Source organism: Arthrobacter sp. 01N442 (assembly GCF_056399345.1).
On sequence record NZ_JBFTRD010000010.1, the window covers coordinates 57,672 to 105,668 of the forward strand.

At 67.9% G+C, this 47,997-nt stretch carries 42 protein-coding genes, 1 tRNA gene, 1 rRNA gene and 1 pseudogene (1 of these 45 cut by a window edge); 12 read left to right on the forward strand and 33 right to left on the reverse strand.

The window, feature by feature from the left end; translation table 11 throughout:
* Window positions 1-452, forward strand: partial view of an alpha/beta hydrolase gene (locus tag AC1DNC_RS16440; RefSeq protein ID WP_476863600.1) — the 3' portion only. Its footprint begins 352 nt before the window's first position; 452 of the gene's 804 nt are visible here — the last part of the coding sequence; its start codon lies beyond the left edge, outside the window; the stop codon is at window positions 450-452.
* Window positions 445-993 carry a hypothetical protein gene (locus AC1DNC_RS16445; protein ID WP_476863601.1) on the forward strand — a complete coding sequence of 183 codons (549 nt, stop codon included), beginning with the start codon at window positions 445-447 and terminating at the stop codon, window positions 991-993. Before AC1DNC_RS16440 ends, AC1DNC_RS16445 begins: the two co-directional genes overlap by 8 nt.
* A gap of 52 nt (window positions 994-1,045) precedes the next feature.
* Here AC1DNC_RS16445 and AC1DNC_RS16450 read toward each other — a convergent pair whose 3' ends face one another.
* A complete protein-coding gene (locus AC1DNC_RS16450) occupies window positions 1,046-2,134 on the reverse strand; it encodes an ROK family glucokinase (RefSeq protein ID WP_476863602.1) in 1,089 nt (362 codons plus the stop codon).
* 188 nt (window positions 2,135-2,322) lie between these two features.
* On the opposite strand from AC1DNC_RS16450, the gene AC1DNC_RS16455 reads away from it, so the two are divergent.
* Entirely contained in the window at window positions 2,323-4,143 is a 1,821-nt protein-coding gene (locus tag AC1DNC_RS16455) for an AMP-dependent synthetase/ligase (RefSeq protein ID WP_476863603.1), read from the forward strand.
* 94 nt (window positions 4,144-4,237) lie between these two features.
* Here the strand turns inward: AC1DNC_RS16455 and AC1DNC_RS16460 are convergent, their stop codons facing one another.
* On the reverse strand, window positions 4,238-7,633 hold the full coding sequence (locus AC1DNC_RS16460; protein WP_476863604.1) for a pyruvate carboxylase: 3,396 nt from the start codon (window positions 7,631-7,633) through the stop codon (window positions 4,238-4,240).
* Between the two features lie 306 nt (window positions 7,634-7,939).
* On the opposite strand from AC1DNC_RS16460, the gene AC1DNC_RS16465 reads away from it, so the two are divergent.
* Window positions 7,940-8,812 carry a ParA family protein gene (locus tag AC1DNC_RS16465; RefSeq protein WP_476863605.1) on the forward strand — a complete coding sequence of 291 codons (873 nt, stop codon included), beginning with the start codon at window positions 7,940-7,942 and terminating at the stop codon, window positions 8,810-8,812.
* 75 nt (window positions 8,813-8,887) lie between these two features.
* Here the strand turns inward: AC1DNC_RS16465 and AC1DNC_RS16470 are convergent.
* The 5 genes and pseudogenes from AC1DNC_RS16470 to gcvH all read right to left on the reverse strand — a co-directional run.
* A pseudogene (locus AC1DNC_RS16470) lies at window positions 8,888-9,439 on the reverse strand (MerR family transcriptional regulator); the annotation flags it as partial.
* A 264-nt stretch (window positions 9,440-9,703) separates the two neighbouring features.
* Window positions 9,704-10,207, reverse strand: coding sequence for a bifunctional nuclease family protein (locus tag AC1DNC_RS16475; RefSeq protein WP_476863606.1), 504 nt, complete (start codon window positions 10,205-10,207; stop codon window positions 9,704-9,706).
* The gene (ftsR, locus tag AC1DNC_RS16480) at window positions 10,207-10,923 is read right to left on the reverse strand and encodes a transcriptional regulator FtsR (protein ID WP_476863607.1); all 717 of its coding nucleotides are present in this window, start codon (window positions 10,921-10,923) and stop codon (window positions 10,207-10,209) included. The genes AC1DNC_RS16475 and ftsR overlap by 1 nt, the downstream gene beginning before the upstream one ends.
* A gap of 23 nt (window positions 10,924-10,946) precedes the next feature.
* Window positions 10,947-11,420: an FHA domain-containing protein gene (locus tag AC1DNC_RS16485; protein WP_476863608.1), complete on the reverse strand. Its 474-nt coding sequence runs from the start codon at window positions 11,418-11,420 to the stop codon at window positions 10,947-10,949.
* Between the two features lie 164 nt (window positions 11,421-11,584).
* Window positions 11,585-11,971, reverse strand: coding sequence for a glycine cleavage system protein GcvH (gcvH, locus tag AC1DNC_RS16490; RefSeq protein WP_138769663.1), 387 nt, complete (start codon window positions 11,969-11,971; stop codon window positions 11,585-11,587).
* A 153-nt stretch (window positions 11,972-12,124) separates the two neighbouring features.
* On the opposite strand from gcvH, the gene AC1DNC_RS16495 reads away from it, so the two are divergent.
* Window positions 12,125-12,994 (forward strand): Fpg/Nei family DNA glycosylase, encoded by an 870-nt coding sequence (locus tag AC1DNC_RS16495; RefSeq protein WP_476863609.1) that lies wholly within the window; start codon window positions 12,125-12,127, stop codon window positions 12,992-12,994.
* A 68-nt stretch (window positions 12,995-13,062) separates the two neighbouring features.
* Here the strand turns inward: AC1DNC_RS16495 and AC1DNC_RS16500 are convergent.
* From AC1DNC_RS16500 to AC1DNC_RS16545, 10 genes are all read right to left on the reverse strand, one after another.
* A tRNA-Pro gene (locus AC1DNC_RS16500) sits at window positions 13,063-13,139 on the reverse strand.
* Between the two features lie 162 nt (window positions 13,140-13,301).
* Window positions 13,302-14,852, reverse strand: a complete 1,551-nt coding sequence (gene der, locus AC1DNC_RS16505) for a ribosome biogenesis GTPase Der (protein ID WP_346959094.1) — start codon at window positions 14,850-14,852, stop codon at window positions 13,302-13,304.
* Window positions 14,849-15,547, reverse strand: a complete 699-nt coding sequence (locus tag AC1DNC_RS16510) for a lysophospholipid acyltransferase family protein (protein ID WP_476863641.1) — start codon at window positions 15,545-15,547, stop codon at window positions 14,849-14,851. The genes der and AC1DNC_RS16510 overlap by 4 nt, the downstream gene beginning before the upstream one ends.
* Before the next feature lie 49 nt (window positions 15,548-15,596).
* Window positions 15,597-16,325, reverse strand: a complete 729-nt coding sequence (cmk, locus tag AC1DNC_RS16515; protein WP_476863610.1) for a (d)CMP kinase — start codon at window positions 16,323-16,325, stop codon at window positions 15,597-15,599.
* Window positions 16,325-17,434, reverse strand: coding sequence for a prephenate dehydrogenase (locus AC1DNC_RS16520; RefSeq protein WP_476863611.1), 1,110 nt, complete (start codon window positions 17,432-17,434; stop codon window positions 16,325-16,327). The genes cmk and AC1DNC_RS16520 overlap by 1 nt, the downstream gene beginning before the upstream one ends.
* Window positions 17,435-17,437: 3 nt before the next feature.
* Window positions 17,438-18,640: a pseudouridine synthase gene (locus tag AC1DNC_RS16525; protein ID WP_476863612.1), complete on the reverse strand. Its 1,203-nt coding sequence runs from the start codon at window positions 18,638-18,640 to the stop codon at window positions 17,438-17,440.
* A gap of 109 nt (window positions 18,641-18,749) precedes the next feature.
* Entirely contained in the window at window positions 18,750-19,388 is a 639-nt protein-coding gene (scpB, locus tag AC1DNC_RS16530; protein ID WP_476863642.1) for an SMC-Scp complex subunit ScpB, read from the reverse strand.
* A gap of 74 nt (window positions 19,389-19,462) precedes the next feature.
* On the reverse strand, window positions 19,463-20,311 hold the full coding sequence (locus tag AC1DNC_RS16535; protein WP_476863613.1) for a segregation and condensation protein A: 849 nt from the start codon (window positions 20,309-20,311) through the stop codon (window positions 19,463-19,465).
* A gap of 8 nt (window positions 20,312-20,319) precedes the next feature.
* On the reverse strand, window positions 20,320-21,219 hold the full coding sequence (locus AC1DNC_RS16540; protein WP_175321568.1) for a ParA family protein: 900 nt from the start codon (window positions 21,217-21,219) through the stop codon (window positions 20,320-20,322).
* Between the two features lie 305 nt (window positions 21,220-21,524).
* Window positions 21,525-22,892: a cation:dicarboxylate symporter family transporter gene (locus tag AC1DNC_RS16545; protein WP_476863614.1), complete on the reverse strand. Its 1,368-nt coding sequence runs from the start codon at window positions 22,890-22,892 to the stop codon at window positions 21,525-21,527.
* Between the two features lie 134 nt (window positions 22,893-23,026).
* Between AC1DNC_RS16545 and AC1DNC_RS16550 the strand changes: the two genes are divergently transcribed.
* Both AC1DNC_RS16550 and AC1DNC_RS16555 read left to right on the forward strand, forming a co-directional pair.
* Complete coding sequence (locus AC1DNC_RS16550; protein ID WP_476863615.1) at window positions 23,027-24,736, forward strand: sensor histidine kinase; 1,710 nt, start codon at window positions 23,027-23,029, stop codon at window positions 24,734-24,736.
* Window positions 24,733-25,458 carry a response regulator gene (locus AC1DNC_RS16555; protein WP_476863616.1) on the forward strand — a complete coding sequence of 242 codons (726 nt, stop codon included), beginning with the start codon at window positions 24,733-24,735 and terminating at the stop codon, window positions 25,456-25,458. The genes AC1DNC_RS16550 and AC1DNC_RS16555 overlap by 4 nt, the downstream gene beginning before the upstream one ends.
* A gap of 12 nt (window positions 25,459-25,470) precedes the next feature.
* Here AC1DNC_RS16555 and AC1DNC_RS16560 read toward each other — a convergent pair whose 3' ends face one another.
* Window positions 25,471-27,375, reverse strand: a complete 1,905-nt coding sequence (locus AC1DNC_RS16560; protein ID WP_476863617.1) for a propionyl-CoA synthetase — start codon at window positions 27,373-27,375, stop codon at window positions 25,471-25,473.
* A 184-nt stretch (window positions 27,376-27,559) separates the two neighbouring features.
* Between AC1DNC_RS16560 and AC1DNC_RS16565 the strand changes: the two genes are divergently transcribed.
* From AC1DNC_RS16565 to AC1DNC_RS16580, 4 genes are all read left to right on the forward strand, one after another.
* Entirely contained in the window at window positions 27,560-28,201 is a 642-nt protein-coding gene (locus AC1DNC_RS16565; RefSeq protein WP_476863618.1) for a GntR family transcriptional regulator, read from the forward strand.
* 10 nt (window positions 28,202-28,211) lie between these two features.
* Complete coding sequence (locus AC1DNC_RS16570) at window positions 28,212-29,732, forward strand: MmgE/PrpD family protein (RefSeq protein ID WP_476863619.1); 1,521 nt, start codon at window positions 28,212-28,214, stop codon at window positions 29,730-29,732.
* Window positions 29,732-30,634 carry a methylisocitrate lyase gene (prpB, locus tag AC1DNC_RS16575; protein ID WP_476863620.1) on the forward strand — a complete coding sequence of 301 codons (903 nt, stop codon included), beginning with the start codon at window positions 29,732-29,734 and terminating at the stop codon, window positions 30,632-30,634. Before AC1DNC_RS16570 ends, prpB begins: the two co-directional genes overlap by 1 nt.
* 62 nt (window positions 30,635-30,696) lie before the next feature.
* The gene (locus tag AC1DNC_RS16580; RefSeq protein ID WP_476863621.1) at window positions 30,697-31,836 is read left to right on the forward strand and encodes a bifunctional 2-methylcitrate synthase/citrate synthase; all 1,140 of its coding nucleotides are present in this window, start codon (window positions 30,697-30,699) and stop codon (window positions 31,834-31,836) included.
* 82 nt (window positions 31,837-31,918) lie between these two features.
* Here AC1DNC_RS16580 and AC1DNC_RS16585 read toward each other — a convergent pair whose 3' ends face one another.
* The 14 genes from AC1DNC_RS16585 to AC1DNC_RS16650 all read right to left on the reverse strand — a co-directional run bounded on the left by AC1DNC_RS16585 (window position 31,919) and on the right by AC1DNC_RS16650 (window position 46,269).
* Window positions 31,919-32,809: a hypothetical protein gene (locus AC1DNC_RS16585; RefSeq protein ID WP_476863622.1), complete on the reverse strand. Its 891-nt coding sequence runs from the start codon at window positions 32,807-32,809 to the stop codon at window positions 31,919-31,921.
* 155 nt (window positions 32,810-32,964) lie between these two features.
* Window positions 32,965-33,465 (reverse strand): 8-oxo-dGTP diphosphatase, encoded by a 501-nt coding sequence (locus tag AC1DNC_RS16590; RefSeq protein WP_476863623.1) that lies wholly within the window; start codon window positions 33,463-33,465, stop codon window positions 32,965-32,967.
* 35 nt (window positions 33,466-33,500) lie between these two features.
* Window positions 33,501-34,274, reverse strand: coding sequence for a hypothetical protein (locus AC1DNC_RS16595; protein WP_476863624.1), 774 nt, complete (start codon window positions 34,272-34,274; stop codon window positions 33,501-33,503).
* Window positions 34,275-34,276: 2 nt separating this feature from the next.
* Window positions 34,277-34,780: an RNA polymerase sigma factor gene (locus AC1DNC_RS16600; protein WP_476863625.1), complete on the reverse strand. Its 504-nt coding sequence runs from the start codon at window positions 34,778-34,780 to the stop codon at window positions 34,277-34,279.
* A gap of 537 nt (window positions 34,781-35,317) precedes the next feature.
* A complete protein-coding gene (locus AC1DNC_RS16605; RefSeq protein ID WP_476863626.1) occupies window positions 35,318-36,958 on the reverse strand; it encodes an HNH endonuclease signature motif containing protein in 1,641 nt (546 codons plus the stop codon).
* Between the two features lie 119 nt (window positions 36,959-37,077).
* On the reverse strand, window positions 37,078-38,133 hold the full coding sequence (gene xerD / locus AC1DNC_RS16610) for a site-specific tyrosine recombinase XerD (RefSeq protein WP_476863627.1): 1,056 nt from the start codon (window positions 38,131-38,133) through the stop codon (window positions 37,078-37,080).
* A complete protein-coding gene (locus tag AC1DNC_RS16615; RefSeq protein ID WP_476863628.1) occupies window positions 38,133-38,795 on the reverse strand; it encodes an NUDIX domain-containing protein in 663 nt (220 codons plus the stop codon). Before AC1DNC_RS16615 ends, xerD begins: the two co-directional genes overlap by 1 nt.
* Before the next feature lie 27 nt (window positions 38,796-38,822).
* Window positions 38,823-40,604 (reverse strand): CTP synthase, encoded by a 1,782-nt coding sequence (locus tag AC1DNC_RS16620; RefSeq protein ID WP_476863629.1) that lies wholly within the window; start codon window positions 40,602-40,604, stop codon window positions 38,823-38,825.
* A gap of 75 nt (window positions 40,605-40,679) precedes the next feature.
* Entirely contained in the window at window positions 40,680-42,419 is a 1,740-nt protein-coding gene (gene recN, locus AC1DNC_RS16625; RefSeq protein WP_476863630.1) for a DNA repair protein RecN, read from the reverse strand.
* A gap of 3 nt (window positions 42,420-42,422) precedes the next feature.
* Window positions 42,423-43,484, reverse strand: coding sequence for an NAD kinase (locus AC1DNC_RS16630; protein ID WP_476863631.1), 1,062 nt, complete (start codon window positions 43,482-43,484; stop codon window positions 42,423-42,425).
* Window positions 43,485-43,530: 46 nt separating this feature from the next.
* Window positions 43,531-44,337, reverse strand: a complete 807-nt coding sequence (locus tag AC1DNC_RS16635) for a TlyA family RNA methyltransferase (RefSeq protein WP_476863632.1) — start codon at window positions 44,335-44,337, stop codon at window positions 43,531-43,533.
* On the reverse strand, window positions 44,334-44,576 hold the full coding sequence (locus AC1DNC_RS16640) for a hypothetical protein (RefSeq protein WP_476863633.1): 243 nt from the start codon (window positions 44,574-44,576) through the stop codon (window positions 44,334-44,336). Before AC1DNC_RS16640 ends, AC1DNC_RS16635 begins: the two co-directional genes overlap by 4 nt.
* Before the next feature lie 10 nt (window positions 44,577-44,586).
* Entirely contained in the window at window positions 44,587-45,579 is a 993-nt protein-coding gene (locus AC1DNC_RS16645) for an HAD-IIA family hydrolase (protein WP_476863634.1), read from the reverse strand.
* A gap of 6 nt (window positions 45,580-45,585) precedes the next feature.
* A complete protein-coding gene (locus AC1DNC_RS16650; RefSeq protein ID WP_476863635.1) occupies window positions 45,586-46,269 on the reverse strand; it encodes a hypothetical protein in 684 nt (227 codons plus the stop codon).
* A 54-nt stretch (window positions 46,270-46,323) separates the two neighbouring features.
* Between AC1DNC_RS16650 and AC1DNC_RS16655 the strand changes: the two genes are divergently transcribed.
* Entirely contained in the window at window positions 46,324-47,412 is a 1,089-nt protein-coding gene (locus tag AC1DNC_RS16655; protein ID WP_476863636.1) for a hypothetical protein, read from the forward strand.
* A gap of 497 nt (window positions 47,413-47,909) precedes the next feature.
* Here the strand turns inward: AC1DNC_RS16655 and rrf are convergent.
* Window positions 47,910-47,997: ribosomal RNA gene (gene rrf, locus AC1DNC_RS16660) — 5S ribosomal RNA — on the reverse strand; the annotation flags it as partial.

Below are 47,997 nucleotides of genomic sequence, written 5' to 3' on the forward strand. Positions count from 1 at the left end.
TGAATCCGGGCCTGGTCATCGACGATCCCCGGGCGCCGCTGGCCGGGATCCTCAAGTTTGTGCTGAAGAGCACCCCGGCGATTGCCAACGACATCCTCAAAGAAGGCGTGGACGAGGGCGCCTATCCGCGCACCCCTGTCGCCGCGGCCCACGAGCTGAACAAGATGTTCAAAGACACCGTGCGGCTGTTGCCCCGGATCACCGCCCCGGTCCGGGTTTACCGGTCCACCGTGGACCACGTCGTCTCCGACGCCAGCCTGGCTGCCCTGCGCCGCGGCCTGACGAACGCCCCGCTGGAGGTCATCGCGCTGGAGAACAGCTACCACGTGGCTACCATGGACAACGACGCGCCCAGGATCTTCCAGGGCACAGCCGAATTCATCCGATCGGTCGTGGACGGTCGGAGCCAGGGCACCCCCAGCGCCAGCCAGAAAGAAACGGCAGATGACTAGATCCGACCCCGGGACGCCGGATCCCGATTCCCCGGACTCCAGCGCGAACGATGACGACGCCGTCTGGCTTGATCTGGTCGCCCGGCTTGAGGGCACCGATTCCGGGCCTGCCGGTGGCGCCGGAGCCGGGAGCCCGGCCCCGCGGACTTTCCGCGACTTCGACCCGCTGGGCCTCGCCTCTCCGGTGCCTGCCCCGGTCGAACCTCCGGCCGGGAGCCGGCCGGAGGCCCCGGACCGGATTGACGGCCACGAGGATAGCGGGCGCGCGAGTGGCCCGCGGGACTACGAGCCTGACGACGACGACGGCGCGTTCGTCCCCGAGGAACCGCCCAGCCTCACCGGATCCGACCCGCTGACGACGCTCGCGTGGCTTGGTGCCGTCGGCGGCCCGATTGCCCTGCTGCTGTCCGCCATTTTCTGGCGGAGCGCACCACTGATGGCAGTCCTTGGCATGGTGGTAGCTTTCGCTGCCTCGGTGGTGTTCCTGATCATGAAGCTGCCGCAGGAAAAGGATGAGAATGACGACGGGGCCCGCGTCTAGCAGCCTGCTCAGCCGTCAGTTGGGGCCCTGGCGCGGCTAACTGCGCGTCCGGCTAGCCGCGCGTCCGGCTGCTGACCCGGGAGAGGTCCGCCGCACCGATCAGCCCGGCGTTGGGCCCCAGCGCCGCGAGTTCAATGGCGGCCGCCGGGCGGAACCCGCGTCCGGTCAGGTTCCGGGCAAAAGCCTTCCGTGCCGGCTCCACGAGCAGTTCGCCTGCGTCGCAGAGGCCGCCGCCGATGACGAAGGTGCCCGGGTCCAGGGCCGCCGCCAGGTTCGCCAGCCCCAGGCCAAGCCATTCCCCCACGTCTTCGAGAAGTTCACGGGCGGTGTGGTTTCCGGCCTTGGCGAGTTCGGTGACGATCACACCGGTGATCCGGTCGGCGTGGCCGTCCACAGCGTCGAGAAGTTCCTGGGCCACCGGTGAGTTGGCTGCGGCTAGTTCCCTGGCTTCACGGCCGAGCGCGTTCCCCGAGGCGTACTGTTCCCAGCAGCCGCGGTTGCCGCACTCGCAGCGGTGGCCGCCGGGCATGATGATCTGGTGGCCGAATTCACCGGCTACGCCGAAGCGGCCGCGTTCGAGCCGGCCGTCCATCACCATGGCGCCGCCGATTCCGGTGCCCAGGGTAATGCAGACCAGCCGGCTCTCGCCCCTCCCGGCGCCAAAGCGCCACTCCGCCCAGCCGGCGGCGTCGGCGTCGTTGGTCAGCAGCACGGGGCGGCGGAGCAGCCGTTGCAGGTTTTCGCGCAGCGGTTCGTTGCGCCAGGCCAGGTGCGGGCTGAACAGCACGGTGGCGCCGTCGAGGTCCATCCAGCCGGCAGCCCCGATGCCGACCGACCCGATCCGGTGGCCCCGGCCCAGTTCCTCCACGAGCTCCACGATCACCTGCTCGACGGCGCGCGGATCGCTGCCGGGCGTGGAGCGTTTGGCCTGGCTCAAAATGCGGCCTTCGGCGTCCACGACACCGGCCGCAACCTTGGTGCCGCCGATGTCGATGCCGATCGCGAGGCCCTTGCGCCCGAGCCGCAGGTGTCCGCGGAAGCTGCCGGCCTCGGTGGCGCCGGGAAGGCCCTGTACCCGGCGCCGCCAGGCGGCCGTCCTGCGCTGCGGTCCGGACTTCTGGCCGGGTTTTGGAGTATGCATCGTTCCCCATTCTAGGGCCCGCCCCAGGCCGCGACAGCGGAGCCGCCGACGCCCTGCCGGGTGGCGAAACGCAAGCCTTGACCGTAAAGTTACTCGCCAGTAGGTGAAGTGGAACACACCCGACTCGGGGCCACATACTACTGTTAGCCGTACCCCCTTGCGGGTCAATGGATATCAAAGGAGCTATCGTGCGAGAAATCAGTGTCCCGCCCCTGGTCAGCGTCCCCCCGGAGACGAACGTCACGGACCTGGTTTTGCGCCAGGCAGCCAAGGCGTCCAACCCGGCCCTGTTCTCACGGCTCGACGCCGCAGGCCAGTGGCAGGACGTCCGGGCCACCGATTTCCTGGCTGATGTCTCCCTGCTCGCCAAGGGCCTGATGGCCAGTGGCGTAGCGGCCGGCGACAGGGTCGGCATCATGTCCCGCACCCGGTACGAATGGGCCCTCATCGACTTCGCGATCTGGTTCGCCGGCGCCGTCTCGGTCCCGATCTACGAAACGTCCTCCCCCTCGCAGGTCGCCTGGAACCTGGGCGACTCCGGTGCCGTCGCGGCCTTCGGCGAATCCGCCCACCACGAGGACATCATCCGGCAGGCCGCGAGCTCCGAGGGCCTGTCCGCGCTGAAGAATGTCTGGCAGCTGGAAGGCGACGCCCTCGACGAGGTCCGCGCCGCCGGCGCCGCGATCACCGACGCCGAACTGGAAGCCCGCCGCAGCCAGGCCTCGCTCACGGACCTCGCCACAATCATCTACACCTCCGGCACCACGGGCCGGCCAAAGGGCTGCGAACTGACGCACGGCAACTTCGTGGAGCTCTCGGACAACGTCCTGGCCACCTCCCTCGGCCAGATCGTGCACGAGCAGGCCAAGACCATCATGTTCCTGCCGCTCGCGCACGTCTTCGCCCGTTTCATTTCGGTACTGGCGGTTGCTGCGGGCGTCACCGTGGCCCACACCCCCGACATCAAGAACCTGCTGCCGGACCTGCAAAGCTACAAGCCGACGTTCATCCTGGCCGTCCCCCGGGTCTTCGAAAAGGTCTACAACTCGGCCCTGACCAAGGCCGAGGACGGCGGCAAGGGAGCGATCTTCCATCGCGCCGCGGAAACCGCCATCGCCTATTCGCGGGCCCGCCAGGCGGGCAAGCTGGGCCTGGGCCTGCGGCTCAAACACACCCTGTTCGACAAGCTCGTCTACGGCAAGCTCCGCGACGCAATGGGCGGCCAGGTCGCGCACGCGGTGTCCGGCGGCGGCCCGCTCGGCGAACGGCTCGGCCACTTCTTCCAGGGCATCGGCCTGCAGATCCTCGAGGGCTACGGCCTGACCGAAACCACCGCCCCGGTCACGGTCAACACGCCCGGCCTGATCAAGATCGGCACGGTCGGCGCCCCGATCCCCGGCAACGCTGTGCGGATCGCGGAGGACGGCGAGATCCTCGCGAAGGGCGTGTGCGTCATGCGCGGCTACTTCAACCGGGAGGATCTCACGGCCGAGGCATTCGTGGACGGCTGGTTCCGCACCGGCGACATCGGCCAGCTCGACGGGCAGGGCTTCCTGACCATCACCGGGCGGAAGAAGGAAATCATTGTCACCGCCGGCGGCAAGAACGTCGTGCCGGCCCTGCTCGAGGACCAGATCCGTGCCGACGCGCTGGTCTCGCAGGTCCTCGTGGTGGGCGATAACCGTCCGTTCATCGGCGCCCTCGTGACGCTGGACGAGGAGGCGCTCCCGGGCTGGCTGCAGCGCCACGGCCTGCCGGCGTCGACGACCGTGGTGGAGGCGGCGGAGAACCCCGCCGTCAAGGCGGCGGTCCAGGAACTGATCAACCACGCGAACCAGTCCGTGTCCCAGGCCGAGGCGATCAAGTCGTTCCGCATTGTGCCCTCCGACTTCACCGAGGCCTCCGGCCACCTGACGCCGTCCATGAAGGTCAAGCGCGCCCAGGTCATGAAGGACTTCGAGAACGTGATCGAGGAGATGTACTCCGCGAAGCGGACCACCCACGCCTGATACCACTCGAACGACGGTACGAACCGAAAAGGGCTCCTCCGGCTGCGGCCGGAGGAGCCCTTTCTGTTGCGCTACTGCTTACTGCACTTCGCCGCTACTCCACGACCAGCAGCAGGTCGCCGCCCTGGACTTGTTCGACGGCGCCGACGGCGAGCCGCGAAACGGTCCCGGCCACCGGTGTCGTGATCGAGGCTTCCATCTTCATCGCCTCGATGGTCGCAACCGTGTCCCCGGCCTTGACCGCATCGCCGGCCTTGACGGTCAGGGTGACGGCGCCGGCGAACGGCGCCGCTACCTGGCCCGGCTGCGAGGAGTCGGCCCGCTCGGCGGCCTTGACGTTGCTGACCACGGAGCGGTCACGGACCACCACGGGCCGGGACTGACCGTTGAGCGTGCACATCACGGTGCGCATGCCCTTCTCATCGGGTTCGGAAACAGCCTCCAGGGACGCGATGAGCCGCACACCCTTTTCCAGCTCGATCTCGTGTTCGGCGCCTCGCTGCAGGCCGAAGAGGTAGTCGCGGGTGTCCAGTACGGACAAGTTGCCGTACGCCTCGACGCTCTTCTGGTAGTCCTTGGTGGGACCGGCGAAAAGCAGGCGGTTCAGGGTCTCCTGCACTGTTTTGGAGTCGCCTTTGAGTGCGGCACTGTCCTCGGCGCTGAGTTCCACGTCGCGGACCTTGACGCTGCGGCCCTGCAGGGCCTTGGTCCGGAACGGCTCCGGCCAGCCGCCGGGAGGGTCGCCCAGTTCGCCGGAGAGGAAACCGATCACGGAGTCGGGAATGTCGTACTTCTGCGGGTTCTCGTTGAAGTCCGCCGGGTCCGCGTTGAGGCCGACGAGGTGCAGGGCCAGGTCACCAACCACCTTGGAGGAGGGTGTGACCTTCACGAGCCGGCCGAGGATACGGTCCGCCGCGGTGTACATGTCCTCGATCGCCTCGAAGCGTTCGCCCAGTCCCAGCGCAATTGCCTGCTGGCGCAGGTTGGAGAGCTGGCCACCCGGGATTTCGTGCTGGTAGACCCGGCCGGTGGGGCCCGGCAGTCCGGATTCGAAGGGTGCGTAGACGCGGCGCACGGCCTCCCAGTAGGGCTCGAGCGAGCAGACGCTGTCCAGGTCCATCCCGGTGTCGCGCGGCGTGTGGGCCAGGGCTGCGACGAGTGCCGAGGCCGCCGGCTGGCTGGTGGTGCCGGCCAACGACGCCGAGGCGACGTCGACGGCGTCAACGCCCGCATCCACGGCGGCCAACAGGGTGGCCAGCTGGCCACCCGCGGTGTCGTGGGTGTGCAGGTGGACCGGAAGATCGAACTTCTCCCGCAGGGCCGTTACGAGCCGTGCGGCAGCAGCCGGACGCAGCAATCCGGCCATGTCCTTGATCGCTAGGATATGCGCGCCGGCGTCGACGATTTTCTGGGCCAGGTCCAGGTAGTAGTCGAGGGTGTACAGCTTCTCATTCGGATCGAGCATGTCGGCCGTGTAGCAGAGAGCCACCTCGGCGACGGCGGTGCCGGTGTCGCGGACGGCGCGGATGGCCGGTGCCATCTGGTTCACATCGTTGAGGGCGTCGAAGATGCGGAAGATGTCGATGCCGGTCTTGGCCGCCTCGTTGACGAACGCGACCGTCACTTCCTCCGGGTACGGGGTGTAGCCGACCGTGTTCCGTCCGCGCAGCAGCATCTGCAGGCAGATGTTCGGCAGCGCCTTACGCAGCGCCGCGAGGCGGTCCCAGGGGTCCTCGCCCAGGAAGCGGAGGGCGACGTCGTAGGTGGCACCGCCCCAGGCCTCAACGGAGAGCAGTTCCGGCAGCAGCTTGGACACGGCCGGGGCGGCGGCGACCAGGTCGCGGGTCCTGACGCGGGTCGCCAGCAGTGACTGGTGGGCGTCACGGAAGGTGGTGTCAGTGACGGCGACGGCGTCCTGGCCGCGGAGGGCCTTCGCGAAGCCCTCCGGGCCGAGCTCCAGCAGCCGTTGCCGCGACCCCGCGGGGGCCTCGGTGTCCGCGAGAGCGGGCAGCTTGTCCGCCGGGTCGGTGTGCACCGTGAGCTCGCCGTTGGGCTTGTTGACGGTGACGTCCGCGAGCCAGGTCAGCAGCTTCGTGCCGCGGTCAGCGGAGACGCGGGCCTTGAGCAGCTCGGGGCGTTCGTCGATGAAGGAGGTGGCGACGTCGCCGGCGACGAAGTCCGGGTCATCCAGCACGGCCTGCAGGAAGGAGATGTTGGTGGACACGCCGCGGATGCGGAACTCCGCGAGGGCGCGGCGGGCGCGCGCCACGGCGGTCTTGTAGTCCCTGCCGCGGCAGGTGAGTTTGACCAGCATCGAGTCGAAGTGCGGGCTGATCTCGGCGCCGGAGTACACGGTGCCGCCGTCGAGCCGGACACCGGCGCCGCCGGCCGAACGGTAGCCGGTGATCTTTCCTACGTCGGGCCGGAAGCCGTTGGCCGGGTCCTCGGTGGTGATGCGGGACTGCAGCGCAGCGCCGTTGAGCTTGACGGTCTCCTGCGAGAGGCCAAGGTCGGCGAGGGTCTCCCCCGAGGCGATCCGCAGCTGGGCCTGGACGAGGTCGACGTCGGTGACTTCCTCGGTGACGGTGTGCTCGACCTGGATGCGGGGGTTCATCTCAATGAAGACGTGCTGGCCGGCCCGCTCGCCTACCGTATCGACCAGGAATTCCACGGTGCCTGCGTTGACGTAGTTCAGGGCCTTGGCGAACTTCACGGCGTCCCGGTAGAGCGCCTGGCGGATGCCGTCGTCGAGGTTGGGCGCCGGGGCAATTTCAATTACCTTCTGGTGGCGGCGCTGAATGGAGCAGTCGCGCTCGAAGAGGTGCATCACGTTGCCCTCGGCGTCGGCGAGGATCTGCACCTCGATGTGCCGCGGGCGCAGCACAGCCTGCTCAAGGAACATGGTGGGGTCGCCGAAGGCGGCGTCGGCCTCGCGCATGGCAGCCTGCAGCGCCTCGGGCAGCGCCTCCCGCGTGTCCACCCGGCGCATGCCTCGGCCGCCGCCGCCGGCGACGGCCTTCGCGAAGATGGGGAAGCCGATTTCGTCCGCTGCGGCGATGAGTTCATCGACGTCCTTGGACGGCTTGCTCGATTTGAGCACCGGGACGCCGGCCTTGCGGGCAGCCTCCAGCGCAGCGACCTTGTTACCGGCCAGCTCCAGCACTTCTGCCGGCGGACCGACGAAGGTGATCCCCGCGGCAGCGGCGGCGCGGGCCAGGTTGGGGTTCTCCGAGAGGAAGCCATAGCCCGGGTAGATGGCGTCCGCGCCGGCTTCTTTCGCCACGCGGACAACCTCATCCACATCGAGGTACGCCCGCACGGGGTGGCCTTCCTCACCGATCAGATACGCCTCATCCGCCTTCTGGCGGTGGATCGAGTTACGGTCCTCCGTTGGGAACACTGCAACAGTCTTGGCACCCAGCTCATAGCTGGCGCGGAAGGCGCGGATGGCGATTTCGCCGCGGTTAGCCACCAGAATCTTGGAAAACATACTTCTCCTGCATCATTGCGGGTGGTTCGGTAAGTCGTCACAGTTTCTAAGACTGGTGTGCGCAAACACAAATCATTGTGGCGCCCATCACAGCATTATGCGTCATTTCGGTGGCATTAGGCAGATCGCTGCCCTTTCATGGGCTTCGCCGCAGTTCGGGCCCCGGCGAGGCCGAATGAGAGAGGTTTCGTCGCCGCATCAACATATGATGAGTTGGTGGGTGGCGCATGCACGCCCCGGTCCGAAGGAACGCACGGGCCGGCATGACCCAGTCTCGGCAACCGGCGTTAGGTATTGGTTTTTCAAGTGCAAGTAGTCAGCATCAGCAGCCTCAAAGGCGGTGTCGGCAAGACATCCGTGACAACCGGACTGGCGTCGGCCGCACTCGCAGCCGGCATTCCCACCCTCGTGGTCGATCTGGACCCGCACGCGGACGCCAGCACCGCCCTCGGGGTTCGGCCGGACGAGCAACTGGATATCGGCCGGATGCTCAAGTCCCCCCGACGGGCCCGTCTCGCCGAAAACGTCGTCCCCAGCGGCTGGCTCGAGCACAAGAGCGCCGGGGCATCCCACGGCACCTCCCCCGACGAGACGGCAGCCTCCTCCGTGCTGGACGTGGCCCTCGGTTCCGCGTACACCGGTATCTACGACCGGCCCGACCTCGGCCGCCGCGACCTGCGCCGGCTCTCCGCCGTGCTGGCAGGCGCCGGACACTACGAGCTCGTTCTGATCGATTGCCCGCCCTCGCTGAACGGCCTTACCCGGATGGCCTGGTCGGCCAGCGACAAGGTCGCCCTGGTGGCCGAGCCGGGCCTGTTCTCCGTCGCGGGCACCGAGCGCACCATGCGCGCCATCCAGCTGTTCCGGCAGGAGTTCGCGCCCGGGCTCTCGCCCGCCGGCATCGTGGCCAACCGGGTGCGCTCCGGATCCGCCGAGCACAGTTTCCGCCTGGCCGAGATGCAGTCCATGTTCGGCGAGCTGTTGCTCACCCCGCACATCCCGGAGCAGGCGAACTGGCAGCAAATCCAGGGCGCTGCCCACTCGGTCCATCACTGGCCCGGGGACTCCGCCAAGAACGCCGCGGCGTTGTTCGACAGCCTGCTGGCCAACCTGATGGGAACCGGCGCCACCGGGGAGCTCGCAGCCGCCGGCATGGTCCGAAACCGCGGCCAGCGGTAGCCCGGCCCGGCCGCCGGCGCCGGCTCCCGGGACCGGACCGGACCCGACCCGCGAACTTGCCAGACAAAGAAGCGCGGGGCCACGATGTGGCCCGGCATGTTCGCTCGGGAGGGCCGCCAGGCTTCCTTCCACTTCGCGCCAGACCCGGCCGACGGCGATGCCGAAGACGCCCTGTCCGCCCTGGACCAGGTCGATGACTTCGTCGGCCGAGGTGCACTCGTAGACGCTGGCGCCGTCGCTCATGAGCGTGATCTGTGCCAGGTCCTCGACCCCTCGTTCGCGAAGGTGTTCAACGGCCGTACGGATCTGCTGCAGCGAGACACCCGTATCGAGGAGCCGCTTGACGACTTTGAGGACAAGGATGTCGCGGAAACCGTAGAGACGCTGCGAACCGGAGCCGGCCGCACCGCGCACGGCGGGTTCGACGAGTCCGGTGCGGGCCCAGTAGTCCAGCTGGCGGTAGGTGATTCCGGCCGCCTTGCACGCCGTGGGGCCGCGGTAGCCCGCGTCTTCGTCCAGGACGGGAAGATCCTCGGTGAACAGCAGGCCCTGGGCACCACTCGCGGGCACAGCTACGCCTGCCGTCGAGGCCTGCTTAAGCTCGCCTGCTTCGCCTTTCGGACTCACGTGGATCCTCCTTGTCATGAGCTCCCGCGGGAACTTGCAGCAACAACGCGGTGTCCGGGAGCGGCGCCGGACCGAAGGGCCACGAAAATCATCCGTGTAGTTTCGGCTCCGGCTGCTTTGTCCAGTGTGACTTGCGCGGCTGTTGTATGCAATGGGAACTTGTACCTCCGACGTTAGGCCCGCCGGGGCCCAAGGTCAAAGACGTTGGGGGTATTGCCGGGGCGTGTCGAAACTTTCGACCTCGACTTTAAGCTTTGACCCGGCTCAGCCGGCGAAATCCTCTGGTTCGACGTCGTCCAGGAACTCGCGGAAGCGGCGCAGCTCCCCCTCTTCGTCGACGGCGGGACCGGGCTGGGCCTCCTCGCCGTCGTCGTGCTCGGTGATGCGCACCCCGGCTTCTTCCATCACGGAGTCCGCGCACCAGATCCGGCACTTGGCCCGCAGGGCCAGGGCCAGGGCGTCCGAGGCCCTCGAGCTCACGGTGGTGCCGTCTTCGAACTGGAGTTGGCCATAGAAGATGTTGTCCTCGACCGCCACGATATTGACGCTGACGATCGTGTGGCCGAGCGCCTCGACGACGTCCACGAGCAGGTCGTGCGTCATTGGCCGCGGCGGGACGACGCCCTGCTGGGCCAGGGCGATGGCGCTGGCCTCCGGGGTGCCGATCCAGATGGGGACGTGGCGCTCCCCGTGCATCTCCTTGAGAAGCACCAGCGGCTGGTTCGACGGAAGTTCAATCCGTACGCCTACGATTTCCACCTCAATCATCAGATGTCCATCCTCGAGATGCGGTCCTGGACCAGGGCCCGGTGCAGCGAGAGGCACAGTTCGCTGATTTCCCGGGCGGCCTCGGCGGCACGGGCGTGCGATGCGGCATCCTTGCGCGAGGTCAGGGTTGCAACCGCGCGTTCCACCAGCCCGAATTCGCGGTCGGCGGCGGCCTGGAACGGGCGCAGGTGGCGGGGTTCGAGGCCATGCCCCTCCAGCTGCACGCATGCGCGGGCAACCTGCAGGGCGTGTTCATCGAACTTGCCGTTGACGTGGCCGATCAGCCCGAAGCTGAGCAGCGACTCCAGCAGCGGCACGCTGGCCCCGGACTCCGTGCGGAGCTGTTCCTCGCTGAGCAGGCGCACCCGGTGGTTCAGTTCCGCGGCGAGTTGCTCGGAGACGATCCGCGGCGAGACCGTGACGCCGGGCGGCAGGTTGTCCGGGCGTTCGCCGCGGTCGATCGCGTCCAGGTAGTCCTTGATCACCTTCAGCGGCAGGTACTGGTCCCGCTGCAGGGCCAGCACGAAGCGCAGGCGTTCGACGTCGCCCTCCGAGTACTGCCGGTAGCCCGCCGGTGTCCGCTGCGGGTTGATGAGCCCCTTTTCCTCAAGGAACCGGATTTTCGACGCGGTCATATTGGGGAAGTCATCGCTCAGTTGAGCCAGGACCTCCCCGATGTTCAGGACCTGGGGTCCGCGCCGTTCGGCTTGTGCCATGGCCACAGGCAACTACCCCGGGATCAGACGTTGCCTGAGGTACGGGCAGGGCTGAGGTAGAAGGTGAGCCGGAACTTGCCGATCTGCACCTCGTTACCGGACTTCAGCTCCACGCTGTCGACACGGTCGTGGTTGACATAGGTGCCGTTCAGGCTGCCGGTGTCCACGACCTCGAAGCTGCGGGCCGTGCGGCGGAACTCGACGTGGCGGCGCGAGACCGTGACGTCGTCGAGGAAGATGTCGGCGTCCGGGTGCCGTCCCGCCGTCGTGACGTCCGAGTCGAGCAGGAAACGGGCGCCGGCGTTCGGACCGCTGTGCGCCACCAGCAGGGCGGAGCCCGCCGGGAGCGACTCGATGGCCGTGCGTTCCTCGACCGAAACCTTCGGAGTGAGCGTGGGCTCATCGCGGATAGGAGTGAGATGGATGGATGTGGTCTCCGAGGCTTTCACTCCACCCGTGCCGTATTCACCGGTGTCGTTCTGTCCGTGCCCAACCATTGAGTCCTCCTCATTCGTTGCAGGTGTCCCCCCTGCAAACAACGCATGCCGTCCGGAAAAGCCTGGCAGATCCGGTAGTCAGTCCCCCCGGCCGGCCACTTAGGCGCACAATTGTTGTGTCCAACAATCGGTGTGTCCAGTAACACGGCCCGGAGACCTTCCCATTAGCCTACCTGTTGTTCGTACTCCGACGCACTGAGCAACGACTCCACGGCGTCGGCCTCGGCGAGCTTGATTTCGATCAGCCAGCCCTCGCCGTAGGGATCGGAATTGATCAGGGCGGAATCGGTGTCCAATGCCTCGTTGCGGGCCACCACTTCGCCGCTGACCGGGGCGTAGATATCGCTGACACTCTTGGTGGATTCGACCTCACCGACGACGTCGTTCGCCTTGATGTCGGTGCCGACCTCCGGCATCTGGGCGTAGACGACGTCCCCGAGCGCGTCCTGGGCAAAATCCGTGATCCCCACGCGGACGACTCCGTCGGCGTTCGGGGCGGAGACCCATTCGTGTTCCGCGGTGTAGGACAGCTCTTCGGGAATGATGCTCATGGCGGGCCTTTCGTCGGGTCTATCACCAAGGTCGACGGCGGCCGATCGAACGGGCCGCCGCTGAAAGTATAGGCATATCCGGCCGGACCCGGGGAGGACTCTGGCATGATGGGCCCATGCCAGCACCCGCACCCGTTCCGGCCGGATTTGCCCATGCCTGAGCTACCGGAAGTAGCGGCACTCGCGGACTTCCTGGACACCCGCCTGCGCGGCGCCGTGCTCAGCAAAGTCCAGATCGTCTCGTTCGCGGTGCTGAAGACGGCGGATCCTCCCATCTCGGAATTGGAAGGCCGGACCGTGACGGGGGTGGGCCGGCACGGCAAGTTCGTGGACATCGAAGCCGACGGGCTGCACCTTGTCTTTCACCTGGCCCGGGCCGGGTGGGTGCGGTTCACCGACGCCCCCACCGGCGCGGTGCTGAAGATGGGCAGCGGGCACATCGCGGCACGGCTGTCGTTTTCCAGCCCGGCCGGACCGCTGGACCTGGACCTGACCGAGGCGGGCACGAAGAAGAGCCTGGCGGTGTACCTGGTGCGGAACCCGTCCGATGTGCCGGGAGTCGCGGCACTCGGACCGGATCCGTTCGGCGCCGGGTTCGACGTCGAGGCCCTGGCCGGAATCCTCGCGGCCAGCAACCAGCAGGTCAAGGGGGTGCTGCGCAGCCAGGGTGTCATTGCCGGCATCGGGAACGCCTACAGCGACGAGATCCTGCACGCGGCAAGGATGTCCCCGTTCGCGATCGCCAAGTCCTTGGACCGGGCGGCGGTGGAGCGGTTGTACGAGGCGATCCACGAGATTCTGGGGACGGCGGTGGCGGAGGCCCTGGGGAAGCCGCCAAGTGAGCTCAAAGACGCGAAGCGAAGCCACATGCGGGTGCACGGCCGGGCCGGAGAGGCATGCCCGGTCTGCGGTGACACGGTGCGCGAAGTCTCCTTTGCCGACACCGCCCTGCAGTACTGCCCGAGCTGCCAGACGAAGGGCAAGATCCTGGCGGACCGCCGGACATCACGCTTCTTGAAGTAGGCGCCCCGAAGTCGGGTTAAACAGAAAACCCCGCCATTCCGTTGCCGGAATGGCGGGGTACTTTCTGTTGGTCGGGCTGACAGGATTTGAACCTGCGACCCCTTGACCCCCAGTCAAGTGCGCTACCAAGCTGCGCTACAGCCCGCTGGTTCCGCCGTTCTCCGCTCACGATGCTTCATTTGGAAATCCAAAAGAATTCATCTGAGCAGTCCGGCCGAACCACCTCCAAAAGCTTACACGATTCCGGAGGGTGCCCGTGACACTTTGACCATGTCACGGGAACTTTTCCCCGCGGGTGCGTCCGGAATTAGCGCTTCTTGCCGCGCTTTTCCCGCACCCGCATGTTGACCTCGATCGGCGTGCCCTCGAAACCGAAGGTCTCGCGGAGCCGGCGCGTGATGAACCGGCGGTAGCCGGGGTCCAGGAAACCGGTGGTGAAGAGCACGAACTTCGGCGGACGGCTCGAGGCCTGGGTGCCGAAGAGGATGCGCGGCTGCTTGCCGCCGCGGACCGGGTGCGGGTGCGCCGCGACCAGCTCGCCGAGGAACGCGTTCAGGCGTCCGGTGGGGATGCGCTTGTCCCAGCTCTCCAGCGCGGTGTCCAGGGCCGGAACCAGCCGGTCCTTGTGCCAGCCGGTCTTGGCCGAGATGTTTACCCGCGGGGCCCATGCCACGTGGGCGAGATCCTGTTCGATCTCGCGTTCCAGGTAGGTGCGGCGTTCGTCGTCGAGCAGGTCCCATTTATTGAACGCGAGCACCAGCGCACGGCCGGACTCGATCGCGAGCTGCAGGATGCGCACGTCCTGCTCGCTGAGCACTTCGTCCACGGCGAGGAGCACGACGGCGACCTCCGCCTTTTCGAGGGCACTCTGGGTCCGGAGCGAGGCGTAGAAGTCCGCGCCCTGGGCCATGTGCTGGCGGCGGCGGATGCCGGCCGTATCGACGAAGCGCCAGGTGCGGCCGCCGAGCTCGATGAACTCGTCGACCGGGTCGCGGGTGGTGCCTGCGGTGTTGTCAACGACGACGCGCTCGGAGCCAGCCAGCTTGTTCAGCAGCGAGGACTTGCCGACGTTCGGCCGGCCGATCAGGGCGATGCGGCGTGGACCGCCGCTGCGCTCCAGGCCTTCGATGGTGGAGAACTCCGGCAGGGTGTCCATCACATGGTCGAGCAGGTCGGCGACGCCGCGGCCGTGCAGTGCGGACACCGGGTACGGCTCGCCGAAGCCGAGGCCCCAGAGCGCGGCCGAGTCGGCTTCCTGGGCGAAATCGTCAACCTTGTTGGCCACCATGATGACCGGCTTCTTGGACTTGCGCAGCATCTTCATGACGCCCTCATCCGTGGCGGTCGCGCCGACGGCGGAGTCCACCACGAACAGGACGGCGTCGGCGAGCTCCACAGCCATCTCGGCCTGCTCGGCGACGCGGGCGTGGATGCCGCGGGCGTCGTGCTCCCAGCCGCCCGTGTCGACGACCGTGAAGTTCCGGCCGTTCCAGTGGGCGGAGTACATCACACGGTCACGGGTGACGCCGGGGGTGTCTTCCACCACGGCTTCGCGGCGGCCCAGGATGCGGTTGACCAGGGTGGACTTGCCGACGTTCGGGCGGCCGATGATGGCCAGGACCGGGTCAAGCTTGACCGGGCCGTCGAAGTCCTCGTCCTCGTAGCGCCCGCTCAGCAGGGCGGCGTCTTCCTCGTCCAGCTCGTAGTCGTCCAGGCCGGCCCGGAGCGAAGCCGCGCGCAGCTCGGCTTCCTCGTCGTCCAGGGCAGCGAGGTTCTCCGCCACCTGGTCCGTGCCGGTGGGCGTGTATTCGTCTTCGCCGGCGCCAAAATGGCCGGGGGTTTGAGTCGTATCGCTCATTGCACTTTCCTTAGGTGGTGATCTGCCGGCGTCGCGGCTACTGCTGTCTGTGGTTCTTGCGGGGAATCCGCCCCGGGCAGTCGCTGCCCGCTACTTTGAATTGTGTCCTGGACATGGCGCGCCAGTGCGGCGCGGATCTCGGTTCCCACCCTGTCCATTGAAGCACGCCCGGTCTCGCCGGGCCTCCGGCTGACGGTAAGGGCGCCGCCGAAGCTGACGTGCAAGCGCCGGCCCGGCCGGGGAACCGCGTTGAGGTGCTCGCCGCTGACCCTGGTGCCGAGGATAGCCACCGGGATCACGGTGGCCGCCGAGTTCAGCGCCAGCCAGGCCACGCCGTTGTTGATGGCGGCGGCCTCCCCGCTCCCCCGGGTGCCTTCGGGCAGGATCCCGACGCACCGTCCGGCGTCGAGCAAGCCCTTGGCCCGCTCCAGCGCTGTCCGGTCCCCCGAACGGTCCACCGGCAGCTGGCCTGACGCCTTGAGGACCAGACCCAGGAAGCCTTTGAACATCTCCTGCTTAACGAAGATGTGCATCGGCCGGGGCGCCGCGCCGAACATGACCGGGCCGTCCAGGAAACTGATGTGGTTGCCGGCAAAGATCACCGGGCCCGCGGCCGGTACGTTGGCCCGGCCCCTGACCGCGGTCCGGTACACCAGGTGGTCGAGCAACCAGCCGACCGGACGGCTCCACGCCATGGTTCCGAAGAAGTACCAGCGGGCAGGATGCTTCGCCCCGGCCGCGGTCTCAGTCACGATTGATGGCCGTGTGGTCGATGATCCGCTGCACGATCCCGAGGGCCGCGTCGACGGTCTGGGCGAAATCCAGGTCCGAGGAATCCAGCGTCACCACGCCGTCGGCGGCCTGGGTGAAGTTCACCACGGTGGAGTCCTTCGCGTCCCGCGCCGTGACCTGCGCCGCGAGCTGCTCGGCGTTCTGGCTCCCGCCGAGCTGGATGCCGCGGCGGCGAAGCCGGGCCTCCTCGCTGGCGGTGAGCAGCATGCGCACCTCGGCGTGGGGCGCGACAACGGTGGTGATGTCGCGGCCCTCCACCACCATGCGGCGGTGGTGCTTCTCGATCAGCTCGCGTTGCCGGCGGATCAGTTCGGTCCGCGCCCCGAGCGTGGTGGCAACGGCGCTGACCGCCGCGGAGATGGCCGGCTCGCGGATGGCATCGGTGATGTCGACACCCGCGACGCGGACGTACTCTTCCTGCGGGCTTGTGCTGATTTCCAGCTGGAGGCCCTCGGCGGCGGCTTCAATGGCTTCACCGTCGGCAAGGTCCGTGCCGCTGTCGAGGCAGAACCAGGTCAGCGCCCGGTACATGGCGCCGGTGTCGAGGTAGGCCAGCCGGAGTCGGCGGGCCACTTCTTTGCTGACGCTGGATTTGCCGGAGCCGGAGGGGCCGTCGATAGCGACGACGAGGCTCTTGCCGGGGCGGACGACGTCCACCGTTTCAATAAGTTCCTGGGTCATTACTGGAGTACCCGCCATCCACGGTCGTTGAGGGCTTCGATGAGCAGCTCATGCTTGTTTGGCAGCACGGAGATTTCCACCATGCCTACATTCTGTCCTGAAGAGTGGTCCAGGCGGAGATCCTCGAGGTTGACGCCGATCTCGCCGATTTCGGTCAGGAGCCGCGCGATCTGGCCGGGCGTGTCGTCCACCAGGACGGTCAGCCAGGAGTACGCCTGCGGCGGTCCGCCGTGCTTGCCCGGGATCCGGGCCTGGCCCGCGTTGCCCTCGCTGATCAGCTGGGCAAGGTCCAGCCTGGCACCGGGCGCCGTCGGATCCTCAAGGGTTCCGATCAAGCGGTTCAGGTCCTCGCGGACACCGTGCAGGATTTCCACGACCTTGCCCGCGTTGGCGCCGAGGATCTGCACCCAGAGCGTGGGGTCGCTCGCGGCGATCCTGGTGACGTCGCGAAGCCCGTTGCCGGCCAGCGAGAGCGCGTGCAGCGGGGTTCCCTGCAGCCTGCTGGCCACGAGCGAGGACATCACCTGGGGCAGGTGCGAGACCAGCGCCACGGCTTCGTCGTGTTCCTCGGCGCCGAATTCGGAGACGATCGCGCCCAGGTCGCCGGCCAGCGCACGCGCCGCCTGCAGGGCCTCGGGCCGGGTTTCCGGCGTCGGGCAGAGCACCCACGGCATCGAGGTGAACAATTCCCCGCGGGCGGCAACCGGGCCGGACTTCTCCCGTCCCGCCATCGGGTGCGTGCCAACGTAGCGGCCCAGGTCGGCACCCCGGTTGCGCAGCTCGGCCAGGATGCCGGCTTTGACACTGGCAATGTCCACGACGACGGCCTGCGGGTAGTCCGCGAGGGCGCGGGCGACGACGTCGGCGGTCACGTCCGGCGGCGCGGCCACCACGACGAGTTCCGGCGCCTCGCCGTCCAGGCGCGCCAAGGGAAGGCCGGCGCCGATGTCGACGGCGACGGCCTGGTTGGTGGGAGAGGGGTCGGAGAGGAAGACGGCGACGCCGCGGCCCCGGAGCCCCAGCCCGATGCTGGTGCCCAGCAGCCCGGTCCCCACGACCACGACCGGCCCGTTCAGGTGGCCGCGGCCGTGGGTACGAAATGCGGACATGCTTTACAGCCCCACGGACGCCAGCAGGTGGCCGACTTCCTGCTTGCCGAGGTTGCGGATGCTGCCCTGGCGCTGGTCGCCCAGGCCGATGGGACCGACCTTGACGCGGACCAGGCGCAGCACCGGGAAACCGACGGCGTCGAAGAGGCGCCGCACGATGCGGTTCTTGCCCGAGTGCAGCACAACCTCGATCAGCACGTGGCCCGGGGTTGAGTCGACGAGCTTGAAGGAGTCCACGGAGGCGATGCCGTCTTCGAGCTCGACGCCGGCCTTGAGCTGCGCGCCGACGCCTTGCGGGAACGGTCCGCGGACCTGGACGAGGTACGTCTTGGGCACCTCGTAGGACGGGTGCGTCAGGCGGTTGGCGAGTTCGCCGTCGTTGGTCAGCAGCAGCAGGCCCTCGGTGGCGACGTCGAGCCGGCCGACGTGGAAGAGGCGTTCGCCGTGGTGGTTGCGGACAAAGTCGCTGATGCACGGGCGGCCGTCCGGGTCCTCCATCGTGGAGACGACACCCTTGGGCTTGTTGAACACCATGTAAACCATGTTCTCGTCCAGCTGGATCCGCAGGCCGTCCACGTGGATCACGGAGGTCTTCGGGTCGACGCGCACGCCGAGCTCCGTAACGACCTGGCCGTCGACCTCGACGCGGCCTTCGGCGATCATTTCCTCGCAGACGCGCCGGGAAGCGACGCCGGCGGAGGCCATGACCTTCTGCAGGCGGATGCCGTCGGCGTCGTGCAGCTCCGACTGGGGCACGTCCTGGCGCGGGCCGCGCTTGCGGCCCGGCTTGCGGACCGGCCCGAGGTTCTGGCCGAAGCGTTCGCTGCCGAACGCCCGCGAACCGGTGGCCTTGGCCGCGCCGGCACCGACGCGCGGCTTGGGCTTGAGCGCGCCCGGAGTGCCGGGGACCTTGCCGGCGCCGGGCTTGCGGGCGGCCGGCTTGCGGGCCGCAGGCTTGCGCGCGTCGGACCGGCTGCTGTTCCGGTCCCCCGACTCCGACGCTCCGCCGCCCGGGTTCAGATCCGGGTCGATGAAAGCCTCTTCGCGCGGCTTGGGGCGCTTGAACGGGCGGTCGCCGCCGCCCTTGGGAAAGTCGCGCTGGCCTCGGCCGGCGCCGCCCGCACCCTGGGTGCGTGCTGATTGGTGTCCGGCGCTGGTGCGTCCCGAACCGTTACGTGGTGAACCCTGGCGTCCCGCCTGTGTCATGACCCGTCCTTCGTTTGGTGGCCCGCGGCGGCCGCCTCACGGCTGCCCCCACCGGCCGGGCAGATGCTTCTGCCCTAGTGGTTACTTGTTACCCAGGCAGCGTTCCTGCCTACATTCTTCCTGCGTCGTAATACTCTGCTATGCCTTCAAGCCCTGGAAGGTGGGGTGAAAGCTGAGGCAACTCAGCCACCGAGCCGATTCCCATACGTTCGAGGAAATACGACGTCGTGCGGTACAGGATGGCCCCGGACTCAGGATCATTTCCCGAATCCTCGATCAGTCCGCGCTGAGTCAGCGTCCGCACGACGGAGTCAACATTGACCCCTCGAATTGCAGACACCCGCGCCCTGGATACGGGCTGGCGGTAGGCGATGACGGCGAGCGTTTCGAGCGCCGCCTGCGTCAGCCTGGCTGTCTGGCCTTCCAGCACGAATCCGCCTACGACGTCGGCGAACTCAGCGCGGGAATAGATCCGCCAGCCTCCGGCGATATTCCGCAATTCAAAACCCCGGGGGGCGGTGCCGAAACCAGCAGAAGTTAAAGCAGTGCTGGCGTCGTCCACATCCGGGGCATTACCAGTATAGCCGTTATACTCCCGTTGCAGTTCCCCGAGCAGGCCCTCGACGACGTCGACCGTCAGGTCCAGACCGGTGGCCAGCTCCAGGGCAGTGGCCGGTTCGTCGATGACCATGAGGACGGCTTCCAGGGCGGCGCGGGCACCGCCGGGCAGCGCGGCCAGGTCCGGCAGCCCGGCCTCGCCGGTCTCGGCCGGGGCCGCGTCGGCTGAGGCTGCGTCGGCTGCGCCAGGGGTCGGTGCTTCGGTCACGGCTGTTCCTCGTATTCTTCGCTGAGTTTCTCGCTGCTCCAGTCCGGGTCCTCGGCTGTCCAGTGGACGGACAGCTCGCCGAGCGGCAGCAACTGGTCAAAGCCCACCGCCTTGTCCCGGAACATTTCCAGCAGCGCCAGGAACCGGGCCACCACCACGAGGGTGGATTCGGCGTCGGCGATCAGGGCCCGGAAGGTGAGCGCCTTGCCCAGCCGCAGCCGATGGCCGATGATCTCGGCCTGCTCCTTCACGCTGACCGGCGTGCCGTGCAGGTGGGCGAGCCCAACTTCGGTGGGAGCCGCTTCCTTGGGCTTCAGGGCCGCCTCGGCCAGGGCCGCGAAATCCTGCGGGGTGTGCTTCCAGACCAGTTCGGGCAACAGTGCGGCGAAGTGGCTTTCAAGCGCGACCTGCCTTGGGTAGCGGCGGCCCTCCAGCTCCAGCGTCGAGCCGATGAGCCCGGCAACCTGTTTGAAGGCCTTGTACTGGAGCAGCCGGGCGAACAGCAGGTCGCGGGCCTCGAGCAGCGCAATGTCCTCGTCGTCCTCGACCTCGCCCGCGGGCAGCAGCCGGGCCGCCTTCAGGTCCAGCAAGGTGGCGGCGATGACCAGGAATTCGCTGGCCTCATCCAGCGCCCAGTCCTCCCCCAGCTTTTGCAGTCCCTTGATGTACTTGATGAACTCGTCGGTGACCGTGGCCAGCGCCACCTCGGTGATGTCCATCTGGTGCTTGGAGATCAGGCCCAGGAGCAGGTCGAAGGGGCCGGTGAAGTTGGCCAGCCGGACCTCGAAGCCGGGTTTCTTCCCGGACGGTGACAGCTCTGCCGTCGGGGTGCCTGTCGCCGCCACGGACCTGGCTAGGGCGCGCCGCCGCGCGAAATCAGCTCTTTGGCCAGTCGGCGGTAGGCGTCGGCGCCGGCGTGGTTGCCGGCGTAGCTGGTGATGGGCTCGGCAGCCACGGTGGCGTCGGCGAACTTGATGGAGCGTTTGATGACGGTCTCGAAGACCTTGTCCCCGAAGGCCTCCACGAGCCGGGCGATGACCTCGCGGCCGTGCAGGGTGCGGGCGTCGTACATCGTGGCGAGGACGCCGTCGACCTGCAGTCGCGGGTTCAACCGGTCCTGGACCTTGTCGATCGTTTCGACCAGCAGCGCCACGGCACGCAGGGCAAAGAATTCACAGATCAGCGGGATGATGACGCCGTGCGCCGCGGTCAGCGCGTTGACGGTCAGCAGGCCGAGCGAGGGCTGGCAGTCGATCAGCACGACGTCGTAGTCGTCCTCGACCTTCTTCAGCGCCCGGTCCAGGACCTGCTCGCGGGCAACCTCGTTCACCAGCTGGACTTCCGCGGCGGAGAGGTCGATGTTGGCCGGCAGCAGGTCCACGTTCTCGACGCCGGTCTTCTGGATGGCGTCGCGGATGTCGACCTTGCGGTCCATCAGGACGTTGTAAACCGTCAGGTCCAGTTCGTGCGGGTTGGTGCCGAGGCCGGCGGAAAGTGCACCCTGCGGGTCGAAGTCGACCAGCAGTACGCGGCGGCCGTATTCGGCCAGGGCGGCGGCCAGGTTAATGGTGGACGTGGTCTTACCCACGCCGCCCTTCTGGTTGACCATGGCGATGACTCGGGCCGGGCCGTGGGAAGACAGCGGCGCAGGCTCGGGAAAATCGCGTTGGGGGCGCCCGGTGGGGCCCATGATGGCGTCTTCCAGGTCGAGTCCGGTGCCTTCCAGAGTGGCTGAACCCTGTTCGCTGCTCACGTATCTATCCACACTTTCGATGACGGTGATTTTCGTGCCCGATCCTGCCGGCTGCATTATTTTGCTGAAGGGCCTGTCTTGCTGGCCCGCCTGGTCTTGCTGGCTGCCGTCCGGCGCGGATCGTTATTCCTCCCAAGGTTACAGCCCCCGACACGGTATTCGACGGACCTTGACAGCCGCCGTTGCGCGCGCCTTGACCCTCTGGTAGAGGTCGAGACTTGCCCGGCAACTCGGCCGCGCCGCAGACAAAACCGCCCGGACGCGGGATGCGCGTCCGGGCGGTTTCACTGCATTCGGGCTGTTGCTCAGGCGTTGACCGGGACTGGCTGCGAAGCCTGGCCGGCCGGCTCCACGGCGGCCTCGCCGCCGGTGTGGCCGGCGATCATGGTCTGCTCGTTGAAGGGCTCGGCGCCGGAAAGGACACGCTCGACCTGTCCGCCGTCGATCTCCTTGACCCAGGTGCCGATCAGGACGGTCGCCACGGCGTTGCCGGTGAAGTTGGTCAGCGCACGGGCCTCGGACATGAAGCGGTCGATGCCGACGATCATGCCCACGCCGCCGAGCAGTTCCGGACGGTGGGCCTGCAGGCCTGCTGCCAGGGTGGCGAGGCCGGCGCCGGTGACGCCGGCCGCACCCTTGGAGGCGATGATCATGAAGACCAGCAGCGAGATCTGGGCGCCCAGGTCCAGCGGGGTGCCCATCGCGTTGGCGACGAACAGGGATGCCATGGTCAGGTAGATGGCCGTGCCGTCGAGGTTGAAGGAGTAGCCGGTCGGGACGGTGACGCCGACGACGGGCTTGGAGACGCCGAGGTGTTCCATCTTCGCGATCAGCCGGGGCAGCGCTGCTTCGGAGGAGGACGTGGAGAAGATCAGCAGGTATTCGCGGCCCAGGTACTTCATCAGCCGGAAGATGTTGACGCCCGAGACGACCTGGAGCAGGCCGCCCAGGATCACGACGATGAACACCGCGCAGGTGATGTAGAAGGCGACCATGAGGGTGGCCATGCTGATGATGGCCTGCACGCCGGTTGCGCCGACGACGGCGGCGATCGCACCGAACGCGCCGACCGGGGCGAGCCACATGACCATGATCAGGATGCGGAACACGAGGGCCTGACCGTGGCCGATGGCCTTCAGGATCGGGGTGCCCTGCGGGCCCATCTTCTGCAGCGCGAAGCCGACCAGGATGGCGGCGAGGAGCGTGGGCAGCACGGGGATGTCGCCCGGGATAATGCCGAGCAGGAAGTCGACGGTGCTGTCCGCGGCGGCCTTCTTGTTCGGATCGTAGGGTGCGAGCTTGAGGCCTTCACCCGGGTGGATCAGGTTGCCGACCACGAGGCCGATGGCCAAGGCGAAGGTCGACATGACGATGAAGTAGCCGAGGGCGAGGCCGCCGACCTTGCCGACCGTGGCGGCCTTGGCGATGGAGCCGATGCCCAGCACGATGGTGCAGAAAATGACGGGGGCGATCATCATCTTGATGAGCTTGATGAAGCCGTCGCCGAGCGGCTTGAGGGACTTGCCGACCTCGGGGAAGATCAAGCCGACCAGGGCGCCGAGGACGACGGCGACGATGACTGCGATGTAAAGGTAGTGGGACTTGTCCAGCCCCTTGCGCTTTTTGACCGGCGCCGCGGCCGGTGCCGCTGACTCTCCTCGTTGAGAGGCCATGGTGTTCTCCTTGGATAGGCTGGACTTCGATGCGGCTTGGGGTTCGCATCACGTCCGTTCTGCGTGTTCCTCCATCATTGAGGATGAAGTGACGCGCATCACCGTTGCGTTCATATTGGTCATGGAAGGTGCAGTTGATCCATCACTGGAGCATCGCCCGCAGGCTGTTCGTGGCCCATTTGCTGTTCATGCTGGCCCTGACCGCCGTCGTCGGCACGGCCACTTTTGTGGACGCCCGGGACCACGCCTACGAGGAGGCGGGCCGACGGATGGCCGGAATCGCCACTGCCGTGGCTGACAATCCCCTGGTCCTCCAGGCGGCGAGCGCCCCCGATCCTTCCGCGCGGCTCCAGCCCTACGCTCTGGAGGTGATGCGCGACGCCCGCGCGGACTTCATCACGATCATGGCGCCGGACCGGACCCGGTGGACCCATCCGCGCAATGAGGAGCTCGGCAAGCCGTACATCGGCTCGATTGACGCGGCCCTGCGAGGCGAGGTTTTTACCGAGATCATGGCCGGCACCCTGGGCCCGTCGGTGCGCACCATCGCCCCGGTCAAGGACGCGGACGGCAAGGTCCGGGCGCTGGTGGCTGCGGGAGTGACGGTGGGGACCGTGGATGTCGCGTTCTCCGGCCGCCTGCCTGCCCTCCTCGCCATCGCGGTGGCCCTGCTGCTCGGCGGTTCGGTGGCCTCCTGGGCGCTGGGGCGCTATCTTCGCCGGGTGACGCGCGGCTGGGGCCCGGAGCAGCTGGCGCAGCTGTTCGCCTACTACGAGTCGGTGCTCCACTCGGTCCGCGAGGGGGTGATCCTCGTTGACCCGAAGGGCAAGGTGGTGATGTACAACGACCAGGCGGCCACCCTGCTGGGCGTGCCGCCGCGCCCGGTCGACGGCGGGTCTTCCGGTGCCCGGGGCCCGGAAGCGCCGTCGCTGGCGGAACTGCCGCTCGCCCCGAGCCTCAAGGAACTCTTCGAATCCGGCCGGACCGCCAAAGACGAAATCCACCTGACCGGCCCGCGGGTGCTGGTGGTGAACCAGGGCCCGGCAATCGGCCCCCGCTCCCCCGCGGCCCGCCAGCGGAGCGCGGAGTCCGGCGGCCCGGTGTACGGCACGGTCGCCACCATCCGGGACCGCACCGAGATCGAGTCCCTCGGCAGCGAACTGGAAACCATGCGGACCCTCTCCGACGCCCTCCGCGCCCAAACCCATGAACACGCCAACCGGCTGCACACCATCGTGTCCCTGATGGAACTGGGCCGTGGCAACGAAGCCCTGGATTTCGCTACCAAGGACCTCGAACTGAGCCAGCGGCTGACCGACGACCTGGTCAGCTCCATCGAGGAACCGGTGCTCGGCGCCCTGGTCATGGGCAAAGCGGCCGAGGCACACGAACGCGGCGTCGAACTCATCCTGAGCACCGGCGGCTCCACGGCCGTGACCGGACTGGCCGTCCAGGACCTCGTGGCCATCCTTGGCAACCTGCTCGACAACGCGATCGACGCCGCGGCCGATGCGCCGCCGCCGCGCCTTGTGGAGCTGTCCGTCGCCTCCGAGGGCGGCGGACTGGAGATCACGGTGGAGGACAGCGGACCAGGAATCGATCCCGACGCCGTGGAGGATGTCTTCCGGCATGGCTTCAGCACCAAGGCCCCGGGCCGTTTTGGGCGCGGCCTCGGCCTGGCCCTGGTCCGTCAGGCGGTGCAGCGGCTGGGCGGTAGCATGACCATCACCAGTCCGGCCGGGGCACTGTTCCGTGTCACCCTGCCGGCGGTTCCGGTGACAGCGGCAGGCGCGGCGACAGGCGCCGGGGAAGAACCCGTCCGCACAGCAGAGGAACAGCAATGAGCGATATCCGCGTACTCGTCGTCGAGGACGAACCGATCGCCGCGGCCGCCCACGCCGCCTACATCGGCCGGCTGGACGGCTTCACCCTGGCAGGGTCCGCTCCGGACGGACAGTCCGCCCTGCGCCTGATGACGGATCTCTCCGCCGCCGGCCAGCCTGTGGAACTGGTCCTGCTGGACATGAACCTGCCGGACCTGCACGGTTTGGACATCGCCCGCCGGATGCGGGCCGCCGGCCTGTTTGCGGACATCATCGCGATCACGGCGGTGCGCGAGCTCAATATCGTCCGCAGCGCCGTGGCAACCGGCGTCGTGCAGTACCTGATCAAGCCCTTCACCTACGCCACGTTCGCGGACAAGCTGCGCAGCTACCGGCTGTTCCGCGACCAGCTGGCCTCCCCCGGCCCGGGCGGGGCCGGGGCCGGGGCCGGCGCCTCGCAGAGCGACGTGGACCAGGCCTTCGCCAGCCTGCGGGCGCCCTCCGAACTGCCGCTGCCCAAGGGCCTGTCCTCCTCCACGCTGGATTCCGTGCAGGACTTCATGAAGCTGCAGGCCGGCGCCGTGTCGGCCAGCGAGGTGATGGAAGCGCTGGGCATGTCCCGGGTGACGGCCCGCCGCTACCTCGAGTACCTCGCCGACGCCGGCACGGTCTCACGCGCCGCGCGCTACGGCGCCCCGGGCCGGCCGGAGAACGAATACCGCTGGAGCCGTCCCGCCTCCTAACCCCGCCCCTTCCTAGCCCCGGAGCGCGCCGCCGGGCCGCAGTGTCCCGAGGAGCTGGTCGATCACGCCGGCGTCCTCGATCGTGGACGGCACGACGTAGTCCTCTCCGTCGGCGATTTGGCGCATGGTCTTGCGCAGGATCTTCCCGGAGCGGGTCTTGGGCAGGGCCTCCACAACGGTGACGTGCTTGAAGTCCGCCACGGCGCCGATGTCCCGCCGCACCAGCGCGACCAGATCTTTGACCAGGACCTCCTCCGGCACGTCCACCCCCGATTTGAGCACCACGTAGCCGCTGGGGCGCTGGCCCTTGAGCGGGTCCGCGAGTCCGATCACGGCACATTCGGCGACGGCCGGGTGCTGGCCGATCACCTGCTCCATGGCGCCGGTGGAGAGCCGGTGCCCTGCGACGTTGATGATGTCGTCGGTGCGGCCCATCACGAAGACGTAGCCGTCCTCATCGCGGTAGCCGGAGTCGCCGGTGGCGTAGCAGCCTTCGAAGGCCTGCAGGTAGGAGGAGATGTAGCGTTCGTCGTTTCGCCAGAGCGTGGTCAGGGTTCCGGGTGGCAGGGGAAGGTCCAGGACGATGTTTCCCTCGGTTCCGGGCTCCACCTCTTCGCCCCCGCCGTCCAGGATCCGCAGCCTGAAGCCGGGCATCGGAACGCTCGGCGAGCCGGCCTTGATCGGCAGTTCGTCCAGGCCGCGCGGGTTGGCGCAGATGGCCCAGCCGGTTTCGGTCTGCCACCAGTGGTCGACCACCGGCACGTCGAGGACGCGGGAGGCCCAATGGAAGGTGTCGGTGTCCAGCCGCTCCCCCGCCGCAAACAGGGTGCGCAGGCTGGAGATGTCGTAGTGTTCGAGCAGTTTCGCTTCCGGGTCGGCCTTGCGGATGGCCCGCAGCGCGGTCGGGGCGGTGAACAGCACGTTGACCTTGTGGTCCTGGATGACCCGCCAGAAGGCGCCGGCGTCCGGGGTGCCTACCGGTTTGCCCTCATAGATCACGGTGGTGGCGCCGGCGAGCAGCGGCCCGTAGACGATGTACGAGTGACCCACCACCCAGCCGACGTCGGAGGCGGTCCACATCACGTCGCCCGGGCCGATGTCGTAAATGTTCTCCAGCGTCCAGCCCAGGGCGACGGCGTGGCCGCCATTGTCCCGCACGACACCCTTGGGCGAGCCGGTGGTTCCCGAGGTGTAGAGGATGTAGAGCGGGTCCGTGGCTTTGACGTCCACCGGGGCGGCGGGCTCGGCGGAGGCCATCGCGGAGTCCCAATCCAGCCAGCCCCCGTAGTCTGCAGCGGACGCCGTGAACCCGTCCCGCGCCTTGACCAGCACGGGGGTCTCCGGCGTGCCGGCCAGTTCGAGCGCCTCGGCGACGGCCGGGAGGTACTCGATCCGCCGCGAGGGTTCGATCCCGCCGGACGCGGTGACCACCGCTGCGGGTCCGGCGTCCCGGATGCGGGCGGCGAGTTCCTTGGGCGCGAAGCCGCCGAAGACCACGGAGTGGATCGCGCCGAGCCGGGCCGTGGCGAGCATGGCGATGGCGGCTTCGGGGATCATCGGCATGTAGATCACCACACGGTCGCCCTTGCCGACGCCTTGGCTGCGCAGCACCCCGGCAAAGCGGGCGACAAGCTCGGTGAGTTCGGCATAGCTGAAGCGCTGCTGTGTGCCGAGCATGGCGGAGTCGTAGATCAGGGCGTCCTGCGCGCCGCGGCCCTCGGCCACGTGCCGGTCAAGGGCGTTGTAGCTGGTGTTCAAGACGCCGTCGGGAAACCAGTCGTAGAGCGGTGCACGGGTGGAGTCGAGGGCCCGGCTGGGCGGCGTGCTCCAATCGACCTTCCCGGCGGCCTCGAGCCAGAAGTCCTCCGGCTGCTCAACACTGCGCTGGTAGCTGTCCCGGTAGCTTTTGGTGACCATGAAGTAATCCCGTCCACGACGTTGTGATGCAGCTCATGGTAGCGGGGCAAGGGCGGCCTCCACAAGAGTTGTGTATACAGCGATTGCCCAAATGTTCCCGATTCGGCGCAGAATCGACCTCAGGGCTGCGCTTTTCCGCCGAGTGTGTATACACTGATCGGGTCAGCCGAGGAAGGAGACCACCATGCGTGCCAGCGACAAGGCCTACGCGGCCCTGCGCGACGACATCATCGAGTGGCGCCTTCTCCCCGGAACGGTGCTGGCCGAGGTCGAGCAGTCCGCGCGGCTCGGCATCTCCCGCACCCCGCTGCGGGAGGCCCTCAGCCGGCTCACCGCGGAAGGACTGACGACGACGGCGGGCGGCCGCGGCGTCGTGGTCACCGACATCTCCCTCGAGGACATCGACGAACTCTTCGAACTGCGCGAAACCCTTGAGGGCAAGGCCGCCGGGCTGGCCGCCGAGCGCGGCGACGCCGCGATCTTTGAGCAACTGCGGCGGGAGCTCCTGCGAGCGCCGGAGCTGATCAATGGCGCCGACCCCGCACGGCACGACTACTACAGCCTGGTCGGGCGGCTGGACACGGCCATTGACGCCGCAATCTCCAACGCTTATCTGGTCCAGGCGATGCGCAGCCTGCGCGTCCACCTGGTCCGGGTCCGCCGGCTGGCGGCCGACGACGCCGAGCGCCTCACCGCCGCCGCCGCCGAGCACGCCGCCATCGCCGAAGCGATCGCGGCCGGCAACCCGCGGCTGGCCGAGGCCGCCACCACTATGCACCTGCACCGCAGTCTTTCCCACGTCAAAGCCACCCACGTACCGCACTAGAAGGAGCACCATGGTTAAGGAACACCACGTCCGCGTATACAAGAGCGAGGAAAACCTGGCCCGCGAGGACCAGCTCGCCTACAAGATCGCCAAGGTGGCCGCTGACCCCGTCGCGGTCTCCGACGAGGTCACCGACATGGTGATCAACCGCGTGATCGACAACGCCTCCGTCGCCATCGCCTCCCTGAACCGCGCGCCCATCGTGGCGGCCCGCGCCCAGGCACTCACCCACGGCCCCAGCACCGGCGGCAAGGGTTCCAAGGTCTTCGGCATCGAAGAGCGCGTCGCTCCGGAATGGGCCGCCTGGGCCAACGGCGTGGCAGTCCGCGAACTCGATTACCACGACACCTTCCTGGCCGCGGATTACTCCCACCCGGGCGACAACATCCCGCCGATCCTCGCCGTCGCCCAGCACGTGGGCTCCAGCGGCAAGGACCTGATCCGCGGCATTGCCACCGGCTACGAGATCCAGGTCAACCTGGTCAAGGCCATCTGCCTGCACAAGCACAAGATCGACCACGTAGCCCACCTGGGCCCCTCCGCGGCAGCCGGCATCGGTACCCTGCTGGGCCTCGACGTGGAGACCATCTTCCAGTCCGTTGGCCAGGCGCTGCACACCACCACCGCCACGCGCCAGTCCCGCAAGGGCGAGATTTCCACCTGGAAGGCCCACGCCCCCGCTTTCGCCGGCAAGATGGCGGTTGAATCCGCCGACCGTGCCATGCGCGGCCAGACCTCGCCGGTGCCGATTTACGAAGGCGAAGACGGCGTCATCGCCTGGATGCTCGATGGCCCCGACGCCAACTACATGGTGCCGCTGCCCGAGGACGGCGAGGCCAAGCGCGCCATCCTGGACACCTACACCAAGGAACACTCGGCCGAGTACCAGGCGCAGGCCTGGATCGACCTGGCCCGCAAGCTGCACGGCGAACACCCAGAGGTCACCGACCCCGCGAACGTCGAATCCGTGCTGATCAAGACCAGCCACCACACGCACTACGTGATCGGCTCCGGCGCCAACGATCCCCAGAAGTACAGCCCCACGGCCAGCCGGGAAACCCTGGACCACTCCATCCCCTACATCTTCACGGTGGCCCTGCAGGACGGCGCCTGGCACCACGTCGACTCCTACGCTCCGGAACGTGCAGGCCGGCCGGACACCGTTGAGCTGTGGCACAAGGTGACCACGGTCGAGGACCCGGAATGGACCCGCCGCTACCACTCCCTGGACATCGCCGAGAAGGCGTTCGGCGGTTCCGTGGAGATCACGCTCAAGGACGGCACCGTCATCACCGACCAGATCGCCGTCGCCGACGCGCACCCGCTCGGCGCCCGGCCGTTCGCCCGCGAGCAGTACGTCAACAAGTTCCGCACCCTGGCCGCCGGCCTGGTGGCCGAGGACGAGATCGAGCGCTTCCTGGCCGCTGCCGCGCGGCTTCCCGAGCTGGCCGCCGGCGAGCTCGACCAGCTGAACATCAAGGCCGCCGACGGCGTAATCGACCTGGCAGCCGCACCGAAGGGACTCTTCTGATGCTGTATTCGAAGACCACGCCCGAGCAGAAGCGGATCCGGTTCCGGGAGCTGCTGGCGTCCGGGACCATCCAGCAGTTCCCGGGAGCTTTCAACCCGCTCTCGGCCCGGCTGATCGAGGAAAAGGGCTTCGCCGGGGTGTACATCTCCGGCGCCGTCCTGGCGAACGACCTTGGCCTGCCCGACATCGGGCTGACCACGCTCACCGAAGTGGCCACCCGGGCCGGGCAGATTGCGCGGATGACGGACCTGCCCTCGATCGTCGATGCCGACACCGGCTTCGGCGAGCCGATGAACGTGGCGCGCACTGTCCAGGAACTCGAGAACGCGGGCCTGGCCGGCTGCCACATCGAGGACCAGTTCAACCCGAAGCGCTGCGGCCACCTCGACGGCAAGAACGTCGTGGACCTTGAGACCGCCACGAAGCGGATCCGGGCCGCGGCCGACGCCCGGCGGGATCCCAACTTCCTGATCATGGCCCGCACCGACATCCGGGCCACGGACGGCCTCGAGGCGGCGCAGCAGCGGGCCAAGGCCCTGGTGGAAGCCGGCGCGGACGCAATCTTCCCGGAAGCCATGAAGGACCTCAGCGAGTTCCAGGCCATCCGTGACGCCGTCGACGTGCCGATCCTCGCCAACATGACCGAGTTCGGCAAGAGCGCGCTCTTCACGGTGGACGAGCTGGCCGGCGTCGGCGTCAACATGGTGATCTACCCGGTGACGCTGCTCCGTAGTGCCATGGGCGCTGCTGAGCGTACTCTGGAATCGATCAAATCCGACGGCACCCAGGAGGCACAGGTTTCGAGCATGCTGACCCGTGCGCGGCTCTACGACCTCGTCGATTACGAGGCCTACAACCGCTTTGACACCGGGGTCTTCAATTTCCAGATCCCCGGCATCTGACATCCCCACCGGACTGCCGGCCCCGGCCGGTCAACAGGCGTTAGGAACAAAGGAGTTTCAGCATGGCTGAAAATGAGATCAAAAAGGGCCTAGCCGGCGTCGTGGTGGATTACACCGCGGTGTCCAAGGTCAACCCGGACACCAATTCGCTGCTCTACCGCGGCTACCCCGTCCAGGAGCTGGCCGCCAAGTGCAGCTTCGAGGAAGTGGCCTACCTGTTGTGGAACGGCGAACTGCCCACCGAGGAGCAGCTGGCGGAGTTCACCGCACGGGAACGCGCGGGCCGCGCACTGGATCCGGTGGTCAAGCAGGTCATCGATGCGCTGCCGCTCACCTCGCACCCGATGGACGTCTGCCGGACCGCGGCGTCGGTGATGGGGGCCCGGCATCCGCTGGCCGAGGACTCCTCGCGCGAGGCGAATATGGCCAAGGCCGTGGACCTCTTCGCCGCCATGCCGGCCGTGGTCGCGTATGACCAGCGCCGCCGGCATGGCCAGGTCGTTGTGGAACCCCGGGAGGACCTGGGCTACTCCGCGAACTTCCTCTGGATGTCCTTCGGCGAGGAGCCGGTGCAGGAAGTCATCGAGGCGTTCAACGTCTCGATGATCCTGTACGCCGAGCACTCCTTCAACGCCTCAACCTTCACGGCACGGGTCATCACGTCCACGCTCTCGGACCTGCACTCGGCCGTAACCGGCGCCATCGGGGCGCTGAAGGGCCCGCTTCACGGCGGCGCGAACGAGGCCGTCATGCACACCTTCGATGAGATCGGCATCCGGCAGGAGGAGTCGCTCGAGGAGGCAGCGGTCCGGGCGAAGGCCTGGATGGAGGACGCCCTGGCGAACAAGAAGAAGGTCATGGGCTTCGGCCACCGTGTGTACAAGCACGGCGACTCCCGGGTCCCCACCATGAAGGCGGCCCTGGACAAGATGATCGCGCACTACGGCCGTCCGGAACTGCTTGGGCTCTACAACGGGCTCGAGACCGCGATGGACGAGGCGAAGGCGATCAAGCCCAACCTCGACTACCCGGCCGGTCCCACGTACCACCTGATGGGCTTCGACACCCCCACCTTCACTCCCCTGTTCGTGGCCAGCCGGATCACCGGCTGGACCGCGCACATCATGGAGCAGCTGGACTCGAACTCCCTGATCCGCCCCCTGAGCGAATACAACGGCGTCGAAGAACGGCACGTGCCGTAAGCAGTGCCGGCAACAAAGAAGCGCGGGCCGTCCCCCTTTGGAAGGGGGACGGCCCGCGCTTTTTGTTGCCTGGCCGCTGTTGCTAGCCCTCGTTGATCTTCAGTGAGGTGATCATCCGCTTCGCGTTCCGGTATTCGAGGCTGTCCATGTAGGCCTTCGCCGCTTCCATTGTGGGGAAGGTCTTGGCACCCTTGCGCTTGGGGTCCTCTTCCTTGCTGCCAACGTTGACCTGGACGGCGTCGGCGAAGAAGTACAGCGGCGACTCGGACGGCCCGTCGACCACGTTGTAGAACATGCAGGTTTTGCCGTTCTGCCCGGCCACGGTACTGGTGAGGCCGTAGGACGCGGTAACCCGTCCTGCTTCCTGGAGCGCACGGAAGGCGAACCTGGGCGTGACCGAACCCTTCGAGGGCTGGTATGGAAGATTCACTTCGACCGAGTCAAGCACCGTGTACGGAACCGGCCCCTGGCACGCGCCGCCGAGTCCGCCGGAGGGTCCGATGTGCAGGGACGCCACCACCACAGCGGCCTCATTCGCGACGTCGACGTCGACCCCGCCGGCCGCGCTGGTGTCGGTGACTCGCCACGTGGACGGGTACTCGAAACTGACCTTGGAATCGGAGCTGGTGAAAGTCCGCCAGTCCTCGGCAGCCGGAGCCGAGGTGGCCGGAGCGGACGTTGTGGGTGCCGCCGTCGTAGCCGTGGCCGACGGCGTCGCGGATTCCGGCCCCGCAGGCAACGTCGTGGTGTCCAAGGCGGAGGCTGAGGGCGCCGTCACCGCGGACGACGCCGGCCCGGAGGCCTCGTCCGCCGGCCGCATGTTTCCGGCCACGGCAACGCCGGCTCCAACGACGGCCAGGGCGAGCGCCACGATCGCCGCTGCCCAGGGCCAGCGCCGGCGTCCGCCGCCGTCGTTTGCCGGTTCTTCTTCGAAAAGATCCGCGTCCGGAAGGTTGTTGTTGCCCGGTTCCATGCCCTGTCCCCAAATCGGTCAGATTGCCGCTTACCGGTGAGCGAAGGAAGTGCGTGCGCCGGAGCCTGCGATGTTCGAACCTTAGGCTACTGGCCCCGCAGCGACTTTCCCGAGACCGCCATCCCGTGTCGCCGGGGTTCGGTGTGGAAGCTTGCTCACGCCGGCGTGGACCCCGGTGTGGAGGGGTACCTGACCGACGCCACCGTTTCGTTGTCCTCGTTCAGGACCACGACAACGTCGATGGTCTCGCCCGCCAGCGCGGGCGGAAGCCAGTGCCCGGCATCCTGCCACATGCGGTGCAGCGGGAGCTCCCCGACGCCGAACCACTCGGGCGTGATTTCCCGGCTCTCGGTAGGGTCGCCGTCCCAGCGCCTGGTGGTGAAGAGGCGGCAGGACATGTTCCATTCCGGCCGGGCGGGGAAGATGAACACGACGACGCCGGCGTGGACCAGGTCCTCCTGGAGCACCACGACGCCGATCTCTTCCCAGACCTCGCGGACCACGGCCTCGGCGTCGTTCTCCCCCGGTTCGACGTGGCCGCCGACGCCGACAATCTTGCCGATGCCGAACCCGGTCCGTTTCAGGCCCAGCAGCACCTCGGCGCCACCTGCCGCATCACGGAGCAGGAAGCAGAGCGTGACTGGCGTGAAATCCATGGTTCAACCCTAGTAGCTGCGGTCCCGGCCACCCTCTATTTGCTTGCCGGGCCCTCGCCTACCAGCTTCGGCCGCAGCTTGACCGGAATCCCCTTCTCGGCGAACTCCTTGTCCATGGCCTGCTGCGCCGTGAGCCCCTGGTTGTTCGTTGCCTGGAAATTCCAGTCGAAGACACTCGACCAGACTTGCTGGTAGTCGCAGAGGAAACGCCCGTTCCGCAGCTTCGCGAGGTGGAACCAGACGTTGCCGCCGTCGAGTTTCATGGCCTTTGCCCCCTCTTCCGAGGTGGAGTAGGCGAGCCAGCCGTCGGCGCAGCCCAGCACGGTGTAGTACCGGCGCTCGTTGGCGGGCACCGGGATGATCGCCCGCTGCTGGTCATTGCGCTGCTGGTCGACGTTGACCATGGTGCAGGGGACGCCGCCAGTGGTCAGGGTTGCAGCGGCGGTACGTGTCGGAGTGGGGGTGGGCGAAGGAGTAGGAGTGTTCGAGGCGCTGGCCGAGGGGCTTGGCGAGGGGCTGACGGAGGTGGACGCCGTCGGGACGCCGGTCTGGGCGGGTCCCGGCGCCGGCTGGCTCGTGAGGTTGCCGCCGACCACCACCGCGGCGACGACGGCGGCCGCGGCCGCGGCCACCAGCGTGGCGGCCGCAGCCCGGACGGTGTTGCGTCGTGCCGGCGTGCGTCCTGCCAGCTGGACGACGTTGGGGTCCGTGGAAAGGACGGCCGAGCGGGCGGCCTCGCTCCCCGGCGCGATGGCCGGTGCGCCGACCCGCGGTTTGGCGCCTTTCATGAGCTGTTCGATGCGGTCCACGGCTAGTCCTTCCGTTCGGTCATGAGTTGGGTCGGCGCGGCTTTCTCGAACGCCCGGCGTGCCCGGTGCAGGCGGACTGCAGCGGCGGAAGGAGAACATCCCAGCGCCTGGGACAGCTCGGCGGTGGTCAGGTCGTCCCAGTAGCTGAGCATGAGGACTTCGCGGTCCCGTTCCCTCAGCCGCGCCAGGACATCCGCCACGGCGGACCGTTGCTCGGTGTCCGGCCCGGGGTCCTGGTTGCGGACTTCATCTTTTAGCCGCTCCAGCAGTTCCTGGCGGCGACGTCGGCCCTTGTATTCGTTGCCGATCACGTTCCGGGCGGTCGCCAACAGCCAGCCAATGCCGGGCGGCTCCGCCAGTTGCTTTTCCCACGCAATCCTGAAGACATCCGCGGCCAGTTCCTCGGCGCGGTGCTGGTCGCTGACACGGTAGGCAATATAGCGGTAGACCCGCACTGAATGTTGAGTGTGCAGGTCTATGAACGCTTGCTCTTTGGCAGCCAACATGGTGCTTCCCCCGGACATCGGATGACTTCTTCCTGAAGACTAAGTGTCCCGTGGCGGGTTTTTTCTTACATCGGCCACTAAAACATTCAGGAGCGGGAATTCTGGCAGGATGTCGTGATGCCCTTCACATTGCGCGAACCCGTGCTGCCCGACGCATCAGAGATCGCTGAACTGCACGTGGCCACGTGGCGGGAGACATACTCACACTTACTTCCTGAGGACTTCTTCACCGAGGATTGCTGGATGCGACCGTGGGCGACGGTGAAGCGATGCTGTGGGTCGCGAAGGACACTCCTCGGGCGGTGGCGTTCTATCGCCGCAATGGCTTCGATTTGGACGGTACGGAGCAGAGGGACCCCGGGGCTCCAAAGATCGTCGACGCACGCATGCTGAGGTAGGAACCGTTAGTTGACCGGCCCGTCGGGGTCGCACCCGTCCCCTGCATGGCGCATCCACACAACAACGCCCTAAGGCGATTCACCAATGGTCGAGGACCAAGCAGGTCCGCCAGCGGTAAAACGACGTGCCAGTAGTCGATCAGACCGGTTGGAGGAGGCGCCCTCCCACCTTGGTTCCCACCGCGGCAGACCAGTCCGGGTCGGTTGCTTCAGCGGCAGGGAATTCGTGCCAGACAGTGAACGCGTACCAGTTGGGAAACGGATCCACCGGCAATTCCAGTCCGGGATGTCCTCCATAATCCTCCTCCGGCAGCGACTCCGGTTCGCCCTCATGTCCCGGGCCTGCGGACGGTATTTGGTACGCGTCGATGTCCGTGTCGGTACTGAGCAAAGCTAGGTGGGGTGGTTCCCAGTCCTGTCGCTCACTGGGATAACACCGGCCCGTCGGGGAAGTCCAGCCTGGCGGGTGGTCTTTGCTGGCCGCGGTGGGTTGCCAGGCAGTGCGGTGTTTGAGCCGATGGTGTTTGCGGCACGGTTGGCCCAGGTTGGTGATGCCGGTGGTGCCGCCGTCGGCCCAGGCCAGGAGGTGGTCTGCCTCGTTGTCCAGGGATTGGTTGTTGCAGCCGGGAAACGGGCATTTGCCATCACGGAGCCGCAACCACTGACGCATGGCTCTCGGGATGCGGTAGCTGGTCCGGCCGATCTCCAGCGGGGCGCCGTCACGCGGGTCAATCAGGACCCGGTAGAAGGAATCGGCGCCGTCCGCGATCAAACGTCGGGCCATCGACGGCGGGATTGGACCTTGCCCGTCCAGGACAGCTGGTTCGCCGGTGGCGCCAAGCAGGGCCATCACCGGGACGGTGATCAGGACCTGCGCCCGCGGCGACGGGACATCCCCGGCCGCAGCCCCACCCCACCCGCTGCCGGCTCCGGCGTGGGCTGCTCCGCCGCCCGCGCTTCCGTTGCTCAGCAGCCAAGTGGCGGCAACGTCCGCGCGCAGCTGGCTCAGGCTCCGGGCCTCCGAAGGGTTCTGCAGGGCACGGGCCGCGGTGGTGGTTCGCTCCCAGATCCCGGCGGCCGTGTCGGCGGGAAGATACGCCGAAAGCCAGGCCATCCCGTCCCGGTCTGGGCAGTATTCAACCCGTCTGTCGATCGCGCTTCTGGTGCGGCGTTCTTCGATGCTGACCGGATGGTGGCGTTCGCGCCAGGTGCGGGCCTTTGCCCGGAACCGGCCCGGCACGAGCTCTCCGGCCGGGCATCCGCGGGCCGGATCAGGCGCGTCCGGGTCCAGGAAGTGGGCCTCCAGCGCCGCAGCCCCAGCCGGATCCAGGCCCTCGGTTTCGTTGACCATGGTCCGGGCATGCTGCCAGGAGATCGTCCCGGCCCCCAACGCCGCCAACGTCAGCGGCAGCGCCGTCGTCAGTAGCTGGCTCTCGCACAGGAGGGCACCGGCGGCTCGTTCACTGACCGTCAGGATGCAGGCGACCTCGGAGACCAAGGCCATTTCCTGCGCTGTCGAATCCCGCGGCGTCGACGCCGGCAGCGCCAAGGCCTTGGCTGCCAGCACATACTCCGCGGCGAGCCTGACCTTCAGTGCGGCGGTCCGGGCCTCCAGTCGGGCCACCGCGGCCAGACCGTCCAGGCAACCATCGGCCAAAGCCCGCAGCGGATCGGTATGGTCTTCGCTGTCGCTTATGACGGCGGCAAGCGCATCGACAGAGGCGGCGAGGGCCGCCATGGCCTCACCGGTCCCCGCGCTGAAAGCCGCTCCGCTTTTCATACCCCCAGCATATGAAGGACCACCGACAATTATTGATGGCGTCGCGAGGGCTCCTGACGGCCGACGGCGGCCGGGTGTATGCGGATCCGGCCGCGCAGCTCCGCCGTTGCCCGGCCGTTTCAGCCCAGCGCCCTCGGATGCGCCGCGGCGTAGATCTCGCGCAACGTGTCAGCGGTAACCAGGGTGTAGACCTGCGTGGTGGTTACCGACGCGTGGCCCAGCAGTTCCTGCACCACACGGACGTCCGCCCCGCCCTCAAGCAGGTGCGTGGCGAAGGAGTGCCGAAGTGTGTGGGGCGAGACGTCCTTGGTGATGTTGGCCTTCTCAGCTGCGGCCTTGAGGATGGTCCAGGCGCTCTGCCGGCTGATCCGGCCGCCCCTGGCGTTGAGGAACAGCGCCGGCGTGCCTTTGCCCTTGGCGGCCAGGAGCGGGCGTCCGCGCACCAGATAGGCGTCCAACGCCCGGGCGCCGTAGGACCCCAGCGGCACCAGCCGTTCCTTGGAGCCTTTGCCGAACAGCCGGACGATCGCCGGCCCGGGCGTGTCGTCGCCCTGCAGCGAGATGTCGTCGACGTCGAGGCCCACGGCCTCGCTGATCCGTGCCCCGGTGGAATAGAGGAATTCGAGCAGGGCGCGGTCCCGCAGGCCGGTGGCCGTGTCGGTTCCCGCCGCTTCCAGGATGCGGGTAACTTCGTCGACGGTAATGGCCTTGGGCAGCCGCTTGCCCGGCATCGGCGGGTGCACGTCGCCGGCCGGGTCCGTGGCCGTGACGCCTTCCAGCGCCCAGAATTTGTGCAGCCCGCGGACCGCCACGACGGTGCGGGCCGCCGAGCGCACACCGAGGGCGGAGCCGCCGTCGGACCCGTCGGTGAGCGCCTGCACGAAGCCGGTCACGTCGCGCCGGGTGATCTCCTCCGGGCGCTGGCGGCCGGCGGCGGCGAGGTGTCGGGCGTAGCGGGCGAGGTCGCGCCGGTAGGCCGAGAGCGTGTTGGCGGCCAGTCCGCGCTCCACCCCCATGTGCTGCAGGTAGTCGGTGATGGCGCGGTCGACGGCCGTCAGCGGCCGGGGAGGCGCGGCCTCAACAGCGGCAGCGCCGGCGACCGCAGGCTCAGCAGAAGCAGTCTCGGCAGCAGCAGCTTCGGCGGCGGGAGGTTCGGCAGCCAGCAGTCCGGTCATCAGCGCTGGCTGGGGTGGGCCGGCCAGGGCGCGTCGGCTGGCCGAAGCGACTGGAAACCGTCGGCCCGGACCGCGGCGGCGGCGAGGATCCCGACGACGGCAGATGGATTGTGCAGGCGCCCCTCAAGCACAGCCGCAACCGCGGCGTCGAGCGGAATCCAGTGCAGCTCGATTTCCGCTTCCTCATCGGTGCGAACGTGCAGCTCGTGGCCGGGAACATCGCTAAGGTCCCGGGCCAGATAGATCCGGATGGCTTCGCTGGAGGACCCGGGCGAGTTGAAGAAGTCAGCCAGTACGTTCCAGGTCGCGGCCACCAGGTCCGCTTCCTCGGCGAGCTCCCGGGCCGCCCCGACAACAAAGTCCTCGCCCTCGACGTCGAGCAGTCCGGCGGGGATCTCCCAGAGCGCCATGCCAACGGGGTGCCGGTACTGCTTGATCAGCAGGATCTCGCCGTCGTCGTTCATCGGCAGCACGGCCACCGCGCCGGGATGGTCGATGTAGTCGCGGACCAGGGTGTCGCCGTCGTCGCTTAGTTGGAAACTGTCGCTGACCACGTCCCAGATCCGGCCCTGGTAGACCTTCTCGGAAGACAAAAGACGGCGCGGGCTCGGCTCATCCGAAACCTGCCGTGCAGCATTGGGGGTTTCAGGTGTACCGGGCATCGCGCCGTCCTTTGATTCAGTTGGGAGTTACTTTGACGCTGCCGGGGTCGTCTTGGCGGCAGCAGCCTTGCCAGCGGAACCGGCCGGCTGGCCTGCGTCGTGCTGGCCGGCGCCGTGCTGGTGATCCAGGGCGGCCTTGACCAGCCCCGCGAAGAGCGGGTGCGGGCGGGTGGGCCGTGAACTCAGCTCGGGGTGTGCCTGCGTGGCGACGTAGTACGGGTGCACTTCACGGGGAAGCTCGACGTACTCGACCAGCTTGCCGTCCGGCGAGGTGCCGGAGAACACGAGGCCCTCGGCGGCGATCTGCTCGCGGTACTTGTTGTTTACCTCGTAGCGGTGCCGGTGGCGTTCGCTGACCGTGGTCTTGCCGTAGGTCTCGGCAACGACCGAACCCTCGTCCAGCTTGGCCTCGTACAGGCCCAGGCGCATGGTGCCGCCCAGGTCGCCCTTGCCCTCGACGATGTCGAGCTGCTCTTCCATCGTGGCGATGACCGGGTACTTGGAATCGGGTTCGAACTCGGAAGAAGACGCGCCCTCGAGGCCCACAACGTTGCGGGCGTACTCAATCACCATGCACTGCAGGCCCAGGCACAGGCCCAGGACCGGGAGCTTGGATTCGCGGGCGTACTTGAGGGCGCCGAGCTTGCCCTCAAGGCCGCGGATGCCGAAACCGCCCGGAACACAGATCGCGTCCACGCCGGCCAGGGACTTCTTCGCACCGGCTTCGGTGTCGCATTCGTCCGAGGGGACCCAGCGGATCTTGACCTTGGTGTCATTCGCGAAACCGCCGGCGCGCAGCGCTTCGGTCACGGACAGGTAGGCATCCGGCAGGTCGATGTACTTGCCGACAAGGGCAATCTCCACCTCGTGCTTGGGGTTGTGCACAGCGTTGAGGAGCTTGTCCCAGCTGGTCCAGTCGACGTCCTTGAACGGCAGGTCCAGGGCGCGGACGATGTAGGAGTCCAAGCCCTGGGAGTGCAGCGTCTTGGGGATGTCGTAGATGCTGGGGGCGTCCGGGCAGCCGATGACGGCGTCGATGTCGACGTCGCACATGCGGCCGATCTTCTCGCGCATGGCCTGCGGCACGTCGCGGTCCGAACGGATCACGATTGCCTCGGGCTGGATGCCGATCGAGCGCAGCGCCGCGACGGAGTGCTGCGTCGGCTTAGTCTTCAGTTCCTGCGAGGGCCCGATGTAGGGCACCAGGGAGACGTGTAGGAAGAAGACGTTGTTCCGGCCGACGTCCTGGCGGACCTGGCGGGCCGATTCGAGGAACGGCTGGGATTCGATGTCTCCGACGGTGCCGCCGATTTCGGTGATGATGACGTCCGGCGCGTTCTTGCCCTCGGCGGGCAGCCGCATGCGGCGCTTGATCTCATCGGTGATGTGCGGGATGACCTGGACGGTGTCGCCGAGGTACTCGCCGCGGCGCTCCTTGGCGATGACCGTGGAGTAGACCTGGCCGGTCGTGACGTTGGCGGAACCTTCAAGGTTTTCGTCGAGGAACCGCTCGTAGTGGCCGACGTCGAGGTCGGTTTCCGCGCCGTCGTCGGTCACGAAGACCTCGCCGTGCTGGAAGGGGTTCATCGTGCCCGGATCCACGTTCAGGTAGGGATCGAGCTTTTGCATTGTTACAGACAAACCGCGTGCCCGCAGGAGGTGACCCAGGCTCGAAGCCGTCAGTCCCTTACCGAGCGAGGACGCCACACCACCGGTGACGAAGATGTGTTTGGTCGTCTTGGACGAGCCCGGGAACCGGGAATTTACACGGGAATTTGATCGCTGCACCACGGAATTTGAGCCTATCATCAATTCGGTCTTCTTTGGGTCGATTAAACGCCGCTGTGATGGTCGTCCCAGTCCCGGTCCGCCAGTAGCCGGCGCTCAGGCCTGTTGCGGAAGGAGCTTGGCGTCGTCCAGCAGTTCCTGGGCGTGCGCCTGGGCCGATTCTGAGTCCTCCTGCCCGGCCAGCATGCGGGCCAGTTCGCGGACCCGTTCCGCTTCGTCCAGGAGCTGGACATCGCTCGAGGTGAAGCCGGTGGCGGTAGCGCCGTCGGACCCCCGCACCGAGGTCTTGGTGACCCGGATGTGCTGGTCGGCGAAGGCCGCCACCTGCGGCAGGTGGGTGACCACCAGGACCTGGACGTGCCGGGCCAGCATGGCCAGCCGTCGGCCGATCTCGACGGCGGCGCGGCCGCCGACGCCGGCGTCGACCTCGTCGAAGACGAACGTCGGCACCGGGTCCACGGCTGCCAGTACCACTTCGATGGCGAGCATCACGCGGGAGAGCTCACCGCCGGAGGCACCCTTGCCCAGCGGCCGGGCGGGCGCGCCGGAGTGCGGCTGCAGCAGGAAGGAAATCTCGTCGGTGCCGAACGGGCCCAGCTGCTCGCCCTGGTCGACATTGATGACCAGGGTGGCGTCGGCCATGGCCAGCGCGGTCAGCTCGGCGCTGACCCGGGCGGAGAGGTCCTTGGCGGCTTTCTTCCGAGCCTTGCTGATGGCCGCGGCCTGCTTGCGCAGGTCCGCCTCGGAGCGGGCAACCTCGGCGTCGAGTGCTTCGATCCGGGTGGAGTCGTCCTGGAGCTCCTCGAAGCGCGCCCGGGCCTGCTCTGCCCAGAGGAGCACCTCGTCGATGCTGGGCGCGTACTTGCGCACGAGCTTGGCCAGGGCGGCGCGCCGTTCCTCGATCTCGGCCAGGCGTTCCGGCCCTTCGGTGTCGAGGGAGGCTTGGTAGCTGGCCAGGTCGCCGGCGATGTCGTTGAGCAGGAAGCCCACCTCCGCGAGCCGGGCGGCGGCCGAGCCCAGTTCTCCGTCATGTTCGGCGACGTGCTCCAGGGTGCGCTTGGCCGCGTCCACCAGGGTGGTCGCATCCGCGTCTTCGCCGAAGTCTTCCGAGATGAGGGCCTGATGGGCGGTGCTGGCGGCGATCCGAAGCTCTTCGACGTTGGCGAGCTTGACCGCCTCGGCCTTCAGCGATTCGTCCTCGCCCGGCTGCGGGTCCACGGCGTCGATCTCGGCCAGGGCTGCCTCGAGGGACTCCGCCTCGCGCAGCCGCTCGCGGGCGGCGTTGCGGAGTTCGTCCAGCTCGGCCTGGCTGGCCTTCCAGTGCGCGTGCAGCTCCCGGTAGGCGGTCAGGGTACCGGCCAGGCCCTCCCCCGCGAACTTGTCGAGGGCTTCGCGCTGGGCCACTGGACTCTTGAGCCGGATCTGGTCCGACTGGCCGTGGACCACCACCAGCGTTCCGCCGATTTCGGCGAGGACCCCGACCGGCGCGGCGCGGCCGCCGAGGTAGGCGCGGCTGCGGCCGTCGGCGCCGACGCTGCGGGCCAGCAGCAGTTCGGCGCCGCCGTCGAACTCCTCGACCTCGGCCCCGGCATCGCGCGCCCGGCTAACCGCAGCATGCCCGGCGTCGAGCTTTAGGACGGCTTCGGCGGAGGCGCTCTTCGCGCCGCTGCGGACGGCGCCAGCGTCGGACCTAGCGCCAAGGAGCAGGCCGACGGCGGTCACCACCATGGTCTTGCCGGCACCGGTTTCGCCGGTTACCACGCTCAGGCCGGGGCCCAGCGGCAGCGTCGCGTCGGTGATGACGCCGAGATCGCGGATTCTCAGTTCTTCAAGCATGAGTCACTTCGCAGTCGAGGGATCGGTTGGTGCGCCGGGATCCGTGCCCGGATCCGTGCTGGGATCAGCGCCGGGGCCGGCGTGCCGGGGAACCGGCAGCGCACGGCTGGGCCGCGGGGTGCGTACCACGGGCACGGGTCCGGTGTGGATGGTGTCGGTCTGCGGCGCCGGGCCGCGCCAGCCCTGGATGGGGAGCTCGAACTTGCGGACCAGGCGCCCGGAGAACGGGGTCTGGTGGGTGCGGGCCAGCCGGACCGGGGTGGCCGATCGGGTGACTTCCACGCGGGCGCCGGGTGGCAGGTCGACGGAGCGCCGGCCGTCGCACCACAGCACGCCCTGGGCGTCGGTGCGGTTCAGGATTTCGACGGCGAGCCGGGACCTCGGCGAAACCACGAGCGGCTTGGCGAACAGCGCGTGGGCGCTGATCGGCACGATCAGCAGGGCCTCCACCTCCGGCCACACCACGGGGCCGCCGGCCGAAAACGCGTAGGCGGTTGACCCGGTGGGGGTGGCGAGGACGACGCCGTCGCAGCCGAAGGAGGTGAGCGGGCGTTCGTCGACCTCGGTCACCACCTCGAGCATCCGTTCCCGGTTTCCCTTCTCGATGGCAGCCTCGTTCAGGGCCCAGGTGTGCCAGATCTTCTGCCCGCGCACCCACACCTGCACGTCGATGGTCATGCGCTCCTCCACCGTGTACTGGCGGCTGGCGATCCATTCGACGGTCTGGGCAAGGTCCGCCCGCTCGCTCTCCGCCAGGAAGCCGACGTGGCCGAGGTTGACCCCGAGCAGCGGCACGTCCACTTCGCGCACCAGCTCTGCGGCGCGCAGGATGGTGCCGTCACCGCCAAGCACCATGACGAGTTCGACGTCGGGCAGCTTGACGTGGTCGTGCAGGACCTCGACGGGCTGGTCCAGCCGGCCGAAGAACCGGACCATGTCGCCGAGTTCGGATTTCTGCATCACCGCGACGAGGCCGGAGGCATGCAGCTGGGCGCACGCTTCCCAGGCGGCCTTGAGGGATTCCTCGCGGCCGGTGTGGGCAAGGATGAGGACACGCCTGCTCATCGGGTTCCGCCTTCTAGTGCTTCTCGTGCTGCTTGGGCTTTCAGGGCTACGACCAGATCGTTCCTAGTAACGCGGCAACGGCTGCGTCCCGCTCCTCGATCTTAGGCAGGTCTGTCCGGATCCCGCGTTTTATCCACAGGAAGTACTCCACGTTTCCGTCCTGGCCAGGCAGCGGACTCTGCGCGAGTCCGGCCAGGTCCAGGCCCGCGTCCATCGCCGCGGACGCCACCTTGGCGACGGCCAGCCGCCGCTCCCGCTCGGAGGTGACTACCCCGGTGCGGCCCAGCCGGTCCTTGCCGATCTCGAACTGCGGCTTGACCATCAGGACCAGATCGCCGCCGGGCTCGGTGCACGCCGCGAGGGGCGCCACCACGAGGGTCAGCGAGATGAAGGACAGGTCCGCCACGGTCAGGGACGCGGGGCCGCCGATCATTTCCGGCGTCATGTAACGGACGTTGAGGCCCTCGTGGACGGAGACCCGCGCGTCGTTTCGGATCTGCGGGACCAGCTGGTCATGCCCGACGTCGACGGCCACCACATGGGCGGCGCCGCGCCGGAGCAGCACCTCGGTGAACCCGCCGGTGGAGGCTCCGGCATCGAGGCAGCGTTTGCCTTGGACTTCGACGGCGGGAAAGGCGTCCAGCGCGCCGGCCAGCTTGTGCGCTGCGCGGCTGACGTAGTCGTCCTCGCTGGTTGTGGCGACATCCAAGGCCATTCCGTCCTGGACCTGCAGGGAGGCCTTGGCGAGTACCTCTCCGCCGGAACTGACCTTGCCTTCGCCGATCAGACGCGCGGCATGGGTGCGGGACCTCGCCAGCCCGCGGCTGACGAGGGCCTGATCAAGTCGAGTCATCGCGGGAATTCTCCGGCACGCTCTCCGGCTACGTCCTCGTTGAGGGCCGCCGCGAGCTCGTCGTGCAGGCCTTCGTACAGTTCGCCGTGGTCTGCGACCGGCAACTCCGGCAGCCCGGCAAGGCGTACCAGCAGGGCCTCTACTGCCGGATCGTCGACGGCGGCGGCGTTCGCCGGCCAGTCAATCCGCGCATCGGCGCTTTCCGAATCGGCGTCGGTGGAAGAAGTCTGCTCGGTCATGCTCTCCAGTCTAGTGATTTTCCCACTCGAGACCGGGCGCCAGCGCGTTGGCGGTTTCGGGGTTCGCAGCCCACCAGGCGGCGCAGGCCGCACGCCATGAATCGAGGTCCGCAGGGTCCCCGCTGACGTGAACCGTTGTCCCCTGCACGAGCGCCGTGGCTTGGCCGCACCGGTAGCCGCCCTCGGCGTCGGGCTCCACTGCCGGGTAGGGGCGGTAGAGGTCGGTCAGGTCATTGATCAGGAAGGTAGGGCGCTCCATGGTGCGTGCGGCGAGGATGGTTTCCCTCGTGTCGACGCCGGTCAGCACGGCCACCGTCGCGAAGCCGGCGTTGTTACCGCCGAGGATGTCGGTGTCCAGCCGGTCCCCAACAACCAGCGGACGGTCCGCGGCAAGGCGCTTGGCCGCCGCGTGGAACAGCGGCGCCTCGGGCTTGCCCGCAACGAGTGGCTGCCGCCCGGTGGCGGCGGCGACGGCGGCAACCAACGTGCCGTTGCCGGGAGCGATGCCTCGGGCCTGAGGAATGGACATGTCCGTGTTGGTGGCGACCCACAGGGCACCCGCCGCGACGACGTAGGACGCTTCCGCAAGGTCCTTCCAGCCCAGGTCCGGGTGGAAGCCCTGCACGACGGCGACGGGGTCCTCGGCCTCGGTGCGCACTGGCACCAGCCCGGCGAGTTCAATTTCGCGGGCCAGGGCCTCGCCGCCGGTGATGAGGACGCGAGCCCCGGCAGGCAACAGCGAGGCAAGCAGTTCGCCGGCCGCCTGTGGCGAACTCACCACCTGCTGCTCCTCGGCGGGCGCGCCGAGGTCGCGCAGGTGCTGCGCCACCTCTGCGGGAGAGCGGGAGGCGTTGTTCGTTACGTAGCCCAGGCTGACGCCCATGCCTTCGAGCCGGCGCAGCGATTCCACGGCGCCGGGAATGGCCTGCGGACCTGCGTAGACGACTCCGTCCAAATCAGCGAGGAGCGCGTCAAACCGGGAAATCAGCTCTGCTTCGGCCATTACCGGCTAGTCCTCCGCGCGTTCCGGCAGGCCGGACTCGCCGGTTTCGTCGGCCTCGTCGGCTTCCAGTTCGTCGGCCTCGACGGAATCCTCGTCAGACTCGGCGTCGTCGGATTCGAAGAAGTCGGGTTCCTCGTCGTCGGAACCGGCCTCGAGATCGTGCGCGGCCGACTGCGGCGCGGCGGTCTCCGGGAGGCCGGCTACAGCTTCGGCACTGGCGGCACGGGGAGCCTGCTCGCCGGAGGCGGCGGACTGCTGCTCCGCCTGCTCCCGCAGGAGCCGGCGGCGCTGTGCTTCCTCGCGGGCTTCCTCTTCCTCGTCCCAACCGAGGTCGATGATGTCCGGCTCTTCGTCGACGCCCATGCCCAGGGCCTTCTCGGCAACTCCGGCCTGGCGCTCCCACTTCGCGGCCTCGGTCTCGCGCCCAACAGCCGTCAGCGCCTCGGCGTAGGCGCGGAAGAGCCGGGGGCTGTAGGAGAACGCGCGGTTGATGTCCAGCTGTGCGATCTCCAGCTCCGAGACGGCAGCGTCGAGCTGGCCGAGATCGGTGCGGGCGCCGGCGGCGACGATGGCCAGCTCGACCTTGCCCGGAGCGTCGAGGTCCTTGGCCTCTTCGGAGCGGGCCATGTCCAGGGCACGGTCCGGGCGGCCAAGGCCACGCTCGCAGTCAGCCATTACCGGCAGGTGCATGTTGGATCCGCTAATCCGGCGGTAGGTACGGAATTCACGCAGCGCCTCACCGTAGTGTCCGGCCGCGTAGGCGGTCAGGCCAACGGCTTCGCGGACGGCTGCGAGGCGGCCACCGCGGCGGCTCGCGGCGAGAGCGTGCTGGAAGGCGAGCTCCGGTTCTTCGTCAAGAAGCCGGCCGGCCATCACGAGGTGGCGTGCGACCCATTCGGCACTGTGGTCTTCCAGCGTCTTGATCTGGTGCTGCGTGGCGCGGTCAAGTTCCTTGCCGGTGACGTCATCGTCAATCTGCGGGGAACGCTCACGGTCCGGGCGGTTGGCGCTGCGCAGGTCCCGGGCATTCGGTTCGCGGACGGGACGGTCCTCGGCGCGGTCACGGCCGAACTGGCGGGGCCCGGAGTCCCCGCGGTCGAAGCTGCGGGCCGGGCGGTCCTCGCGGTTGCCGAACGGCTTGCGGTTATCGCCACCGCTGAACGGCTTGCGATCTCGGTCGCCGCCGAAGCTACGACGCTCACCACCCTCACGCGACGGACGATCACCAAACGGCTTACGATCACGGTCGCCACCGAAGCTACGACGCTCACCACCCTCACGCGAGGGACGATCACCAAACGGCTTGCGGTCGCGGTCACCACCGCTGAACGGCTTACGGTCGCGGTCACCACCGCTGAACGGCTTACGGTCGCGGTCACCACCGCTGAACGGCTTACGGTCGCGGTCGCCACCGAAGCTACGACGCTCACCACCCTCACGCGACGGACGATCACCAAACGGCTTACGATCACGGTCGCCACCGAAGCTACGACGCTCACCACCCTCACGCGACGGACGATCACCAAACGGCTTACGATCACGATCCCCACCACTAAAGGGCTTACGATCACGATCCCCACCGAAGCTACGACGCTCACCACCCTCACGCGACGGACGATCACCAAACGGCTTACGATCCCCCTCGTTGAACGGCGGCCTGGATCCCGAAGGCCGGTCATCCCTGGCGCGGAAACCACGGGGATTGCCGCCCGAGTTGTTTGCTCCGCGGAACCCGCCGCCGCCGGAATTGCGTCCCCCGCCGAAGTTGCCGCGGTCGTTCCCGCCGCGGTTGCCGTCGTTGTGCTCAGCCATGGTGGATTCCTCCTGTTATGAGCTGACCACTGGCGCAATCGCAGCCGCTCTGTTTCCGTGTTTCGTTCCCTACGCAACCCGAAATCAAGCGCTTCGAAGTCCGTACATCTCAATCAATTCTAGGCGAGTCGCCCGCGCCCGGCTAACGGCAGCGCGTCATTCCACCCGCGCGGTGGCAAGTCTCACAGGCCCACTCCCCATCGTCTTCTATCGACGCTCCCTCACCTCTGACGCCTTCCCACCCGACGCGCCCTCACCTCCTACCGGTTACGCTGCCCGGTACTGAGGGGTGTTTGTGAGATCCGCACCGGTGCTGCGGGAACATTCAGCGTATGGCAGCCGGAGCTGAGGGAGCGTCGCCCTTGAGCTCACCACTACTGAGGGAGCATCGTCCTAGAGCCCACCACAACTGAGGGAGCGTCCGGGCCTATAACCACCGGTGCTGAGGGAGCGTTGGTTTGGTGGTTAAAGGGGGAGAGCCTCCAACCTGGTGGTTGGAGGCTCTCGACCTAATGTATGTCCGGCGGTGACCTACTCTCCCACACCCTCCCGGGTGCAGTACCATCGGCGCTGTGGGTCTTAGCTTCCGGGTTCGGAATGGGACCG

What these genes read in the sequence shown, in the direction of transcription:
- AC1DNC_RS16445 (WP_476863601.1), top strand. Translation starts at nt 445, where the DNA reads ATGACTAGATCCGACCCCGGGACGCCGGATCCCGATTCCCCGGACTCC.
- AC1DNC_RS16450 (WP_476863602.1), bottom strand. Translation starts at nt 2,134, where the DNA reads ATGCATACTCCAAAACCCGGCCAGAAGTCCGGACCGCAGCGCAGGACG.
- AC1DNC_RS16460 (WP_476863604.1), bottom strand. Translation starts at nt 7,633, where the DNA reads ATGTTTTCCAAGATTCTGGTGGCTAACCGCGGCGAAATCGCCATCCGC.
- AC1DNC_RS16475 (WP_476863606.1), bottom strand. Translation starts at nt 10,207, where the DNA reads ATGATTGAGGTGGAAATCGTAGGCGTACGGATTGAACTTCCGTCGAAC.
- ftsR (WP_476863607.1), bottom strand. Translation starts at nt 10,923, where the DNA reads ATGGCACAAGCCGAACGGCGCGGACCCCAGGTCCTGAACATCGGGGAG.
- AC1DNC_RS16485 (WP_476863608.1), bottom strand. Translation starts at nt 11,420, where the DNA reads ATGGTTGGGCACGGACAGAACGACACCGGTGAATACGGCACGGGTGGA.
- gcvH (WP_138769663.1), bottom strand. Translation starts at nt 11,971, where the DNA reads ATGAGCATCATTCCCGAAGAGCTGTCCTACACCGCGGAACACGAATGG.
- AC1DNC_RS16495 (WP_476863609.1), top strand. Translation starts at nt 12,125, where the DNA reads ATGCCTGAGCTACCGGAAGTAGCGGCACTCGCGGACTTCCTGGACACC.
- der (WP_346959094.1), bottom strand. Translation starts at nt 14,852, where the DNA reads ATGAGCGATACGACTCAAACCCCCGGCCATTTTGGCGCCGGCGAAGAC.
- AC1DNC_RS16510 (WP_476863641.1), bottom strand. Translation starts at nt 15,547, where the DNA reads ATGGCGTGGAGCCGTCCGGTCGGCTGGTTGCTCGACCACCTGGTGTAC.
- cmk (WP_476863610.1), bottom strand. Translation starts at nt 16,325, where the DNA reads ATGACCCAGGAACTTATTGAAACGGTGGACGTCGTCCGCCCCGGCAAG.
- AC1DNC_RS16520 (WP_476863611.1), bottom strand. Translation starts at nt 17,434, where the DNA reads ATGTCCGCATTTCGTACCCACGGCCGCGGCCACCTGAACGGGCCGGTC.
- AC1DNC_RS16525 (WP_476863612.1), bottom strand. Translation starts at nt 18,640, where the DNA reads ATGACACAGGCGGGACGCCAGGGTTCACCACGTAACGGTTCGGGACGC.
- AC1DNC_RS16545 (WP_476863614.1), bottom strand. Translation starts at nt 22,892, where the DNA reads ATGGCCTCTCAACGAGGAGAGTCAGCGGCACCGGCCGCGGCGCCGGTC.
- AC1DNC_RS16555 (WP_476863616.1), top strand. Translation starts at nt 24,733, where the DNA reads ATGAGCGATATCCGCGTACTCGTCGTCGAGGACGAACCGATCGCCGCG.
- AC1DNC_RS16560 (WP_476863617.1), bottom strand. Translation starts at nt 27,375, where the DNA reads ATGGTCACCAAAAGCTACCGGGACAGCTACCAGCGCAGTGTTGAGCAG.
- AC1DNC_RS16565 (WP_476863618.1), top strand. Translation starts at nt 27,560, where the DNA reads ATGCGTGCCAGCGACAAGGCCTACGCGGCCCTGCGCGACGACATCATC.
- AC1DNC_RS16570 (WP_476863619.1), top strand. Translation starts at nt 28,212, where the DNA reads ATGGTTAAGGAACACCACGTCCGCGTATACAAGAGCGAGGAAAACCTG.
- prpB (WP_476863620.1), top strand. Translation starts at nt 29,732, where the DNA reads ATGCTGTATTCGAAGACCACGCCCGAGCAGAAGCGGATCCGGTTCCGG.
- AC1DNC_RS16580 (WP_476863621.1), top strand. Translation starts at nt 30,697, where the DNA reads ATGGCTGAAAATGAGATCAAAAAGGGCCTAGCCGGCGTCGTGGTGGAT.
- AC1DNC_RS16585 (WP_476863622.1), bottom strand. Translation starts at nt 32,809, where the DNA reads ATGGAACCGGGCAACAACAACCTTCCGGACGCGGATCTTTTCGAAGAA.
- AC1DNC_RS16590 (WP_476863623.1), bottom strand. Translation starts at nt 33,465, where the DNA reads ATGGATTTCACGCCAGTCACGCTCTGCTTCCTGCTCCGTGATGCGGCA.
- AC1DNC_RS16600 (WP_476863625.1), bottom strand. Translation starts at nt 34,780, where the DNA reads ATGTTGGCTGCCAAAGAGCAAGCGTTCATAGACCTGCACACTCAACAT.
- AC1DNC_RS16605 (WP_476863626.1), bottom strand. Translation starts at nt 36,958, where the DNA reads ATGAAAAGCGGAGCGGCTTTCAGCGCGGGGACCGGTGAGGCCATGGCG.
- xerD (WP_476863627.1), bottom strand. Translation starts at nt 38,133, where the DNA reads ATGACCGGACTGCTGGCTGCCGAACCTCCCGCCGCCGAAGCTGCTGCT.
- AC1DNC_RS16615 (WP_476863628.1), bottom strand. Translation starts at nt 38,795, where the DNA reads ATGCCCGGTACACCTGAAACCCCCAATGCTGCACGGCAGGTTTCGGAT.
- AC1DNC_RS16620 (WP_476863629.1), bottom strand. Translation starts at nt 40,604, where the DNA reads ATGATAGGCTCAAATTCCGTGGTGCAGCGATCAAATTCCCGTGTAAAT.
- recN (WP_476863630.1), bottom strand. Translation starts at nt 42,419, where the DNA reads ATGCTTGAAGAACTGAGAATCCGCGATCTCGGCGTCATCACCGACGCG.
- AC1DNC_RS16630 (WP_476863631.1), bottom strand. Translation starts at nt 43,484, where the DNA reads ATGAGCAGGCGTGTCCTCATCCTTGCCCACACCGGCCGCGAGGAATCC.
- AC1DNC_RS16635 (WP_476863632.1), bottom strand. Translation starts at nt 44,337, where the DNA reads ATGACTCGACTTGATCAGGCCCTCGTCAGCCGCGGGCTGGCGAGGTCC.
- AC1DNC_RS16640 (WP_476863633.1), bottom strand. Translation starts at nt 44,576, where the DNA reads ATGACCGAGCAGACTTCTTCCACCGACGCCGATTCGGAAAGCGCCGAT.
- AC1DNC_RS16645 (WP_476863634.1), bottom strand. Translation starts at nt 45,579, where the DNA reads ATGGCCGAAGCAGAGCTGATTTCCCGGTTTGACGCGCTCCTCGCTGAT.
- AC1DNC_RS16650 (WP_476863635.1), bottom strand. Translation starts at nt 46,269, where the DNA reads ATGCACCTGCCGGTAATGGCTGACTGCGAGCGTGGCCTTGGCCGCCCG.